Annotated in this window: 51 protein-coding genes and 1 pseudogene (1 of these 52 running past the window's edge); 18 read left to right on the forward strand and 34 right to left on the reverse strand. The window is 74.0% G+C overall.

Translation table 11 applies throughout. The features are described from left to right. Positions 1 to 264: pseudogene (locus MY526_RS17585) on the reverse strand (hypothetical protein); the annotation flags it as partial. Positions 265 to 303: 39 nt separating this feature from the next. Continuing rightward, a complete protein-coding gene (locus MY526_RS17590; RefSeq protein WP_436693833.1) occupies positions 304 to 771 on the reverse strand; it encodes a PPOX class F420-dependent oxidoreductase in 468 nt (155 codons plus the stop codon). Positions 772 to 936: 165 nt separating this feature from the next. Between MY526_RS17590 and MY526_RS17595 the strand changes: the two genes are divergently transcribed. Next, positions 937 to 2,163: an AI-2E family transporter gene (locus MY526_RS17595; protein ID WP_436704710.1), complete on the forward strand. Its 1,227-nt coding sequence runs from the start codon at positions 937 to 939 to the stop codon at positions 2,161 to 2,163. 83 nt (positions 2,164 to 2,246) lie between these two features. After that, positions 2,247 to 3,203, forward strand: coding sequence for a proteasome assembly chaperone family protein (locus MY526_RS17600; RefSeq protein WP_436693835.1), 957 nt, complete (start codon positions 2,247 to 2,249; stop codon positions 3,201 to 3,203). Positions 3,204 to 3,260: 57 nt separating this feature from the next. Here the strand turns inward: MY526_RS17600 and purU are convergent, their stop codons facing one another. The 5 genes from purU to MY526_RS17625 form a co-directional block, all read right to left on the reverse strand. Further along, entirely contained in the window at positions 3,261 to 4,157 is an 897-nt protein-coding gene (gene purU, locus MY526_RS17605; RefSeq protein ID WP_436693836.1) for a formyltetrahydrofolate deformylase, read from the reverse strand. Between the two features lie 78 nt (positions 4,158 to 4,235). After that, positions 4,236 to 5,156: a non-homologous end-joining DNA ligase gene (ligD, locus tag MY526_RS17610; protein ID WP_436693837.1), complete on the reverse strand. Its 921-nt coding sequence runs from the start codon at positions 5,154 to 5,156 to the stop codon at positions 4,236 to 4,238. A 7-nt stretch (positions 5,157 to 5,163) separates the two neighbouring features. Next, positions 5,164 to 6,627 (reverse strand): non-homologous end-joining DNA ligase, encoded by a 1,464-nt coding sequence (gene ligD, locus MY526_RS17615; protein WP_436693838.1) that lies wholly within the window; start codon positions 6,625 to 6,627, stop codon positions 5,164 to 5,166. A gap of 1 nt (position 6,628) precedes the next feature. After that, positions 6,629 to 7,618 carry a Ku protein gene (locus tag MY526_RS17620; RefSeq protein ID WP_436693839.1) on the reverse strand — a complete coding sequence of 330 codons (990 nt, stop codon included), beginning with the start codon at positions 7,616 to 7,618 and terminating at the stop codon, positions 6,629 to 6,631. Positions 7,619 to 7,744: 126 nt separating this feature from the next. Beyond that, entirely contained in the window at positions 7,745 to 8,320 is a 576-nt protein-coding gene (locus MY526_RS17625; protein WP_436693840.1) for a DUF1360 domain-containing protein, read from the reverse strand. A gap of 168 nt (positions 8,321 to 8,488) precedes the next feature. Between MY526_RS17625 and MY526_RS17630 the strand changes: the two genes are divergently transcribed. After that, a complete protein-coding gene (locus MY526_RS17630; protein WP_436693841.1) occupies positions 8,489 to 8,899 on the forward strand; it encodes a hypothetical protein in 411 nt (136 codons plus the stop codon). A 237-nt stretch (positions 8,900 to 9,136) separates the two neighbouring features. Further along, entirely contained in the window at positions 9,137 to 9,535 is a 399-nt protein-coding gene (locus MY526_RS17635; protein ID WP_436693842.1) for an STAS domain-containing protein, read from the forward strand. Between the two features lie 76 nt (positions 9,536 to 9,611). Here the strand turns inward: MY526_RS17635 and MY526_RS17640 are convergent, their stop codons facing one another. Together MY526_RS17640 and MY526_RS17645 are read right to left on the reverse strand one after the other, a co-directional pair. After that, positions 9,612 to 10,634 (reverse strand): DNA topoisomerase IB, encoded by a 1,023-nt coding sequence (locus tag MY526_RS17640; RefSeq protein ID WP_436693843.1) that lies wholly within the window; start codon positions 10,632 to 10,634, stop codon positions 9,612 to 9,614. A gap of 59 nt (positions 10,635 to 10,693) precedes the next feature. Beyond that, complete coding sequence (locus MY526_RS17645; RefSeq protein WP_436704711.1) at positions 10,694 to 12,538, reverse strand: SpoIIE family protein phosphatase; 1,845 nt, start codon at positions 12,536 to 12,538, stop codon at positions 10,694 to 10,696. Between the two features lie 240 nt (positions 12,539 to 12,778). On the opposite strand from MY526_RS17645, the gene MY526_RS17650 reads away from it, so the two are divergent. Then, positions 12,779 to 13,276, forward strand: coding sequence for an ATP-binding protein (locus tag MY526_RS17650; protein WP_436693845.1), 498 nt, complete (start codon positions 12,779 to 12,781; stop codon positions 13,274 to 13,276). Beyond that, positions 13,273 to 14,247 carry a SigB/SigF/SigG family RNA polymerase sigma factor gene (locus tag MY526_RS17655; RefSeq protein WP_436693846.1) on the forward strand — a complete coding sequence of 325 codons (975 nt, stop codon included), beginning with the start codon at positions 13,273 to 13,275 and terminating at the stop codon, positions 14,245 to 14,247. Before MY526_RS17650 ends, MY526_RS17655 begins: the two co-directional genes overlap by 4 nt. Before the next feature lie 115 nt (positions 14,248 to 14,362). Here the strand turns inward: MY526_RS17655 and MY526_RS17660 are convergent, their stop codons facing one another. Beyond that, a complete protein-coding gene (locus tag MY526_RS17660; protein WP_436693847.1) occupies positions 14,363 to 15,559 on the reverse strand; it encodes an SPFH domain-containing protein in 1,197 nt (398 codons plus the stop codon). Between the two features lie 95 nt (positions 15,560 to 15,654). Beyond that, positions 15,655 to 16,098 (reverse strand): NfeD family protein, encoded by a 444-nt coding sequence (locus MY526_RS17665; protein WP_436693848.1) that lies wholly within the window; start codon positions 16,096 to 16,098, stop codon positions 15,655 to 15,657. A gap of 86 nt (positions 16,099 to 16,184) precedes the next feature. Between MY526_RS17665 and MY526_RS17670 the strand changes: the two genes are divergently transcribed. After that, entirely contained in the window at positions 16,185 to 16,922 is a 738-nt protein-coding gene (locus MY526_RS17670) for a hypothetical protein (protein WP_436693849.1), read from the forward strand. A 108-nt stretch (positions 16,923 to 17,030) separates the two neighbouring features. On the opposite strand, the gene MY526_RS17675 is transcribed toward MY526_RS17670, so the two are convergent. From MY526_RS17675 to fabG, 3 genes are read right to left on the reverse strand one after another with little or no spacing between them, the layout of a single operon-like run. Beyond that, a complete protein-coding gene (locus MY526_RS17675) occupies positions 17,031 to 18,146 on the reverse strand; it encodes a ferrochelatase (protein WP_436704712.1) in 1,116 nt (371 codons plus the stop codon). Between the two features lie 39 nt (positions 18,147 to 18,185). Continuing rightward, positions 18,186 to 18,959, reverse strand: a complete 774-nt coding sequence (fabI, locus tag MY526_RS17680; protein ID WP_436693851.1) for an enoyl-ACP reductase FabI — start codon at positions 18,957 to 18,959, stop codon at positions 18,186 to 18,188. Next, positions 18,959 to 19,663, reverse strand: coding sequence for a 3-oxoacyl-ACP reductase FabG (gene fabG / locus MY526_RS17685; protein WP_436693852.1), 705 nt, complete (start codon positions 19,661 to 19,663; stop codon positions 18,959 to 18,961). The genes fabI and fabG overlap by 1 nt, the downstream gene beginning before the upstream one ends. A 124-nt stretch (positions 19,664 to 19,787) precedes the next feature. Here fabG and MY526_RS17690 point away from each other — a divergent pair, with 124 nt between their 5' ends. Next, positions 19,788 to 20,111 carry a hypothetical protein gene (locus MY526_RS17690; RefSeq protein WP_436693853.1) on the forward strand — a complete coding sequence of 108 codons (324 nt, stop codon included), beginning with the start codon at positions 19,788 to 19,790 and terminating at the stop codon, positions 20,109 to 20,111. 42 nt (positions 20,112 to 20,153) lie between these two features. On the opposite strand, the gene MY526_RS17695 is transcribed toward MY526_RS17690, so the two are convergent. From MY526_RS17695 to MY526_RS17705, 3 genes are all read right to left on the reverse strand, one after another. Further along, positions 20,154 to 21,389: an acyl-CoA dehydrogenase family protein gene (locus MY526_RS17695; protein ID WP_436693854.1), complete on the reverse strand. Its 1,236-nt coding sequence runs from the start codon at positions 21,387 to 21,389 to the stop codon at positions 20,154 to 20,156. Between the two features lie 75 nt (positions 21,390 to 21,464). After that, entirely contained in the window at positions 21,465 to 22,424 is a 960-nt protein-coding gene (locus MY526_RS17700; protein WP_436704713.1) for a helix-turn-helix domain-containing protein, read from the reverse strand. Positions 22,425 to 22,536: 112 nt separating this feature from the next. Next, positions 22,537 to 23,085, reverse strand: a complete 549-nt coding sequence (locus MY526_RS17705; protein ID WP_436704714.1) for a GNAT family N-acetyltransferase — start codon at positions 23,083 to 23,085, stop codon at positions 22,537 to 22,539. A 77-nt stretch (positions 23,086 to 23,162) separates the two neighbouring features. Here MY526_RS17705 and MY526_RS17710 point away from each other — a divergent pair, with 77 nt between their 5' ends. Then, positions 23,163 to 23,987 (forward strand): enoyl-CoA hydratase/isomerase family protein, encoded by an 825-nt coding sequence (locus MY526_RS17710; protein ID WP_436704715.1) that lies wholly within the window; start codon positions 23,163 to 23,165, stop codon positions 23,985 to 23,987. Between the two features lie 18 nt (positions 23,988 to 24,005). On the opposite strand, the gene MY526_RS17715 is transcribed toward MY526_RS17710, so the two are convergent. Both MY526_RS17715 and MY526_RS17720 read right to left on the reverse strand, forming a co-directional pair. Further along, a complete protein-coding gene (locus MY526_RS17715) occupies positions 24,006 to 25,235 on the reverse strand; it encodes a DUF4032 domain-containing protein (RefSeq protein ID WP_436693858.1) in 1,230 nt (409 codons plus the stop codon). Between the two features lie 3,449 nt (positions 25,236 to 28,684). Then, positions 28,685 to 30,355: a hypothetical protein gene (locus tag MY526_RS17720; protein ID WP_436704723.1), complete on the reverse strand. Its 1,671-nt coding sequence runs from the start codon at positions 30,353 to 30,355 to the stop codon at positions 28,685 to 28,687. On the opposite strand from MY526_RS17720, the gene MY526_RS17725 reads away from it, so the two are divergent. Then, positions 30,246 to 30,623, forward strand: coding sequence for a hypothetical protein (locus tag MY526_RS17725; RefSeq protein WP_436704716.1), 378 nt, complete (start codon positions 30,246 to 30,248; stop codon positions 30,621 to 30,623). The two genes, MY526_RS17720 and MY526_RS17725, sit on opposite strands and share 110 nt — an antisense overlap. On the opposite strand, the gene MY526_RS17730 is transcribed toward MY526_RS17725, so the two are convergent. From MY526_RS17730 to MY526_RS17740, 3 genes are all read right to left on the reverse strand, one after another. Continuing rightward, positions 30,618 to 31,496 (reverse strand): alpha/beta fold hydrolase, encoded by an 879-nt coding sequence (locus MY526_RS17730; protein WP_436704717.1) that lies wholly within the window; start codon positions 31,494 to 31,496, stop codon positions 30,618 to 30,620. The two genes, MY526_RS17725 and MY526_RS17730, sit on opposite strands and share 6 nt — an antisense overlap. A 350-nt stretch (positions 31,497 to 31,846) precedes the next feature. Continuing rightward, positions 31,847 to 32,209, reverse strand: a complete 363-nt coding sequence (locus MY526_RS17735) for a hypothetical protein (RefSeq protein ID WP_436704718.1) — start codon at positions 32,207 to 32,209, stop codon at positions 31,847 to 31,849. After that, the gene (locus MY526_RS17740; protein WP_436693869.1) at positions 32,206 to 33,354 is read right to left on the reverse strand and encodes a TRAFAC clade GTPase domain-containing protein; all 1,149 of its coding nucleotides are present in this window, start codon (positions 33,352 to 33,354) and stop codon (positions 32,206 to 32,208) included. The genes MY526_RS17735 and MY526_RS17740 overlap by 4 nt, the downstream gene beginning before the upstream one ends. 192 nt (positions 33,355 to 33,546) lie before the next feature. Between MY526_RS17740 and MY526_RS17745 the strand changes: the two genes are divergently transcribed. Further along, entirely contained in the window at positions 33,547 to 34,518 is a 972-nt protein-coding gene (locus tag MY526_RS17745; protein ID WP_436693870.1) for a quinone oxidoreductase family protein, read from the forward strand. A 146-nt stretch (positions 34,519 to 34,664) separates the two neighbouring features. On the opposite strand, the gene MY526_RS17750 is transcribed toward MY526_RS17745, so the two are convergent. The 6 genes from MY526_RS17750 to MY526_RS17775 all read right to left on the reverse strand — a co-directional run bounded on the left by MY526_RS17750 (position 34,665) and on the right by MY526_RS17775 (position 42,113). Further along, positions 34,665 to 35,621, reverse strand: coding sequence for a VWA domain-containing protein (locus MY526_RS17750; protein WP_436693871.1), 957 nt, complete (start codon positions 35,619 to 35,621; stop codon positions 34,665 to 34,667). Beyond that, positions 35,618 to 36,499 (reverse strand): DUF58 domain-containing protein, encoded by an 882-nt coding sequence (locus MY526_RS17755; RefSeq protein ID WP_436693872.1) that lies wholly within the window; start codon positions 36,497 to 36,499, stop codon positions 35,618 to 35,620. The genes MY526_RS17750 and MY526_RS17755 overlap by 4 nt, the downstream gene beginning before the upstream one ends. A 128-nt stretch (positions 36,500 to 36,627) precedes the next feature. Beyond that, positions 36,628 to 37,887 carry an AAA family ATPase gene (locus tag MY526_RS17760; protein WP_436693873.1) on the reverse strand — a complete coding sequence of 420 codons (1,260 nt, stop codon included), beginning with the start codon at positions 37,885 to 37,887 and terminating at the stop codon, positions 36,628 to 36,630. A 285-nt stretch (positions 37,888 to 38,172) separates the two neighbouring features. Further along, positions 38,173 to 39,567 (reverse strand): C40 family peptidase, encoded by a 1,395-nt coding sequence (locus MY526_RS17765; protein ID WP_436693874.1) that lies wholly within the window; start codon positions 39,565 to 39,567, stop codon positions 38,173 to 38,175. Between the two features lie 157 nt (positions 39,568 to 39,724). Then, positions 39,725 to 41,260: a long-chain-fatty-acid--CoA ligase gene (locus tag MY526_RS17770; protein WP_436693875.1), complete on the reverse strand. Its 1,536-nt coding sequence runs from the start codon at positions 41,258 to 41,260 to the stop codon at positions 39,725 to 39,727. A gap of 91 nt (positions 41,261 to 41,351) precedes the next feature. Next, complete coding sequence (locus MY526_RS17775; RefSeq protein ID WP_436693876.1) at positions 41,352 to 42,113, reverse strand: SIR2 family NAD-dependent protein deacylase; 762 nt, start codon at positions 42,111 to 42,113, stop codon at positions 41,352 to 41,354. A 132-nt stretch (positions 42,114 to 42,245) separates the two neighbouring features. Here MY526_RS17775 and MY526_RS17780 point away from each other — a divergent pair, with 132 nt between their 5' ends. From MY526_RS17780 to MY526_RS17790, 3 genes are read left to right on the forward strand one after another with little or no spacing between them, the layout of a single operon-like run. Then, entirely contained in the window at positions 42,246 to 45,074 is a 2,829-nt protein-coding gene (locus MY526_RS17780) for an aconitate hydratase (protein WP_436693877.1), read from the forward strand. Then, positions 45,074 to 45,835: an SDR family oxidoreductase gene (locus MY526_RS17785; RefSeq protein WP_436693878.1), complete on the forward strand. Its 762-nt coding sequence runs from the start codon at positions 45,074 to 45,076 to the stop codon at positions 45,833 to 45,835. Before MY526_RS17780 ends, MY526_RS17785 begins: the two co-directional genes overlap by 1 nt. After that, complete coding sequence (locus MY526_RS17790) at positions 45,832 to 46,545, forward strand: sirohydrochlorin chelatase (protein ID WP_436693879.1); 714 nt, start codon at positions 45,832 to 45,834, stop codon at positions 46,543 to 46,545. Before MY526_RS17785 ends, MY526_RS17790 begins: the two co-directional genes overlap by 4 nt. Here the strand turns inward: MY526_RS17790 and MY526_RS17795 are convergent. After that, complete coding sequence (locus MY526_RS17795) at positions 46,515 to 47,153, reverse strand: TetR/AcrR family transcriptional regulator (RefSeq protein WP_436693880.1); 639 nt, start codon at positions 47,151 to 47,153, stop codon at positions 46,515 to 46,517. The two genes, MY526_RS17790 and MY526_RS17795, sit on opposite strands and share 31 nt — an antisense overlap. Before the next feature lie 102 nt (positions 47,154 to 47,255). On the opposite strand from MY526_RS17795, the gene MY526_RS17800 reads away from it, so the two are divergent. The 4 genes from MY526_RS17800 (at position 47,256) to MY526_RS17815 (ending at position 52,691) form a co-directional block, all read left to right on the forward strand. After that, positions 47,256 to 48,263: a hypothetical protein gene (locus tag MY526_RS17800; RefSeq protein ID WP_436704719.1), complete on the forward strand. Its 1,008-nt coding sequence runs from the start codon at positions 47,256 to 47,258 to the stop codon at positions 48,261 to 48,263. Between the two features lie 56 nt (positions 48,264 to 48,319). Beyond that, positions 48,320 to 49,084 carry a hypothetical protein gene (locus MY526_RS17805; protein ID WP_436693882.1) on the forward strand — a complete coding sequence of 255 codons (765 nt, stop codon included), beginning with the start codon at positions 48,320 to 48,322 and terminating at the stop codon, positions 49,082 to 49,084. A gap of 85 nt (positions 49,085 to 49,169) precedes the next feature. Beyond that, positions 49,170 to 50,798: a multicopper oxidase family protein gene (locus tag MY526_RS17810; protein WP_436693883.1), complete on the forward strand. Its 1,629-nt coding sequence runs from the start codon at positions 49,170 to 49,172 to the stop codon at positions 50,796 to 50,798. 276 nt (positions 50,799 to 51,074) lie between these two features. Next, positions 51,075 to 52,691, forward strand: a complete 1,617-nt coding sequence (locus MY526_RS17815; protein ID WP_436704720.1) for a multicopper oxidase family protein — start codon at positions 51,075 to 51,077, stop codon at positions 52,689 to 52,691. 12 nt (positions 52,692 to 52,703) lie between these two features. Here the strand turns inward: MY526_RS17815 and MY526_RS17820 are convergent, their stop codons facing one another. The 5 genes from MY526_RS17820 to MY526_RS17840 all read right to left on the reverse strand — a co-directional run. Continuing rightward, on the reverse strand, positions 52,704 to 53,555 hold the full coding sequence (locus MY526_RS17820; protein WP_436693885.1) for a sulfurtransferase: 852 nt from the start codon (positions 53,553 to 53,555) through the stop codon (positions 52,704 to 52,706). Further along, complete coding sequence (locus MY526_RS17825; RefSeq protein WP_436693886.1) at positions 53,552 to 54,016, reverse strand: SgcJ/EcaC family oxidoreductase; 465 nt, start codon at positions 54,014 to 54,016, stop codon at positions 53,552 to 53,554. The genes MY526_RS17820 and MY526_RS17825 overlap by 4 nt, the downstream gene beginning before the upstream one ends. A gap of 46 nt (positions 54,017 to 54,062) precedes the next feature. Then, a complete protein-coding gene (locus MY526_RS17830) occupies positions 54,063 to 55,961 on the reverse strand; it encodes an ABC transporter ATP-binding protein (RefSeq protein WP_436693887.1) in 1,899 nt (632 codons plus the stop codon). Positions 55,962 to 56,023: 62 nt separating this feature from the next. After that, the gene (locus tag MY526_RS17835; RefSeq protein ID WP_436693888.1) at positions 56,024 to 56,773 is read right to left on the reverse strand and encodes an enoyl-CoA hydratase/isomerase family protein; all 750 of its coding nucleotides are present in this window, start codon (positions 56,771 to 56,773) and stop codon (positions 56,024 to 56,026) included. Between the two features lie 23 nt (positions 56,774 to 56,796). Then, on the reverse strand, positions 56,797 to 56,927 hold the 3' portion of the coding sequence (locus MY526_RS17840; protein WP_419750147.1) for a helix-turn-helix domain-containing protein. The gene runs 97 nt beyond the window's last position; only the last 131 of its 228 coding nucleotides appear in the window; its start codon lies beyond the right edge, outside the window; its stop codon occupies positions 56,797 to 56,799.

The raw sequence follows: 56,927 nt of genomic DNA on the forward strand, positions 1-56,927 counted from the left end.
CCGGCGGGCCGCGTCGACCGCGCGGCGCGCGCTGAGGACCACCGCGCCGGTCCGCGCGCCGTCGGCCGGCGGCCCGGCACCGACGCCCACGCACCAGCCGGAGGCCCGCACGAGGCCGAGGACGACGTCGACCACGGCCGCCGGATCCCGCACGGCGCCGTGCCACTCGCCGTCCGCCGTCTGCTCGAGGACCACGCCGACCCCGTCCGGTCGGCGGGCGGGGGCGCCGTCGTCGCAGGCCGCGACGGTCAGCACGAACGGCACCGGGCAAGCCTGACAGCTTTCCCCGGTCCGGGCCAGGACCTACATCCGCGCGGCGACGTCGGGCGGGAAGCCGCCGGTCGCGACCGGGCCCCAGCGCTCGACCGTGATGCGCAGCAGCGACTTGCCCTGGCGGGTCATCGCGGCGCGGTACTCGTCCCAGTCCGGGTGCTCCCCGCTGATCGACCGGAAGTACTCGACCAGCGGCTCGAGCGCCTCGGGCAGGTCGAGCACCTCGGCCTGCCCGTCGACCTGCACCCAGGGGCCGTCGAAGTCGTCGGACAGGACGCAGAGGGAGACGGCCGGGTCCCGCCGGGCGTTGGCCACCTTGGCCCGCTGGGGGTAGGTGGAGACGACGACCCGGCCCGCGGCGTCGAGCCCGCACGTGACCGGGGACAGCTGCACGCCCCCGTCGGCGCGGCGGGTGACGAGGACCGCCCGGTGCCGCGGACGGAGGAACTCCTCGAGCGCGGTGCGGTCGACCCGGTCGGCGGTGGCGGTCTTCGGCATGCCCCGACGCTACGACGACGGCCCGAAGATCGTTTCCGACCGGCCCGCAGCGGACATCCCTGTGTCGTGATCGATCGACTGAGGCTGCGCCCGTCCGGCCGCTCCGCGGGGCAGGACCCAGCGGGGTCCCCCGGGACGTCCGCCGGACGACGGGAGCCGGAGGGGGTGGCGCACGCGGAGACGTCCGCGCCGGCGCCGTCCCCCGAGCGCGGCCCGCGGATGCGGAAGGCGATCCGCGCGGTGGCGATCATGTCGGCCCAGCTGCTGCTGATCTCGGCGGCCGCCTGGGTCCTCTTCTGGGTCCTGGGCAAGTTGTGGGTGATCCTGCTGCCGATCGTGCTCGGCCTGCTGTTCGCCACCGTGCTGTGGCCCCCGACCCGGTTCCTGCGCCGGCACCGCTGGCCGCCGGCACTGGCCGCCTCCGTCGTCCTGCTCGCCGCCCTCGCGCTGTTCGGCGGGATCATCGCCGCCATCGCGCCCTCGGTCGCCGACCAGGTCGGCGAGCTCACCGACCAGGCGACCAGCGGACTCCAGCGCGTGCAGGAGTGGCTGGCGGGGCCGCCGTTCAACCTCGGCGAGGACCAGATCGGCCAGGCCGTCGACAACGCCATCAACTCGCTGCAGAGCAACGCCCAGAACATCGCCGGAGCGGCGCTGACCGGCGCCACGGCGATCGGCAACGGGCTGATCAACCTGATCCTCGCCCTGTTCCTGGCCTTCTTCTTCATCAAGGACGGCCCGCGCTGGGTGCCGTGGCTGTCCGCGCAGACCGGCAGCCGCGCCGCGCCGCACGTGGCGGCCCTGTCCCAGAAGACGTGGAACACGCTGTCGGAGTTCATCCGGCAGCAGGCGCTGGTCGGCCTGGTGGACGCCTTCTTCATCGGACTGGGGCTGTGGATCCTCGACGTCCCACTGGTGCTGCCGCTGGCCGTCCTGACCTTCTTCGGCGCGTTCATCCCCATCATCGGTGCGTTCGTCGCGGGCGCATTCGCGGTGCTGATCGCGCTGGTCGACGAGGGCTTCACGGTGGCGCTGATCGTCTTCGGCATCGTGCTGCTGGTGCAGCAGCTCGAGGGCAACGTCCTGCAGCCGATCATCCAGGGCCGCGGCTTCAACCTGCACGCGGCGGTGGTGATCCTGGCGGTGACCGCCGGCGGCAGCCTCGCGGGGATCACCGGGGCGTTCCTCGGGGTGCCGGTCGCGGCGCTGATCGCCGTCGTCTACCGGTACGCGCGCGACCAGCTCGACGCCCGGTCGCCGGAGGTGGCCGACGACGGCACCCGGCCCCAGGTCTCCGGCGACGTGCACGGCGCCGAGGTCACGAGGGAGCAGGTGGCGCCGCCCGCTCCCGAGGGCACCGGCCGCCCGTCCCAGGAGGGTCTGGGGAAGTGAGCCCCGGCCGGGTGACCGCGGGAATGCGGGCACCCGTCCGGGGGCTGGACGTGGCGTAGGTCCGGATCAGAGGAGGCACCACCGTGGCGCACCAGCCGGAGGAGCTCGTCGAGCTGCTCCCCGAGGCGGAGCCGTTCCTCGCCCGCGAGGCGGAGGTCGGGGACGCCGCCGAGCGCCGGGGCCTGGTGCTGGTCCACGACCTGGCCGGCGAGTTCGACGCCGCGCACGCGGGCGCGCTGGCCGGCGCGCACCTGCTGGCCAGCCTCCCGCACCAGGTGATCGCGCGGTTCGACGTCGACGCCCTGGTCGACTACCGGGCCCACCGGCCCCGGATGACGTTCAACGCCGACCACTACGAGGGCTTCACCCCGCCGGAGATCGCGGTCTACGCCGTGGAGGACGACGCTGGCGAGCCGTTCCTGCTGCTGCACGGCGCCGAGCCGGACTTCGCGTGGGAGCGGTTCGTGGCCGCCGTCGGCCGGCTGGTCGAGCGGCTCGGCGTCACCTCGGTGGTGGCGCTGCAGGCGATCCCGATGCCGGTGCCGCACACCCGGCCGGTGACGGTGACCGCGCACGCCACCCGCCGGCAGCTCATCGAGTCCTACCCCGTCTACTGGGGCGAGCTGCGCATCCCCGGCAGTGTCGCGGCGCTCCTGGAGCTGCGGCTGGGTGAGGCCGGGGTCGATGCGCTCGGCGTCGCCGCGCACGTGCCGCACTACCTGGCGCAGACCACCTTCCCGGCGGCGTCCCTCACCCTGCTCGAGCACGTCTCGCAGCTGACCGGGCTGCACCTGCCGACCGAGGCGATGCGGGAGGCGGCCGAGGCGCACCGCACCGAGGTCGACGAGCAGATCGGCCGCTCGCCGGAGAACACCGCGGTCGTGGCGGCCCTGGAGCAGCAGTACGACCAGTTCGCCGCCGCGCGCGAGGGCAACGACCTGCTCAGCGACGTCGGCGAGGTGCCCAGCGGCGACGAGATCGGCGCGGAGTTCGAGCGGTTCCTCGCCGACCAGGACCGCAAGCGCCGCCGCGGGGAGTGACCCAGGGGCAGAAATGGCCATTTCTGCCCCTCCGGCCGCTCGGCGCGGAGAGTCCGTTCAGGCGAAGACGATGGTCCGCGGGCCCTCCACGATGACGCGGTCCTCGACGTGCCAGGTCACCGCCTGCGCGAGCACCTGGCGCTCGACGTAGCGGCCGATGCGGCGCATGTCCTCGACGGTGGCGCGGTGGTCCACGCGGGCCACCTCCTGCTCGATGATCGGCCCGGCGTCGAGCTCCGGCGTCACGTAGTGCGCGGTCGCCCCGATCAGCTTCACGCCGCGGTCGTGCGCCGCCTGGTACGGGTTCGCGCCGACGAACGCCGGCAGGAAGCTGTGGTGGATGTTGATCAGCCGCTCCGGGAACCGGGCGCAGAACTCGGCCGACACGATCTGCATGTACCGGGCCAGCACGACCAGGTCGACGTCCCCCATGAGCTCCAGCGCCCGGGCCTCGGCCTCGGCCTTGGTCTCGGGAGTGACCGGCACGTGGTGGAACGGCACGCCGTGCGCCCGCGCCACCGGCTCGAGGTCGGGGTGGTTGGAGACGACGGCGGCGATCTCGGCCTGCAGGTCGCCCGACCCCACCCGGTAGAGCAGCTCCTGCAGCACGTGGTCGGTCCTGCTGACGAACACCGCCAGCTTCGGCCGGTACGCCGCCTCGGTCAGCCGCCAGGTGAACTGCCACTCGCGGCCCAGCAGCTCGAGGGCGCCCTCCAGCTGGTGGCGGCGGCCGGCCAGGTCGGCGAGGAAGAACTCCAGCCGCAGCGTGAACGTGCCGCCCACCGGGTCGGAGGAGTGCTGCTGCGACTCGGTGATGTTGGCCCCGATGTCGGCCAGCAGCCGGGACAGGACGGCGACGATCCCGGGCCGGTCGGGGCAGCGGACGACGAGGCGCCCCACGTCGGTCGACCGGTCGTCGCGCGGACCCAGGGACGGCAGCTCAGCAACGGACACGGGAAGCGAGGATGCCAGGCCCGCCCGGGCGTCCCGAGCGACCTCGCCCGGAGGGGCAGAAATGGCCACTTCTGCCCCTCATGCCGGTGGGAGGACGGCGCGCTCGGTGCCGGCGATGTCGAACAGGTCGCCGTAGTCCTCGACGCGGGCGAGCACGTCCTCGGTGCGGAAGCGCAGATCCCCCGGGTCGGCGCCGTCGAGCACCGCCTCGACCTCGTCCCAGCCGATCGGCGCGGACACCGTGGCGTCCGGCCGGGCCCGCATCGAGTAGGGCGCGACGGTCGTCTTCGCGGGGTTGTTCTGGCTCCAGTCGATGAGCACCTTGCCCGGGCGGAGCACCTTCTCCATCCGCCAGACCACCTGCTCGGGCGTCTCGGCGGCGAGCTCCTGCGCCAGCTTCTTCGCGTACCGGCTGGGGTGCTCGCGGTCGGTCACCCGGATCGGCGCGTACACCTGCATCCCCTTGGACCCCGACGTCTTCACCACCGGGTCCAGGCCGTCGTCCACGAGCCGCGCGCGCAGCCGCTCGGCGACCTCGCAGCACTCGACGATGCCGGCGTCCGGGCCGGGGTCGAGGTCGAGCACGAGCAGGTCGGGCAGCGCCGGCTGCAGCCTGCTGCCGACCTGCCATTGCGGCACGTGCAGCTCCAGCGCGGCGAGGTTGGCCGCCCAGGCCAGGTCGGCGACGGTCTCCAGGATCACCATGTCGAGGGTCTCCCGGCCGCGCGAGCTGCCGGGGCTCGGGACGGTCACCCGCCGCACCCAGTCGGGTGCGTGCCGCGCGCTGTTCTTCTCGAAGAACGCCTGCCCCTCGACGCCGTCCGGCCATCGGGTGAACGTCACCGGCCGCCCGGACAGGTGCGGCAGCAGCACCGGCGCGATCCGCACGTAGTAGTCGATGACCTGCGCCTTGGTGAACGACACCTCCGGGTAGAGCACCTTCTCCAGGTTGGAGACGTGCAGCTGCCGCCCGTCCACCCGCACCAGCTGCCGGCTCACCTGACGCTCACCACTCCTCGACCACGTCCTCGGCGGCGATGTCGTCGCGCAGGCCCCGCCAGGACGGGTGCCGCATCCGACCGTCCGCCGTCCAGACGGCGAACGCCACCTCACCGACCAGCTCGGGCTCCACCCAGCGCGCGTCGCGGGTCACCTCGCGCGGCAGGGCGCCCTCGAAGGGGTTGGTCGCGCGCGGGACGAACAGCTGCTCGAGGTCGCGCAGGGCCTGCGCGGTGAAGCCGGTGCCGACGTGCCCGGCGAACACGAACCGGCCGGTGTCGTCGTGCAGGCCGACCAGCAGCGAGCCCACTCCCCCGGCGCGGCGGCCCTGCCCCGGCCGCCAGCCACCGACGACGACCGCCTGGGTGCGGACGTTCTTCACCTTGCGCCAGTCCGGTCCGCGCGAGCCGGGGCGGTAGGGCGAGTCCAGCCGCTTGGCGACGATGCCCTCCAGCCCGTTGTCCCGGCTGGCCTCGAGCACCGCGGCGCCGTCGCCGCGGAACCACGGGGTGGCCACCCAGCGCTCGCCGCCGATGCCGAGGGCGTCGAGGCGCTCCCGTCGCCGGGCGTAGGGCAGGTCCCGCAGCTCCGCGCCGTCGAGCGCGAGCAGGTCGAAGACGAGGTAGGTGACCGGCGCGGCCGCGGCCATCCGGTGCACCTCGGGCCCGGTGCGGTGCATCCGGCCCTGCAGGGCACCGAAGTCGGGCCGGCCCCGGTCGTCCATCGCCACGACCTCACCGTCGAGGACGGCGTCGTGCCCGGCCAGCTGCACCGGCAGCCGGGCCAGCTCGGGGTAGCGGACGGTGATGTCCGTGCCGCTGCGCGCCCAGAGGGTGAGCGTGCCCGCCTGCACCACGGCGATCGCCCGGACGCCGTCCCACTTGAACTCGTAGCCCCACTGCGCGTCCTGCGCGGAGGGCGGCAGCTCCCCGGCGGTCGCGAGCATGGGGGCGGGCACCTCGACCGGGGGCGGCGGCGGGGCGGGGTCGAGCCGGCGCAGGTTCCAGGTGCCGTCGGCCAGCCGGAAGAACACGTAGCGGCCGCGCAGCCGCCGGCCGTCGAAGACGACGGTGACGTGGTCGTCGGCCCACTTCTCGGTGGCGTACCGGCCGGCGTCCCAGATGCGCACCTCGCCGCCGCCGTACTCGCCGGCGGCGATGGCGCCCTCGAACGCGGCGTACTCCATTGGGTGGTCCTCGGTCGGGACGGCCAGCCGGCCCGGCCCCGGCACGGTGGGCGGCCCCTTGGGGACCGCCCAGCTCTTCAGGACGCCGTCCCGTTCCAGGCGGACGTCCCAGTGCACCCGGTCCCCGGTCCCCCGGGGCGTGTGGTGCTCCTGGACGACGAAGGTGTCGCCGGTGCCCGCGGGCAGCGGCCGGCCGGCCGGCGGGACGGGTTCGGCGGTGCGGGCGGGGTCCCGCTTGGCGCGGTACTCCGCGAGCGGGTCGCCCCGCCGTCCCCGGCCCGGCACCTCAGGCGGTGCGGCGGGCGCGCTTGGCCGGCTGCTTGTCGGCGGTCGCCTTCTTCGCGGCGGTGGCCTTCTTCGCCGTCGTCTTGCGGGCCGTCGTGCGGGCCGGGGCCTCCTCCGGCTCGTCCTCGGCCGCCGCGGCCCGGCGCGCCGGTGCCTTCTTCGCGGCCGCCTTCTTCGCCGGCGCCCGCTTGGCCGGCGGCTCCTCCTCGGCGGCCGGCCCGCCGCGGGCGGCCTCCACGCTGCGGCGCAGGGCGCTCATCAGGTCGACGACGGCGGCGCCGGAGTCGGCGGTCTCCGGCAGCGGCTGCACCTCGCCGCCGGTCTGCTTGGCCTCCAGCAGGGCGGTCATCGCCTCGCGGTAGTCGTCGGTGAAGTCGGCCGGGTCGAAGTCGCCGGTCATCGAACCGATCAGCGCCTCGGCCATCTGCAGCTCCTGCGGCCGGACCGCGACGTCCTCGTCGAGGAAGGCGAAGTCGGGACGGCGGATCTCGTCGGGCCAGCGCATGGTGTGCAGCACCATGACGCCCTCGCGCACCCGCAGCGCGGCCAGCGACTCCCGCTGCCGGATGGCGATCTTGGTTATCGCCACCTGGCCCGCGTTCTCCAGCGCGTCGCGCAGCAGCACGTAGGGGCGGACGGCGGAGGCGTCGGGCTCGAGGAAGTAGGTCTTCTCGAAGTGGATGGGGTCGATCTCGTCCTGGTCGACGAACTGGAGGACGTCGATCTCCCGCCGGGTGGTCAGCGGCAGCTCCTCGAAGTCCTCGTCGGTGAGGACCACCAGCTGCCCGTCGGGGAGCTCGTAGCCCTTCGCGATCTCGGAGTACTCGACCTCCTCGCCGTCGATCGAGCAGACCCGCTTGTACTTGATCCGGCCGCCGTCGGTGACGTGCACCTGGTTGAACCGGATGTCGTGGTCCTCGGTGGCCGTGTACAGCTTCACCCCGATGCTGACCAGGCCGAAGGACACCGCCCCGCGCCAGATCGACCGCATGGTCCGCTCCTCCCGACGCCCGTGACGACCGCGGGCGGGGAAGGCCTGCCGGTCAAGATCGCAGGATAGGTCCGCGACGCGCCCGGCGGCAGGTCGAGCGACCCCCTCCTCCTCCGGACGAGCGATCTAGCGCACGCCCTCGGCCTCGTCCTCACTGGGCGCGAGCGCGCCGTTCTGGATCGCGTCGTAGACGAACTGGAGGATGTCGGAGCCGGCGACCAGCGTCATGGTGAGCGCCACCAGCCGGGTGGCCCGCGGCTGGGTGGCGTAGCCGAACACCAGGCCGGTGGCCACCCACTGGGCCAGGCAGAACGGGCAGGTGAGCAGCTCGCCCACCGCGTGCTTGACGCCGCCGTGCTCGCGCACCTCCTCGGCGACCTCGGCGTGCCCCGAGGGCCCCTGGAACGAGGTGAAGGGCGCCCGCAGCGGGCTGGTCACCGGGTCCTTCGCGATCCGGCGGGCCAGCCGGAAGGTGGCGACCGCGAGCAGCGCGACGTCCCCCGGCGGGATCCGGTCCGGCAGCTCCCGTCCGGCGGCGCGGACGGCGGCGACACCGGTCGCCACCAGGCCCAGGTACACCCCCATCGCGCCGAGGTCCCCGCCGAGCGGGCGCGGCTCGCCCCGCGAGTACTCGTCCTTCTGGGTGCGGGCCCAGCGGCGGACCGGGGCACCGATCCGCTGCAGCTCGTCTGCGATCGCCATGCACCCGCGCTACCCCCGGCCCGGGAGAGCCATGCGGAACGGGTCCGGTCCGCCGTGCGAGCCGGCTCACGCATGGCGGCCGGAGCGGCGGGTAGGCGGAGGGCAGCCCCGGCCGGTCCCCCGGCCGCACGAGAGCGCGCGGACCCACCGCGCAGGAGGAGGCACCCCATGACGCAGCCGGAGGGCCAGACCGCCCGCGACGTCTTCCCCGAGGACGAGGGCATCCCGGAGACCTCGCAGGACGACTCCCCCACGCAGGCCACCGCGGAGGACCCGCAGTTCGCCCCCGTGCCCGGCGACGACCCCGGCGCCAGCGTCGACTTCGGCACCACGGCCTTCGAGCAGTCGCAGGGTGAGTCGCTCTCCGGTCGCCTCGACCGCGAGGTCCCCGACGTGCAGCCCGGCGTCCGGGCCGCCGAGGACCCCCAGCGCGCCTCGATGCAACTCGAGCAGGACACCTCGACGACGCCGGAGTCGGACTCGGGCACCAACCGGACCGCCGACGACGTCGAGGCCACCGGCGACCGGCCGGCCGGCGGCGAGGGGCCCGAGGAGGCCGCCGTCCACACGATCGACTGAGCCCCTGCTCGACCGCGGTCCCCCGGTCGGCGGAGTCGGTTGGCGAGTTCCCCGATCGTTGACCTACCGTGGGACGGCGGTTGAGCATGCAGCCGCGGCCGACCGGGTCGCACCACGCCCGGACGGACACGTCCGCAGACGAACGTGTCCGGGGGCCACGACACCGGGGGGCCGCGCAGCGGTAGATTGACCGGGCGGTCGTGCCGCCGGGCACTGCCGTTGAGAGGAGCTCAGCCCGTGACCACATCCGACCTGCCTGCCGAAGGGCAGCACGACGTGTCGACCGAGGGCACGGAGGCACCCTTCGACGACGTGATCACGCTCTCGACCTCCACCGGTGAGGACGGGGCGATCACGGTGACGGTCGTCGGCGAAGTGGACACGTTCACCGCCCCCGTGCTCCGGTCCTCGCTCGACAACCAGCTCGAGCAGCAGCCGAAGAGCCTCGTCATCGACCTCTCCGGCGTCCAGTTCCTCGGCTCCGCCGGGCTGGCCGTCCTGGTCGAGACCCAGAAGGCCGCCCGCTCGCGCGAGGTCGACCTGCGCCTGATCGCCACCACGCGCGCCGTCACCCGGCCGCTCGAGGTCACCGGCCTGATCGACCTGTTCACGATCGTGGACGGCAGCGCCCGCTGACCGTCCCCGGGCGCCGGCCCGGGATCCCGATCACGACGAGGCCCCGCTCCGGCGGGGCCTCGTCGCGTCTGCCCGGTCAGCTGGTGAGCATCCGGCAGACGGCCTGCTCCAGCACCTTCTGCGCGGTCCGGTCGTCCGGGGCCGAGGCCGCCTCCTGCAGCGCCGGCGCGATCGTCTCGCCGGCGTCGAAGCGGTCGACGACCCGGGGGTCGACGTAGCTGGCCTTGCACACCGCCGGGGTGTTGCCGAGGGTCTCCGAGACCCGCTCGTAGGCCTGCTTCACGACCCGCTTGCGGGCGGTCTTGGTGGTCGGCTGCGGCGCCTCGGCCAGCGTGGCGGCCATCAGCACCGTGGCGTTCCAGGTGCGGAAGTCCTTCGCGGTGATCTCCGCGTCGCTGATCTCCTTGAGGTAGGCGTTGATCTCACCGCTGGTGACGTCGTGCCACACCCGTCCGGACCCCGTCGGGTCGCCCACCCAGTAGCCGAGCAGCTCCTCACCGGTGTCGCCGGGCCGCTTGAGCAGCTCCCGGACGACGTCGGCGGTCGGCCGGTCGGTGAGCTCCAGCTCGCGCTCGATGCCGCCCTTGGCGGTGTAGGAGAAGAACACCCGCTCACCGCGCACCCGCACGTGCTCCCTCCGCAGCGTCGCCAGGCCGTAGGTCCCGTTGTCCTCGGCGTACTGCTCGCTGCCGACGCGGAAGGCGCCGAGGTCCAGCAGCCGGACGGCGGCGGCCAGCACCCGATCCCGGGTCAGCCCCGAGCCGGTGACCGCCTCGACCACGGCCTCGCGGACGTCGGGCAGCTGGTGGGCGATCTCCAGCACCCGCTCGTGCTTCTCGGCGTCCCGCCGGGCCCGCCAGGCGTCGTGGTAGCGGTACTGCCGCCGTCCCGCGGCGTCGACCCCGGTGGCCTGGATGTGCCCGTGCGGCCAGGGGCAGATCCAGACGTCCTTCCACGCCGGGGGGATGGCCAGCGCCCGGACGCGGTCGAGCCGGTCGTCCTTGATCAGCGAGCCGTCGGTGTCGTAGTAGGCGAAACCGCGGCCGGCGCGCCGGCGTCGCCACCCGGGGCCGTGCACGTCGCTGCGGCGGAGTCTCACGCCCCGGGAATGGGCACCGGAGCCGTTCCCCAAACCGCATCGGCCGGCGGGATCACCCGTCAGCGCATCTCGACCAGGCCCGCCAGCCCGCTGATCACGAGGATGTGCCGCGTCACGCCGCCTTCGGGGGCGTGCACCACCAGCCGCCAGCCCTCGTCGCCGGCGATCCGCGCGACCGCCAGGACCACCCGCACCGCCGCGCTGCTGAACAGGGTGACCCCGGCGAGGTCCAGCTCCACCTGCCCGGTGCCGCCGTGGCTGGCCTCCAGCAGCCGGATCCGCAGCTGCTCGGCGCCGACCAGGTCCACCGCGCCGGAGACCCGCACCACCGGCCGCTCGCCGGCCCGGTCGACCGCCACCTCGGTGGCGCTGGTGCCGGCGTGCCGCTCCTCGATCTCCTCGCTGCTCCGCAGCCGCATGCTGAGGGTGACGGTGGTGCCGTGCTCGCCCTGCAGCACGACGCCGTCCACGAGCTGCCGCATGATCAGCAATCCGCGGCCGCGGTTGCCCGGGTCGCGGTCCGGCGGTCGCCAGCTCCCCTCGTCCCGCACGGTGACCGTGAGCACGCCGTCGACGTCGACCGCGGCCGTCACGTGCATCCGGCCGGGCTCGGTGCCGCGGTAGGCGTGCTCGGCGGAGTTCGCGCAGGCCTCTCCGACCGCGACCATCACCCCGACCCGGTCCTGCTCCCCCATCCCCAGCCCGACCAGCCAGGCCGACAGCCGGCGGCGCACCGCCGGTAGCGAGGCCGGGACGGCGAGCAGGTCCATCGTCAGCGGCTCGTGCCGCTCGGCCAGCCGGTGCGCCACCAGGACGGCGAGGTCGTCCGGGTGCTCCCGGGGGCCGAGCAGCCCCTCGGCGACGGCCGCGGCCAGCCCGCCGGCTCCCTCAGGGACGATCGAGCCGGGGCCGGTGACCGCGCGGCGGGCCACGTCGGCCAGCCGGCTGAGCCCCTGGGCCGGCGGCGGACCCGACGCCGACACCGCGCCGTCGGAGTAGAGGACGAGCGTCGCCCCGGGCGCCAGCTCCGCCGAGGAGACGACGGTCGGGCTGCCGGGCAGGCTGCCCAGCGGCGGGCGGGGGGTGACCGGCAGGAAGGACGAGCTGCCGTCGGCCGCGACCAGCAGCGGCGGCGGGTGCCCGGCCGCGGCGTAGGTCAGTCGGCCGGTGGCCGCCTCGAGCACCGCGTAGAACACCGAGGCGCCCTCGACGTCCTCCATCTGGGCGGCGAAGGCGTCCAGCGCGGCGACGACGGCGGCCGGGGACGGGTCGCGCAGCGCGACCGAGCGCATCGCGCCCCGCAGCCGGCTCATCGCACCCGCGGCGGGCACGCCGTGGCCGACGGCGTCACCGATGACCAGCGCGAGCCTGCCCCGTCCCAGCGGGACGGCGTCGAACCAGTCCCCACCGGCGGCGCCCAAGGAGCTGGCCCGGTGGTAGCTGCCCGACAGCCGGAGCTCGGGGAGCAGCGGCAGCGACGGGGGCAGGAGCGAGTGCTGCACCTGGTCGACGACGTCCCCGCGCGCCTCGGGCCAGGCGTCGGTGCCGGTGCCGGCCTCCAGGACCAGCAGCACGCCGGGTTCCCCCTCCACCCGCAACGGCTGGAGCACCGCCGTTGCCGCGGTCCCGTCCGACCCCAGGGGCCCGCGCAGGGTCTCGGGGCGGCCGGTGCGCGCCACCACGTCGACGAGGTCGGCGACCGAGCGGCCGTCGACCGACGGCAGGTCGGCGCGCGAGGTGCCCAGCGCGCGGGCCCGGGCGTTGGCCCAGACGGGCTCCATCGCCGGGCCGGCCAGGCAGTAGATCGCCGCCGCCGCGTCCTCCATGGCCGCGACGAGCACGTCGTGGCCCGCGCCCCCCACGGGACGCGCGCCCGGCGTCGGGCTCGGCTGGCTGGCGTTCATCTGCGGCCAGGAAACCGCAGGGCAAGGGGGGCGGCAACCGCGCTCACCGGTGCCGGGGACCGGCGTTTGCCGCCCCCTCGTACCGGGTAGAACTGCTCTTCGGGGCGCCGCCCGACCCGAGCATCCGCCGGGTGCGGGCGGCATTCGGGCACTATGGGGGCGAGCCGCCGCGGCCGGACCACCGGCGCGGGGCCGTGGCTCTGCAGAGCGGAACGCTGACGAACGAGGAGCGGACGACGGATGGTGGACTCGAGGGGTGCCCTCGCGCACGACGGGCGGCGCGCCGAGCGACTGGAACTGCGGGTGCCCACCACCCCGAGCCAGCTGCCCGCGGTGCGGGCCATGGCCGGTGACCTGGCGATGCGGATGGACTACGACCTCGACGCGGTCGAGGACCTGCGGCTGGCCGTCGACGAGGCGTGCGCGACGCTCGCCGCGATCGTCTCCGGCGACCGCCGGCTGACGGTCGTCTTCGAGACGCGGCGATCGGGCCTGCACATCGACGCCTGGGTGCCGACCGCCGAGGGCACCGACGTCCCCCGCGACGGCTTCGGCTGGGCGGTGCTGCACACCCTGGTGGACCGGGTGGACGCCGGCCCGGCGAGCCAGGCGACCGTCCCGGCCGGTGACGGCAGCGGCGCCGCGGTCGCCGTCATCTCCATGGACAAGTTCCTCCCGGGTCACAACCCGGAGCAGCTGCTCGGTGGCACGGGCCAGAACGTCTCGGTCGCACGGTGACGCGGGGGGCAGCCGCCAAGCCGCCGACCGTGGAGGAGGACACCCTGCGCGACGACGAGTCCCCGGCGGGGACGGAGGAGGTCGCGCCCGAGGACGCTCCCGTGCTCGTACCCGACCCCCGCAGCGAGACCGTCCCGGCGACGGAGGCCCTGACCGAGCCGGACGCCGAGCCGGAGCCGGCGACCGAACCCGACGTCGCCCCGGTCTCGGACAACCGCCGCCGCGCCGAGCGCACCGCGCCGCTGTTCGCGGAGCTCGCGACCCTGGAGAAGGGCGACCCGCGCCGCGAGCGGCTGCGGGAGATCCTGGTGGAGGAGCACCTGCCGCTGGTGCGGCACTTCGCCCGCCGGTTCAGCAACCGCGGCGAGCCGTTCGACGACCTGCTCCAGGTGGGCACGCTCGGCCTGATCGCCGCCATCGACCGGTTCGACCCGACGCGCGGCGTGGAGTTCCTCTCCTTCGCGGTCCCGACGATCACCGGCGAGATCAAGCGGCACTTCCGCGACCAGGGCTGGTCGGTGCGGGTGCCGCGCCGGCTGCAGGAGCTGCACCTGTCGCTCAACGCGGCCGTCGGTGAGCTGGCGCAGAAGAACGGCCGGGCGCCCACGCCGTCCGAGCTGGCCGAGCACCTCGGCATCCCGCGCGCGGAGGTCCTCGAGGGGCTGGCCGTGGCCAATGCCTACCGGTCGAGCTCGCTGGACGAGCGGCTCAGCGGCGAGGACGACTCCCCCACCCTCGCCGCCACGCTGGGCGAGGAGGACGCCGCGCTGGAGGGCGTGGAGTACCGCGAGTCGCTCCAGCCGCTGCTGGCCACCATCCCGGCCCGCGAGCGCCGCATCCTCATCCTGCGGTTCTTCGGCAACATGACCCAGTCGCAGATCGCGGCCGACATCGGCATCTCGCAGATGCACGTGTCCCGGCTGCTCAGCCAGACCCTGGCCAAGCTGCGCGAGGGCCTGCTCAAGGACTGAGCCGCACCCGGGTGTCGGGAGCTCTTCCCACGTTCTGCGCCGGAGAACGCGGGAAGAGCTCCCACTGCCGCATCTCAGGCTGGGTGGGGCCCGACGGTCCCGCCGCGCCCCGTGATCAGCCCTGCGGCGGCGGCTGGCTCGGATCCGGCGGCGCCAGCTCCACGTTCCCGAGCTCCCGGGCCTCCTGCGTGGCCTGCGCCAGGGAGGGCGGTGCGGGCGCGGTCTCCTGGACGATGCTCGACAGCTCGATCCGCGCCTCCGGCTGTTCGGCGGCCGGCGGCAGCTGCGACTCGAACCAGTCGCTGGTGTCCAGCCCGCCGCTCCTCGGCGCCGACGTGCCGTTGCCGGACGACCCGACGTCCATCCAGGAGCGCCCGCCCTCGGCGCCGCCGAGGTTGGCCAGGCCCTCGAGGGCCTTGCTGAACTCGCTGGGGACGATCCACATCTTGTTGGCGTCGCCCTGCGCGATCTGCGGCAGCGTCTGCAGGTACTGGTAGGCCAGCAGGCCCTGGTCGGGCTTGCCGTCGTGGATGGCCTGGAACACCGTCTCGATCGACTTCGCCTGCCCCTGGGCCTGGAGGAACAGCGCCGCCCGCTCCCCCTCGGCGCGCAGGATCCGGCTCTGCCGCTCGGCCTCGGCCTCGAGGATCGCCGCCTGCTTGCGGCCCTCCGCCGACAAGATCGCCGAGGCCTTCTCCCCCTCCGCGGAGGTGATCGCCGCCTGCCGGTGCCCCTCGGCGGTGAGGATCACGGCGCGCTTGTCGCGGTCGGCGCGCATCTGCTTCTCCATCGAGTCCTGGATCGAGTGTGGCGGGTCGATCGCCTTGATCTCCACCCGTGCCACCCGCAGGCCCCAGGGCCCGGTGGTGCCGTCGAGGACCTCGCGGAGCTGGCTGTTGATGCCGTCCCGGCCGGTCAGCGCCCCCTCGAGGTTCAGCCCACCGACCACGTTGCGCAGCGTCGTGGTGGTCAGCTGCTCCATGCCGGTGATGTAGTTCGCGATGCCGTAGACGGCCAGCCGCGGGTCGGTCACCTGGAAGTAGACGACGGTGTCGATGCCCACCTGCAGGTTGTCCGCGGTGATGACCGGCTGCGGCGGGAAGGAGACCACCTGCTCGCGCAGGTCGATCGTGGCCCGCACCCGGTCGATGAAGGGCACCAGGATGGACAGCCCCGGCGAGAGCGTGCGGCTGTACCGGCCGAGCCGCTCGACCACCTTGGCCTGCGCCTGCGGAACGATCGTCACGCTCTTCGCGACGACGACGATCACCAGCAGGGCGATCACGATCAGGGCGATCAGTGCAGGCGTCACGGGAACGCTCCTTCCACTCCGGTTCCGTCCCGATCTTGCCGTGCACGGGTTCCGTTCCGGGGCCGTTCGGCCCCGCTGTCACCCGCGCGGAGGGATCACTCCAGCTCCAGCGCGTCGCCGACGACGGCGGTGGCGCCGTCCACCTGGAGGATCCGGACGGTCGAGCCGACCGGGAAGGTCTCCGCGCCGTACTGGCTGCGGGCGGTCCACTCGTCGGCGCCGAGGCGGATCCGGCCGCCGTGCCCGTCGACGGGCTGGGTGACCCGCGCCGTCCGGCCGATGAGGGCGGCGACGCCGTCCAGCTGCTCGGGAGTGCGCTCGGTGAGGTGCCGCTTGGCCAGCGGGCGGACGAGGAGCAGCAGCACCGCGGAGACGACGATGAAGCCGACCAGCTGGAGCCCCACGGCACCGCCCAGCAGCGCGACGGTCATGCCGCCCAGCGCGCCGCCGGCGAACATCAGCAGCACCAGGTCCAGGCTCGCCATCTCGCCGGCGGCGAACAGACCCGACGCGATCAGCCACAGCAGCCAGGCGTCCACGGCGTCACTCTCCCAGACCGGACCCGGAGCGTGATCCATCTCAACCGGATCGTCACCTGCCCGGGTGCCCGACATAGCCTCGACTGGTGCACGACTTCCCCGCCGGCCGGTTCGCGGTCTGGGCGACCGCCTGGCTCACCGGCCGCGCCTCGTACGACGACGCTCTCGACGCCCTCCTCGGCACCACCGCGCACCGGGTCTCCGGCCTGCCCGGTGCCCAGGAGGCGGTCCCCCTCGGCTGGGCGCTGACCACGCTGCGCGGCCTCGGGGAGCGCCGCTTCCGGCTGGTGCTGCCGGTGCCCGGCGACGTCCGTGGCGTGCCGCGGGTGCCGGGGCTGCCCGAGCTCGCGCTGGAGGCGGGACAGGCCGCCGTCGGCGAGCGGCTGGCGCTGGTGCCGGAGCCGGTCGGGTCCGAGGTGGTGCAGTGGACGGCGGTCGACCTGGCCGGCGCCCCGCCGGTGCCCCCGCCGGTGGAGGGCACGCTGCGGGCGGTGTCCGGCGGGCTGGACCTCGCCGTCTCCGACGCCGCCCGGACCCTCGTCGACCTCGACCTGGCCCGCTGGCACCCCGAGGTGCCCGCGCTGCTGGCGGGGCTGGCCAAGCCGGCGCACGTGCCGGGGATGCCCCCGGGCAGCGACCCGCTGGCCCTGTCGGTGCTCGCCCGCGCGCAGCGGCTGGCCCGGGTGCTCGACCTGGCGCTCACCGACGCCCCGGGCGGGGCGGTCACCACCGGCCAGGCCGCGGCCCGGGACGACGCGCTGCGCCCGCTGTCCGACGCCGTGCGCGAGGCGATCACCGCCGCCTACAACGCGATCCCGCGCTAGCCGACCGGGTCTTCTGCGGTGTTCTGCTCCCTCCTGCGGCGGTGCACGGCCGCAAGAGCGGAGGAGACACCGCAGAAGCGAGCGGTCCGGAACGCCGGCAACGACCGCTCAGCGAGTCGGCCGGGCCACGAAGCAGCAGGCGGCCGGGCAGTTCGTGCCGAGCCGCGGGGGGCCGCCGGCGCGGCGCTCCTGCAGCAGCTCGCGCACCGTCGCGACGAACGCCGGGTGCGTGCCGGCGGTGCCCGCGCGGACGAAGGTGAGGCCGACCTCGCCGGCGGTCGCGCGCGCCTCGTTGTCGAGGTCCCAGACGACCTCGAGGTGGTCGCTGACGAAGCCGATCGGGAGGAGGACGACGGCCTGCTCCCCCGCCGCGGCCAGAGCGCGCAGGTGGTCGTTGACGTCGGGCTCCAGCCACGGCACCGACGGCGGCCCGCTGCGGCTCTGCCAGACCAGGTCGAAGGGCCGGCCGGGCGCGGCGGCGTCCACCACCTGCTGCACGGCGGCGGTCAGCTCGGCCTCGTAGGCGTGCCCCTCGGGGCCGGCGACGGCGGCCATGGCGTCCGGGATGCTGTGCGCGGTCGCCACCAGGCGGGCGGTGTCGCGGACGCCGTCGGGCAGCTCGGCGAGCGCGGCGGCCAGGGCGTCGGCGTTGGCCCGGACGAAGCCCGGGGCGTCGAAGTAGTGCGGCAGCTTCTCCGCGGTCGGGCCGCCACCGGTCACCGCCCGGGCCCGCGCGATGTCCTCGTGGTACTGCCGGCAGCCCGACGCCGAGGCGTACGCCGAGGTCGCGAAGACGTAGACGTGCTCGACGCCGTCGTCGGCCATCTGCCGCCAGGTGTCCTCGACGTAGGGCGCCCAGTTGCGGTTGCCCCAGTAGACCGGCATCTCGATCCCGGCGGCGGCGAGGTCTGCCTCCACCGCGGCGATCAGCGCCTTGTTCTGGTCGTTGATCGGGCTGACGCCGCCGACGTGGTGGTAGTGCTCGGCGACCGCCTCGAGCCGCTCTCGGGGGATGCCGCGCCCGCGCGTGACGTTCTCGAGGAACGGCATGACGTCGTCGTGCCCCTCGGGGCCGCCGAAGGAGAGCAGCAGCAGCGCCTCCCGGCGGCCGGCCGGGGCGGGGTCGGCCGGCGGTGCGGCCCCGCCGTTGTTGCGGACGGCGAGCGAGGGGTCCTCGTCCGGCTTCTGGTCAGGGTGGATGTCGACGTCGGTGGCGCGGGGCACGGTGGTTTCTTCTCTCCGGTGCGGCGGAACGGATGCGGCTCACACGCCGACGGCGTGGAACCCCCCGTCCACGTGCACGATCTCGCCCGTGGTGGCGGGGAACCAGTCCGACAGCAGCGCGACGACGGCCTTGCCGGCGGGCTCGGTGTCGGTGACCGACCAGCCCAGCGGGGCGCGGGCCTCCCACGCCTCCTCGAACTGCGAGCTGCCCGGGATGGACTTCATCGCCATGCTGCGCAGCGGCCCCGCCGCGACCAGGTTCACCCGCACCCCCTCGGGCCCGAGCTCGCGGGCGAGGTAGCGGGAGGTCGACTCCAGCGCCGCCTTGGCCGCGCCCATCCAGCCGTAGACCGGCCAGGCGACGGTCGCGTCGAAGGTCAGCCCGACGACGGAGGCGTGCTCGCCGAACAGCGGCCGGCAGGCCTGGGTGAGCGAGGCCATCGACCAGGTGGACACCTGGAACGCCGTCGCCGCGTGCTCCCACGCCACCTCGGGGAAGCCCTCGCCCATCGCCTCCTGGGGCGCGAAGCCGATGGAGTGCACGACGCCGTCCAGGCTGTCGCCGACGTGCTCGCGCAGCCGGTCGGACAGGGTCGACAGGTGCTCGGTGTTGGTCACGTCGAGCTCGACGACCGCCGCCTCGGCCGGCAGCCGCTTGGCGATCCGCTGGCACAGCGACAGCGCCCGGCCGAAGTTGGAGAGGACGACGGTGGCGCCCTGCTCCTGGGCGATCCGGGCCGTCGCGTACGCGATCGACGCCTCGGTGAGGACGCCGGTGACCAGGATCTTCTTGCCCTCGAGGATGCCGCTCATCAGTGCCCCATTCCCAGTCCGCCGTCGACCGGGACGACCGCCCCGGTGATGTAGCCGGCCGCGTCGCTCGCCAGGAAGCGCACCACGCCCGCGATCTCGTCCGCCGAGGCGTACCGGCCCAGCGGCACCTGCCCGAGGATCTCCTGCTGCCGCTTCTCCGGCAGCTGCGCCGTCATGTCGGTCTCGACGAAGCCGGGCGCGACCACGTTCGCCGTGATGCCGCGGCTGCCCAGCTCGCGGGCGATCGACCGGGCCAGGCCGACCAGGCCGGCCTTGCTGGCCGCGTAGTTGGTCTGCCCCGCCGAGCCGAGCAGGCCCACGACCGAGGAGATGAACACCATCCGGCCGGTCCGCGCGCGCACCATCTTGGCCGCGGCGCGCTTGGACACCCGGTAGGCGGCGGTGAGGTTGGCGTCGACGACGTCGGCGAAGTCCTCCTCCTTCATGCGCATGAGCAGCCCGTCGCGGGTGATCCCGGCGTTGCTGACCAGCACCTCCACCGGGCCCTGGTGCTCCTCGACCTCGGTGAACGCCCGGTCGACGGCGGCGGCGTCGGTGACGTCGCACTGCACGCCGAAGAGCCCGTCGGGGACTCCGCTGCCGCGGTGGGTGACCGCGACCGAGTCGCCCTGCTCGGCGAAGGAGCGGGCGATCGCCAGCCCGATCCCCCGGTTGCCGCCGGTCACGAGCACCGATCTGCCCACTGCGTCACTCCCCTGCCCCGACCGTCCCGTCGGGAGCCGAACCTAGTCGGTCGGCGCAGGTCACACCTCCGCGTGGGCCGACGGGGCCGGCTCCCCGCCGCCCCGGACGCGGCACACTGGTCCGGTGAGCCCGGTGTCCCCCGACGGACTGGCGGCCGCGCACGGCGTCGTCCGGCTGCTGAACACCGCAGGCGGGCGGGTGCTGTGCCTGGCCGGCGAGGTCGATGCCGCCGCCGTCGCCGCGTTCGTCCGGCGCTACGGGCGTGAGCCGGCGCGGGTCGACGGCATCGACGCCGGCTCGGTGACCGCGCTGTCGGCGCCGGGACTGGACCTGCTGCTCGACCACCTGGCGGTCGCCGAGCGGGCCGGGCGCCGGGTGACCCTGCGCCGCTCGCCGCCGGTGGACCGCTCCCTCGCCGGCGCCGGGGTGCTCCCCGACCGCGCCTGACGGTGGGGGCGGTTGTCCGCCCCCACCGCCGGCGTCATGTCGTCACGCCATGCCGGAGGCCGCCAGCGGGTCGTAGCCCGGAGCGCGGAACAGGTCCTGCAGCTGGCGGCGGCGCACGCCGGTGTTGCTGCCCTCGATGATCGGGTAGGCCAGCGCGTCGGCCAGGCACGACAGGATGGGGAAGCGCCGGTCGTAGGCCTGGACCCCGATGACCTTCACCAGTTCGTTGACGACGTCGAGCCCGGTCTCCGAGCCGAAGACCTTGGCGTGCAGGGCCAGCTCGGGTCCGGCCGGGTGCCCGGACAGCACGGCATCCATCGCCCGCCAGCCCAGCAGCCGGACCGCCTCGATACGGCCCTTGGCGTCGGAGAGGGCGTCGGACACCGCCTGGTGGTCGATGATCGGCACCGCTCCCCCGCGCTTCTCCGTGAGGGCGAACCGGAGCGCGATGTCGAAGGCGCGGCGCATCGCCGCGACCGCGAAGACCGCGATCGAGGCACCGCTGGCCATGAAGGCGCTGCGCGTGAGGGCGATGCCCTCCCCCTCGGCCCCGAGCAGGTTCTCCCGGGGCACGCGCACGTCGGTGAGCCGGACCCGCGACGTCAGACAGCCGCGGAGGCCGGGCAGGTCGTAGTGCTCCTCCACCTCGACGTGGCCGGCCAGGTGCTCGCGCTCGGCCACGATCAGTGAGACGCCGCCGGGTGTTCGGCAGACGATCGTCATGAGGTCCGGACCGGCGCCGTCCCAGCCGGACAGGTGCGAGGCCCAGGCCTTGCGTCCGTTGACGACCCACGAGTCGCCGTCCGGGACAGCGGTGGTGCGGGTGCCCTCCGCCGGCGGCGGTGCGGCGAAGTTGGCGCTGCCGCCGGGCTCGCTGTAGGCCATGGCGGCCAGGGGGGCGCCGGAGTCAGCGAGGAAGGGGGCCACGAACCGCTCGATCTGCTCAGGCGTGCCGACCTGGTAGACCGGGCTGAGGGCGATGATGGGGCCGGCCATCGAGATGACGAAGTCGGGGCTCACCGTCGCCCACTCCTCGATGAAGATCGCGGCCTCCACCCCGCCGGTGGCGGCGCCGCCGAAGGGCGCCGGGATGAAGCCCTTGAGGAAGCCCGCGCCGACCGCCTTCTCGAAGACCGGCCGGGCCAGGAGGGCCCGGGTCAGTGGATCGGGCTCGCCGGCGACGTCGTCGGCCAGGCCGCGCAGGTGCGCTTCCGCGAACTGCCGGGCGGCGAGCTTGAGCTGCTCCTGGTCGGGGCTCAGCACGAAGGACACGGCCATGGTGGCTCCTCGGGGGCGGGACGGTTTTCGCGACCCCACTGATCATCGCGGCGGCACACGGACGCGTCCCGGCCGTCAGCGCACGCCGACCGTGCCGTTCGTGCACGCCGCACCCTGGCGCGCCTCCCGCGGGCTCACGCCGAAGCGGCGGCGGAAGGCCCGGCTGAACGACGAGGGGTCGTCGAAGCCGTGCGCCGTCGCGATCTCGGTGACGGTGACGGTGGGCGCCGCGGCGGCGAGCACCAGGGCACACCGGTCCAGGCGCATGGCCCGCACGGTCGCGCCGAAGGAGTCCTCGGCGTCGGCGAAGAGGTTGTGCAGCGTGCGCGGGGAGATGGCGAAGCGCCGGCACACCGTGGTCACCGACAGGGTCCGGTCGCCGAGGTGGTCGCGGACGTGCTGCAGCACCGCGGCCCGGACGGCGCCCCGGTCGAAGCGCCCGGGCTCGACCCCGGCGGCGGTCGCGGCCGCGACGGCCGACGCGAAGGACTGCTCCAGGTCCCGGGTCCCGGTCCTGTCCACCTCGTCGCCCACCTGCCACAGGGCGTGCATCAGCGCGGTCACCACGCCACCGGCGCCCGCCCCGCCGACCGCCACCGCGGTGCTCGGCCGGCGGCCACCCAGTCGCGACGACAGGTGTGCGTGCGGCACCCGGTAGGACACCATGTGCCACACCCCGTCCAGGTCGAAGGAGTACGGCTCCGTCGTGTCCACGACGGTGAACTGGCCCGGCCCGACGACCGACTCCCGGCCGCCCTGGCGGACGGCGCACCGACCGGCCAGCTGGAGGTTGACGAAGTAGTACGCGGCGTCGGTGTCGGCGACCTCCCGGACGCCGTGCAGTGTCTCCTGAGGCTGCGACACGATCCGCGCCCGGTTCACCTCGACCAGCGGCCGGGTCTCGACTCGGGCTGCGAACCCGGGGCGATCGGTCCGCCGCACCGCACGCAGCGGCACGAACGCGCGGCAGATGACGTCGTTCCAGTAGTCGAACTGGTCGCGTTCGGGCAGCGGCGTGCTGTCCCAGACAGGCATGGGAGCCCCTCCGCACCGGCGACCGACCTGACCGCGCTGCACCGAGAGGATCGCCGCTCGCAGCGCGGATGTCGACAGCCCCGTGACCGCTGTCGGCTCCCGCGGCGGAACCTCAGCCCCGGGCCGCCGGCGTCCGGGTGAGCAGGACGCCAGGCGTCGGGTCGTCCGGCCACCGGATCGGCAGGTCGACCGGCTGCCAGCCCAGCGACCGGTAGAGCCCGTGGCCCGGGCTGTCCCGGTGGCAGGTCAGCCAGCACCAGGCGCCGGCCAGCTCGCGGTGCACGTGGGCCATGAGGCGGCGGGCGTGCCCGTGTCGCTGCGCGCCCGGGTGCACGGCGAGGCGGGCCACCTCCACCCACGCCGGCCCCGTCGGCAGCCCCCAGCGCCGCGCCGGTTCGGGGTCCCGCCGCACCCCGACGTGGCCGACCAGCCCGTCGGCGTCCGCGAGGACCCAGGACCGGTCGAGGCGCTTGCGGTCGAACCACTCGGCGATGTCGAGCCGACCGGCGTACACGCTGGGCGCGTAGCGCCCGCAGCACGCGTCGTTCGCCGCCGCGAACAGCACCAGCAGCGCGGGCCGGTCCGCCGGGGTCGCCGGCCGCAGCACGGGCCCGGGCGGGTCTCCGCCCGCGGGCCCGGCTCCCGCGTCCCCCGAGGCCACGGCGTCCAGCGTGCGGGACGCCCGGGCGGGGCGCCACCGCCGGGACGCCGGCCGCTGCGCCCGCTAGGAATGTCGGCATGGGTGCAGAAGACGCCGTCCCCGTCCGGCTCGAGCGGGACGGCGACGTGGTCGTCGTCGTCCTCGACCGGCCCCCGCTGAACCTGTTCGACGAGAGCGTCTTCGCCGGCTTCGAGCGGGCGGTCGCCGAGCTGGTCGAGCTGACCGCGCCGGGCCGGCCGGACCGGGCGCGGGCGGTGCTGCTGGAGGCGCGCGGGAAGGTCGTCTCCGGCGGGGTCGACGTGCACGCCTTCCAGGAGATCGCCGAGGGCCCCGACCCGGTGGGCCGCGGCTCGGCACTGTGGGCCCGGCTGTTGCGGCTGGCGCAGACCCTGGAGGACCTCCCGGTGCCCACCGTCTTCGCGGCCCACGGCCTGACCCTGACCGCGGCGTTCGAGCTGGCGCTGGCCTGCGACCTGCTGCTCGCCGCGCAGCGGGCGTCGTTCGGCCTGGTGGAGATCGTCGTCGGGCTGACCCCGTCGATGGGCGGGCCGCAGCGGCTGGCCGAGCGGGCCGGGCCGGCGCGGGCCAAGGAGCTGGTCTTCACCGGCGAGCGCTACCCCGCCGATGTGCTCGAGCGGTGGGGTGTGGTCAACCGCGTGCTGCCCGACGACGGCTTCCCCCAGGCCGCCCGCGCCCTCGCCGCCCGCGTCGCGGCCGGCCCGACCGTGGCGCACGCGGCGACCAAGCGGCTGGTGGGCACGGCCGTGCGGGACGGCGTCCGGGCCGCCGACGCGATCGTGCCCCAGGTGTCCGGCCCGCTCTTCGCGACCGAGGACCTGCGCGGCGCCGTCGCCTCGTTCCTGACCGACGGGCCCGGCAAGGCGACCTACGGGGGCCGGTGACGTCGCCGCGCGCCGTCGTCACGGTGACGGTCTGGCTCCTCGGGGGTTCGGCGTGACCAGCTCCGCGGACACCTCCGGCAGCACGCGGTCGACGTAGTCCCGGACGGCGGCCCGCATGCCCACGTCCCGGCCGCTGGCCTCGGACAGGAACCACCGGTGCTCGAGGACCTCGTGGAAGATCTCCGCGTCGTCCAGCCGGTTGCGCAGGTGCGCGGGGACGTCGGCCAGCGTCGGCTCGTACACCTCGGCGCGCCAGCGGAGGGTGGCCACCGCGTCGGGGACGCGGCACTGCTCCTCCTGCTCCAGCCACGTCCGGTAGGCCGCGATGTCGCCCAGCAACCGGCGCGCCTGGTTCTCCTGGACGTCCAGGCCGGTCCCGGCGAACAGCAGACGCCGGTTGTGGCCCGGTTCGGCCACCCGCGTGGTGAGCCGCAGCCGGCTGCCGCCTCCCGGGTCGTCGATGATCTCCACCTCGGCGACCTCGAACCCGAGGTCCTGGAGCCGCCGGATCCGCGCCTCCAGGCGGAAGCGCTGCTGGTCGCGCGGCACCACCTCCTCCCCGGTGAGCTCGGCCCACAGGTGCTCGTAGCGCGCCACCAGGTCACCTGCGGCGAGCGCCGGGTCGACGTCCTCGGCGAGGCAGCCCCGGTCCCGCAGGTCGACGAGCTCCCCGACCACCCGCCCGTAGGCGACGTCCAGGTCGTGGTCGCGCTGGTCCTGGGACAGCCGGTGGTGCACCTCGCCGGTCTCGGCGTCGACCAGGTAGGCGCCGAGGGTGCCGGCGTCCAGCCGGAACAGGGTGTTCGACAGCGAGCAGTCACCCCACACGACGCCGGCCAGGTGGAGCCGCACCAGCAGCTCGACCTGGGCGTCCATCACCCGGCCGGTCAGGTGCGCCCCGCGCGGGTTGGCGAACAGCGCGAGGAAGGACGACGAGTAGTCCAGGAAGCGGGTGACCAGCACCGCCTCCTGGCCGTCCGGCCGGTCCACGACCACGCCGAGGGCCTCCACCGCCGGGACGCCCAGCTCGTGCAGCCGGCGCAGCACGCGGTACTCCCGGCGGGCCGCCTCCTCGGGGAGCTCCTTGAGCGCGAACACCTGCCCGGCCTCGGCGACGAAGCGGACGACGTGCCGCGAGCGCCCGCTCTGCGGGATCTCGACGACCCGGTCATCGCGCCACCGGTCGAGCGGGAGCTCCCAGGGCAGCGTCACCAGGTCGGTCGTCGCCTCCGCAGGCGGACTGAACACGAAGCGCACCGCACACCCCCCGGTCCTCGGCCGCGCGCACCGCACGGGTGGCCGGCGTCGGCTTCATCCGTACCCCCGCGCGCCGACGGCACCCGCTCGATCCGGTCACCGCCCCAGGGGGTCACTTCCCGGTGAGGTGGTCCACGCGCTCGATCCACGGCCCGTCGGCGAACCTGACCGCCTGAACCGGGCTGGACTCCGCGAACAGCGTGTCGAGCATCGCCTTCCTCGTCGCTTCGTTGCCGGGAGGCCGGACGAAGTCGATGAGGATCGTGTCGCCCTTGGTGGCCGCGTCGGCGTCGATCGCCTTCATGTCGAGCCCGGCCTCCTGCGCATAGCGCTTGGCGCGGCCCACGGCAGGGGCGAACACCGCGTCGGAGCCGGGCGGCGCCGTGATCAGGTCCGACTTCTGCTCGACCCACTCCTTGCGCCCGGTCCTCGAGCCCGGTCGCGCGCCGGGCTCGAACGCGTAGTCGAGGATGGTGAAGCCGCCGTCCGGGTGCGCGAGGCGGGTCTTGTTGCGCCCGCCGCTGGGCGAGAACAGCGACTCGCTCAGGCCGCCGCGCAGGTTGTTGATCCACTGCGTCTGCAGCCCGGCGTCCCGGCCGAGCTGGTCGAACTCGTCGAGCATCCGCACCCGCTTCTCGTGCGGCAGTGTGGTGCTCCGTGGCGCGGTCTCGCGCAGCTGGTACATCGCCGCGAGCATCTCGATCTGCTCCGGCGTCGGGTCGTAGGGCCGGCCGGCGCGGTCCGGCTGGCCGCGGTGCTCGGTGGCGAACGTCTCCGCGCGCTGGACGTGCCGGTCCCAGCCGGGGAGGTCCTTGTTGGCCGCCACGCGGCCGGTCGCGACGCGGGGACGCCGGGTGGGCACCTCGACGTCGACCGCCGCCAGTTTGGCGGTGTCCGTCTTCGCCGTCCGCACCCGTTCGACGAGAGCGTGCGCCTCGTCGGGCTGGAGCCCGCGCAGCTTCTCGAGCAGCGGTCGGAACGCCTTCTCCTTGCGCAGCTCGCCGTAGGCAGCGCCGCCGTGCTCGCCGATGAACCCGAGCGCGTCGCCGGACCCCGACAGCCGCTTGAGGCCGTCGGCGCCGAGCTGCCGCGGGTGCGGCATCGCGGGATCGCCGACGACGCGCAGGAAGAGCTCCATGCGGCCCGGCGGCACCATGGCGAGGACGTCGGCCACCGTCGACGGCGCCAGCGGGTTGTCCTTCGCGTACTGCTTGGAGCCCATGCGCGCCAGACCCTCGGCGGCGCGCGGGTCCGAGGCCGCGAGCTTCGCCCGCGCGATCCCCTCGGCGTACGACCTGATCGTGCCGGCCTGGAAGTCGGTGACCTTCTTCAGGCCGCCCGTGCCGAGGAACTCGTGCAGCATCCGCGCCTGGTCGGGGGTGACCGCGTCGAGCAGCTTCGTGGTGCGCCTCTCGTCCAGGCCGAACTGCGAGCCGGGTGCGGCGGGTGCCGGCGTCGGCGGCTTCGCCGCGGGCTCGTCGACCGGGCCGGCGGTGCGGGCCGGGACGTCGCCGCCCCGGGCGGCGGCGAGGATCTCGTCCGGTCGGGCGCCAGCGGCGACGTGCAGGACCTTCCGGTCCCCCTCGGACCGCAGGTGCGTCCGGTTGCCCCCGACGACGACCTCGACGGCGCCGTCGCCGAGCGTGTCGACGACCTTCTCGCGCAGCGCCGGATCCGGCAGCACCCCCTCGAGCCGCTCGGACACGGCGGCGGTGCGCTCGGCCTTGTCGAACTGCGCCTCGGTCATCGCCTGGCGATCGCCGACGATCCTGCGCTCGGTGTGGTCGTAGCGCGGCGTCTCACCGTCGACGTGCAGGAACCGGCCCTTCGCCTCGAGCTCGCCGATGCGCGCGCCGAACTTCTTGATGGCGGCCTGCTGGATGACGTGGCCGCCGACCATCACCAGCGCCTGCTGGGCGACGATCGAGCCGTAGGTCGCGATGACGGCGTCCCGACCCTCTCTGATGAGCGTCTCCTGCTGCCCGCGCAGTTCCTCGAGCTCGGGGTCGGAGGGGTTGATCCGCTCCAGCTCCGCGATCCGGTCGTTGAGCTTCGCCAGCCGCGAGATCACGCCGTTGCGGACCTTCTCGATCTCGTCCCGCCCCTGGGCGGTGATGAGCACGACCTGGCCCGCGAGCTGCACACCCTCGATGACGTAGTAGGCCTTGCGGCCGAGGCTGACCAGCCGCGAGGAGCGCCCCGCGACGGGGATCAGGTCGAGTGCGAACTGCGCGCCGGCGTACAGGTAGTCCTTGTCCTTGAGCGTGCCCTTGGACGCCTTCTCCTCGAGCTCGGTGATCGTCTGCGCGGTGTTCCAGATGATCGCCAGGGCGAAGCCAGCGGCCTGCAGGCCCGGGACGACCATCATCACGGCCGCGGCGATGTTGACCGCGATGTTGACCGCCGGGTCGAACACGGTGGTCTTGACGTCCTTGCCCAGGGTGTCGGTGACCTTGCGGAACTTGACGTAGGAGTCGGTCGGCGCCTGCGTCGTCTCGCTCCAGCCCTGGAAGGCCACCGAAAGGGTGCCGTCGGGGTACAGCTCGGAGAGCTCGACGAACACCTCCTCGTACGCACCCTCGGCGGTGTCGTTGTCGACGTCGGTCACGTAGTTCTCGCTCTCGTAGACCTGCGAGAGGTCGTGGACGACGACGTGGTAGCCGCCGTTCGCGGTCCGCTTCTGCAGGCAGACGAGGTCGAGCGCCTTCGACGGCGCCTTCTTGCTGCGGCTGACGAAGACACCGGTGCACGGGATCAGCCGGGTGCCCTTCGCGTCGGCCTCGACCTTCGTGCGGCCCTCGCGCAGGGTCTCGAGGTAGTCCTCGGCCCAGTTGCGGATCGCGGCCGCCTGGTCCCCCCGCCGCGTCGCGTACTGCGTGGCGAGCGCCTCCACCCGTGCGATCTCGGCGTCGATCCCCTTCAGTCGGTCGGCCATGCTGCCGGCCCTGAACGCCGGGTCGAGCGGGCCTCGGGTGATCGTCCCCTCTTCGTAGTCGGTCAGCGCGCTCGTGACACCGCCGACGTCGAAGCGGCGTGGGTCGGTCTTCGCACCCGTCGGCGCGGCGAAGCCCGCCAGCGCCGTCCGCTCCTGGAAGTCCGCCTCCTTCTGCTCGGTGAGGACCTTCACCTCGGTCGAGAAGTGGGCCGTCCGGAAGAAGTTGTGGTTGACGATCGCCTCGACGACGTACGTTCCGGCCTGCGGGAAGGTGACCTCGAAGAGCTTGTCGTTGACCGGCCCCTGCGCCCGCAGCGGGGAGTAGGTGTTCAGCTCGTCCTCGAAGACCAGCTTCGGCTTGTCCTTCGGGTACGCGACCCACTGGACCTGGATCAGCGGGGCGCGCAGGGCGTCGACGTCGTCCTTGGTCTGGAACGTGAAGACGGCCTCCTTGCCGGGGACCGGCCGGCCGCCCGTGAGGACGATGTCCCCGTGGACCGGCCGGTCACGGACCGGCTGTTCGTCGCTCACGCCGGGATCTCCGAGGTCCAGGCGTGTGCGGGCGTCCTTGAGCTCGATCTCCTCGATGACCGCCTCGAGGACGTCGCCGAACCGGGTGCTCTTCTTCGCTCCCTCGGTGGAGCTCGTCAGGCGCGCGATGATCTGGCGGCGCAGCGGGCTCTTGGCGATCTTGACGAGCAGCAGTGCGTCCGGTTCGGAGAGCGAGAGGTGGGCCTCGTCCTTCTTCCGCGGCCCCTGGGCAGGGCCGGCGATCTCCTTCAGCACGGCCATGATCTGCGGCCAGTCGTCCTTCATCGAGGCGGGGAGCGAGATGGTCGCGTCCTTGACGCGGCCGGCCTCCTTCGCCGCGCCGGCCGTCGCCGTGGCCACCCAGCCCGGCCCGAAGAGATCGGCGACGTGGGCGGCGGTCAGCCTGAAGTGGGCCGAGCGCTCGAGCTGGTCGGCCGGCCTGGGCAGCGTCCACACGTAGCCGGCGTAGAACGCGGTGCGCCAGCCCGGGTCGCGGCCGGCGCCCATCGGCTGGTCGAGGGCGGCCTCGAGGATGCCGAAGACCTGCGCGGTGAATGCCGCGTCGACGATCTCTGTGGCCGCCGGCGTCGTGATCGACCGGCGCACCAACCCCGTGTCGACCCAGATGTCGGCGCCCTGCGGGCTCGCGCGGACGACGACCTGCTCGCCCGGTGGATTGCCGATCACCTCGGTCGTCAGATGCCTGACCGGCAGGACGATCGTGGGGGGCTGGTCGGCCAGCTTCCCCGGCAGGTCGAGGTCCCTGAACGCCGGGTGCTTCGCCAGCGCCGTGACGTCCGCCCACGGTGCCGCCTCGGTGAGGCCGGAGAGGATCTCCCTCATGACCGCCGCGTCGGTGATCCTGACGGTGTCGGGAGGGAACCCCCGGTCCACCAGCCACTGCTTGGAGATCACCACCCAGAAGGCCATCCCCCTGCGGTGCCACTCGACGTTGCGGCCGGGCGGCAGCTGGGGGCCCGCGACGGGCTTGTCGACCGCCTGGGGGCTCCGCTGGAGCAGCAGTCCGCCGCGGGCCGCACCCATGGCCCGCTGCACGGCCTGGTTCCCGGGGGCCCGCTGGACCGCGACGATCGCCGCCCGGCCGAGCCCGGCCGCCCTGCGCGGGACTGACACGGCCGAACCGCGCGGGGAGCTGACCGGCACGCCCGAGCGGCGGGTCGGCGACGCCTGTGACGCGTCGCGCGTCGGCGCGGTCGACCAGTCCTCGATCGCCTCCCGCGCGCCTGCGGTCACCCCAGCGACTGTGACGCCGAGGCCTCGGCCCGTCAATCAGCCCCGGGTCCGGGACCCGCCGGTCAGGGCGCCGTGGAGCCCGGCGGGATCGCCCGTCCCGTCGGCTCGTCCACCAGGGTCCCGAGCGTCGCGCGGCACCACGCTCGTGGAGAGAGGTCAGCACCGCCCGGTAGGAGGTGAACCGCTCGTCGTCCACCAGGTCGCCGAACAGGTCGCGGTCGGCGAGGAAGGCGAGCGGGTCCTCCCGCTGGCGGCGGCCGCGCGCCGTCAGCGAGTCCCGCTTGCGGTCGACGACGTCGATCGGCTGCCCGTCCTCGTCCACGCCCTCGGCGTACCGCGCCCAGCCGGCGACGACCGCGGCCGACCGGCGGATCTCCCCGCCGGTGGCCAGGTTCTCCCGGACGACGGGGAAGCAGCCACTTGGGCAGCCGCTCGGAGCCGTCGAGGGCCAGCTCCTCGCCGCGATCCGGCGGAACCGCGAGTGGTGCTACGACCTCGTCGGCACCGCGGCCGCCAACGGTCACGCCGGCTTCTCCGACTACCGGGGCGGCGGGGCGCGGGAGCGGGCCGAGCGGACCGCCCAGTGGTACCTCGCCCACGAGCCCGTGCAGCACTCCTCTGAACCCCGCCGCCCCAGGCCCCCATGCGAGGTGTCATGAACGCCTGACCCACTCGAGCATCAGCTGGGGGCGTTCGAGGATGAACAGGTGGCCCGATCCCCGGTGCTCGATCAGGCGGGCGGAGGAGACCTTCGCCGCGACCCACCGGGCGATCCCGACCGGCACGTTGACGTCCTCGGTGCCGTGCAACAGCACGGTCTCCACGGTCAGGTCCGCCGGATCCACGCCGAGCGGTCCCGTGCCGAGGGCGAGGTCGCGGACCGCAGCGCCAGGGCCTTGCTCGAGGGCCTCGCGGAAGTCCTCGTCGAACCGCCGGCGCCACTCGGGGGCATCGAACACCCGGCGATCGGAGGCCGGCATGAAGCGCCTCCCTGCCCTGCTCACGGCCGAGTCCGGATCGGCGGACAGCTGCGCGGCCAGCAGTGCCCCCGTGACCCGCGGGGCGTACCGGGCCAGGAGCAGCAGGAGCCGGACGGGCGGGGCCGTTCCCCGCCGCGCGGCGCGCGGGACCGGGAGTCCCGCCGAGACCAGGATCAGCCGCTCGAACCGCTCCGGATGCGAGATCGCGGCGGCCAGCGCGAACCCGCCTCCACCGCTGACCCCGCACAGCGTGACGGTCGGTAGCTCGAGATGATCGAGCAGCTGCCGCAGGTCATCGGCATATCCCGGGAAGGTGGTGCCCCCGGGCACGCGGTCACTGGCTCCGTAGCCCGGTCGCTCGGGCGCGATCACCCGGATCCCGGCGCCGCCCGCGAGCCCGTGCACCCACTGGAACTGCAGCCGCGAGCCGGGCGTGCCGTGCAGCACCACCAGTGGCGCACCATCGGCACTGCCGTACTCGGCCCAGGACATGCGCCGGCCGTCCGCGAGCACGAACGTCAGGGCCGTCCGCGGGGGCACGCCCTCAGCCACTCCCGCATGGTGGACGCGGGCTCCCGACTCGACAACGGCCGCCGACACGGGAGGGGAGAGGCCGGCGAACCGCCGCCGGCTCCCTGACCGCCCTGGACGCGGAAGTGATACTCACCCGCCGGAATCCTGAGAGGTACATCGGGATCAGGCGACGGGTCCCGCTCGATTCCGGCGCAGGGCAGCCATTGATCGGGCGCTCATCGGGGCACCCAGTCCGGCGACGTCGACGTGTCCGGTCGCGTGCCGACGACAGTTGCGGCGACAGCCGACCTGGCCCGGTCGCTCGGAACGGTGACCTGGAGCAACCGGCAGCCGTGGACGTGCTGACGAGATGGACGATGCCGCTGAGGTCATCCGTCGGCCGAAGGCGGCTTGGACAGCTTCCAGACCCGTTCGAATGCGTCGGCGACCAGGGGCCAGATCCGCTGACGAGCATCCTCGACCGAATCGATTCCATCGGCCAAGGGACCGAAGACCACGAAGTCGTGGGGGATCACTCTGCCGGCCCGGTCCTGCCGCCCCAAGGGATCCGGGAAACGCAGCGCCACCATCTCGGGCAGCGCCACCGTCTCCGCGACGCGACGGCAGGCCTCCGACGTGTTCTCGACACCCGAGAAGGCGGCGTCGTAGACGGGGAGCGGATCCCCGGATGCGTCGTTACGGAGGAATCGAAAGCCCCAGGTCCGCCCACGAGTGGCCCAGATGAGGCTCATCTCAGGCTCCTGAGGAGGATGTGCTCCTCTTCGCCCTTGTTCAGGTCCATCGCGAAGCGGGTCAATGTGGCTCGCAGATGGTCGTGTGTGGCCAGCGCCTCGGAGTTGATCTCTCTGAGCCTGTCCCCAGTCAGCTCGGCCGCTTCGGTCACGCTGGAACCGACGATGTTCAGCAGCTGACCTACCGGGCCGAGCAGCTTGCTCTTGCTCCCGACCAGCGCAGCGGCCAGAGGTCCGGCGCCGCGCAGCAGACTCTCGATCACCTTTCCCGGGATCTGCTTCGCCTGGGCCCACCGGACGTGGCGCTCGAAGGGCAGCATGGCGGCCAGGGGCAGGATCATCTCCAGACCAACGCGCTCGGTGACCTCGATCCTGTCTGCGTCGAACTTCGCTGACGAGAGCAGCAGGAAGTCCTCACCGACTGACAGCGCGTCCCCGGCTTCCACCAGGCCGGCGAGCACCTTGCGCAGTTCGTCCATGTCGTCCCAGGCCTTCTCGATGAGAAGGTCCCTGAACGCGAACACGTCCAGGTCAGGTAGCAGATCGGACTTCGACAGGCCCATGATCCAGATGCGCGGGAACTCGACGAGAGGCTTCCCGTCCGTCAGCAGGTCGTCCCTGAGCGACAGCAGCCCGTTGCGGAAGTTGGCCAGCAACGACTTCAGGTACCGCTCCTCCTCCCCGGAGTTGTCCACCAACCGCTGCCCGTCCACGAGCAGGAGAGCGACATCGGAACCCAGCAAGGACCTGAACGTGTCGACCCTGCGCCGGGCTTCCTCTGATCCGCTCACGTCCTGCTCGAACCACTCCCCCGGGTAGTCGTGCCAGACGAGGCGCAGGGCGTCGAACGGCCTGGTCCTCATGGCCTTGGCGCCGGACGCGTCCTTCAGCTTGATCGAGAAGGAGTAGGACGTCGCGGAGAAGCGGGTGGCCTCGGGCAGCCGCGCTGAGTTCTTCATGCCGAGGTAGTTCCTGTGCAGCCGAGCACCTTGCCCGATGTCGTCCGCCACGACGTGGAACAGACTGTTCCGGAGGTACTGAGGCTCCTGCGTGGCTCCGTAGAACGAGGAGATCAGGACGGTCTTGCCACTGCCGCTCTCGCCGAACACTGCGATGTGCTGCTCCAGCGCTGTGCTCAGTCGCATGGGCGGAGCGTAGGGACCCTCGCGGACAGTCACGGCCGACGGGCTGGCCGCGTGTCCCAGCGACGGGAGCTCGGGAATCAGCTGCTGATCGCCGGGGGACGACCACGGCCTTCCTCAAGGACGACAGGGGCCTGCCGTGCCGAGCACACCGCCCGCCACGCTGCGCGTGAGGCAGGCCATAACCTCACCGTCATGCGCGCTGTCCAGATCACCCGCTTCGGCGGTCCCGAGGTCCTCGACGTCGTCGACGTGCCCGATCCGGTCCCTGCCAAGGACGAGCAGCTGTTCGACGTCTCCACCGCCGGCATCAACTACGCCGACACCCACCAGGTCGAGAACAGCTACCTGGCGCCGCAGGAGCTGCCGCTGGTGCCCGGCGCGGAGTTCGTCGGGACGGCGGCCGGCGGCGGGCCGCGGGTGGTCGGGCTGCTCGGCGGTGGCGGCTACGCGCAGAAGGTCGCCGCGCACCCGCGGCTGACCTGGCCGGTGCCCGACGGGGTGACCGACGAGCAGGCGCTGGCCGTCGTCCTCCAGGGGGCGACCGCGTTCCACCTGCTGCGCACCAGCGCGCACCTGGCCGGCGGCGAGACCGTCGTCGTCATCGCCGGCGCCGGCGGGGTCGGATCGCTGGCGATCCAGCTGGCCCGGCGCTGGGGCGCGGGCCGGGTGATCGCCACCGCGTCCAGCCCGGAGAAGCGGGCGCTCACCGAGGAGCTCGGCGCCGACGCGAGCGTCGACCCCGCCCTGGCCGACGACGACCCGAAGACGTTCACCGCCGCCCTGCGTGAGGCCAACGGTGGCAAGCCGGTCGACGTCGTCCTGGAGATGACCGGCGGGCACGTGTTCGACGGCTCGCTGTCCGCGCTGGGGCCCTTCGGCCGGCTGGTGGCGTACGGGCAGGCCGGCCGCACCCCGCCCCGCCCGGTGCAGTCCGGCTCCCTGATGCACCGCAGCCGGGCGGTCATCGGCTTCTGGCTGGCGCACTGCATGGCCCGACCGCACATGCTCGACGACGCGATGACCGAGCTGCTGCCGCTGGTCGCCGACGGTGCACTGCGGCCCGTCCCCGGCGGCCGCTATCCGATGTCCGCCGTCCGCGAGGCGCACCAGGACCTGCTCGCCCGCCGCACCACCGGCAAGCTCGTCCTCGACCCCTCCCGCTGAGCGGCCCCGCCCGTCGTCTTCCGCGGAAACCGACGGACGGAGCCCCGCGGCGACGACGGACTTTCCGCGCCGAAAGTCCGGGGCGAGGACGGACTCTCCGCGCCGAAAGTCCGGGGCGAGGACGGACTCTCGGCGCGGAGAGTCCGCTACACCAGGCGGTTGGTCCAGAGCAGGCTGAGGACGACGCCGACGAGGGCGAGCAGCACCCCGCCGCGGACGAACCAGTAGCTGACGTCCCGCGGCTCGACGGTGTACCCGATCTGGCTGCCGAGGTCCTCGTACACCTGCTCGAGCTCCGCGGCGCTGGCGGCCTCGCTGTAGCTGCCGCCGGTCTCCTCGGCGATCTCCTCGAGCGTCGCGCGGTCGACCGGCACCGGCACCCGCTCGCCGTCGAGGTCGAGCGTGCCGTAGTCGGTGCCGAACGCGATGGTCGACACCGGCACCCCGGCGTCCACCGCCGCGTCGATCGCCTGGGTGTCGTCGCGGCCCACGGTGTTGTAGCCGTCGGAGAGCAGCACGATGCGGGCCGGCGGCAGCTCCTCGTCGGTCGCGTTGAGGGCCGACTGGTAGTTCTCGATCGCGGTGAGCGAGGTGAACACCGCCTCCCCGATCGCGGTCGACTCGGCGAGGTCGAGGTTGTCGATCGCGCTGCGCACCTGGCCGCGGTCGGTCGTCGGCGTCACCAGGGTGGTCGCGGTGCCGGCGAAGGAGACCAGCCCCAGGTTGATCCGGGCGGGGAGGACGTCGACGAACTGCTTGGCCGCCATCTGCATCGCCTCGAACCGGCTCGGCTCGATGTCGGTGGCCTGCATCGACAGCGACACGTCGACGGCCATGATCACCGTGGCCCGCTCGCGCGGGACGCGCACCTCCGTGCTCGGGACGGCGAGCGACACGACCAGCGCCGCCAGCCCGAGCGCCACCACCCCGAACGCCAGGTGCCGGCGCCACCCGGGCCGCTTGGGCACCAGCGAGCCGAGCAGCGCGACGTTGGTGAACCGGGCGGCGTAGGCCCGGCGGCGCAGTTGCAGCACCACGTACAGCCCGACCAGCGCGACGACGGCGAGCAGGGCGAGCAGCCACAGCGGGGCCTGGAAGGTCATCGGGACGCTCCTCCGCTGCCGGCCCGCCGGCGGTCGGCGACGAACCGGACGACGTCCATCAGCCAGTCGCGGTCCGTGCGCAGTTGCAGGTGGCCGGCCCCCGACCGGCGCAGCGTCGCGGCGATCGCCTGGCGCTGGGCGGCGGCCCCGGCGGCGAAGCGGGCGCGGAACTCGGCGTTCCCGGTGGGCACCTCGAGGGTCTGGCCGCTCTCCGGGTCGACGACGGTGAGCAGGCCGACGTCGGGCAGCTCCAGCTCGCGCGGGTCGACCACCTCGATCGCCAGCAGCTCGTGCCGCCCGGCCAGACCGCGCAGCGGCCGCTCCCAGTCGCTGTCGCCCAGGAAGTCGGAGACGACGACCACCAGACCGCGCCGGCGCGGCGGCCGGCGCAGCGACTCCAGCGCCTCGGCGAGGTCGCCCCGGCGGCCGCCCGCCGCCCGGGGGGTGGCGACCACCTTGCGCAGCAGCCGGTCGGCGGCCAGCCGGCCCGACGCCGCCGGGTACCGGTCGACCCGCTCCCCCGTGGTGACGACGGCGCCCAGCCGGTTGCCCCCGCGCACGGTGAGGTGGCTGACCGCGGCCAGGCCGGCGATCGCGAGGTCCCGCTTCTCGCAGAGGGCGGTGCCGAAGTCCAGGCTCGCCGACAGGTCGACGACCGCCCAGGTCTCCAGCTCGCGGTCGGCGATCGTCTCGCGGACGTGCGGCACCTGGACGCGCGCGGTCACCGGCCAGTCCATCCGCCGGACGTCGTCGCCGGGGTGGTAGGTGCGGGAGTCGCCGGCCTCGGTGCCGGACCCGGGGACCAGCCCCAGGTGGTCGCCCTGCAGCAGGCCGTCCAGCCGCCGCCGGACGGTGAGCTCCAGCCGCTGCAGCAGCACGTCGGCCGGCCCCTCGCCGAACCGCGGGGGCGCGCCGTCCCCGGCTCCGGGGTCGATCCCGGAGCCGGGGGTCGGAGCGGGCCCGGGCGGTTCCTGTACTGCCGTGGCGGCCGGGCGACGACGGAGGATCACGCCGGTGCGGACCCGGAGGCGTAGCCGTTGCCGGCCGACCCGGGCTGGCCGGGCGCGGGCGGGCCGAACTGCGGCGCGGACGGGCCGGGGCCGGGCTGCTGGCCCCCGGGCTGCCCCGACGGCGGGCCGAACTGCGGCGCGGACGGGCCGAACTGCGGGGCGCCGAACTGCGGCACGGCCGGCCCGCCGGGCGCGTTCGGACCGAAGCCCCCGGACCGCTGCCGCGGCGTCACCTGGGGCAGCGGCACGGTCTGCAGGATGCGCTTGACCACGTGGTCGGCCGGCACGCCGTCGGCCAGCGCGTCGTAGGAGAGCACCAGCCGGTGGCGCAGCACGTCGGCGGTGACGTCGAGGACGTCCTGGGGCAGCACGTAGTCCCGCCCCCGTACCAGCGCCAGCGCGCGGCTGGCCGCGATCAGCCCCAGCGAGGCGCGCGGGCTGGCGCCGTAGGACACCCAGGACGCGACGTCCTCCATGCCCAGCTCGCGCGGGGCGCGGGTGGCCACGACCAGCCGGACGACGTAGTCGACCAGCGCGTGGTGGACGAACACCTGCGTGACCGTCCCCTGCATGCGGACCAGGTCCTCGGGACCGAGGACCGTCTCGGGCACCGGCGGGGTGGACCCCATCCGGTAGATGATCTCCCGCTCCTCCTCCGGGCTCGGGTAGTCGACGAGCACCTTCATGAGGAACCGGTCGCGCTGTGCCTCGGGGAGCGGGTAGACACCCTCCGACTCGATCGGGTTCTGCGTGGCGAGCACGAGGAAGGGGTCGGGCAGCGGGTGGGTGACCCCGCCGATCGACACCTGCCGCTCGGCCATGACCTCCAGCAGCGCCGACTGCACCTTCGCCGGCGCGCGGTTGATCTCGTCGGTGAGGACGAAGTTGGCGAACACCGGGCCGAGCTCGGTGTCGAAGGTGTCCCGGCCGGCCTTGTAGATGCGGGTGCCGATGATGTCGGCCGGCACCAGGTCGGGAGTGAACTGCAGGCGGGCGAACTTCCCGCCGACGACGGTCGCCAGCGTCTCGACCGCGAGGGTCTTCGCGACGCCCGGCACGCCCTCCAGCAGCACGTGGCCGCGGGCGAGCAGGCACACCAGCATCCGCTCGACCAGCCGGTCCTGGCCGACGATCACCCGCTTGATCTCGAACAGCACCCGCTCCAGGCGGGCCGCGTCCACCGACGGCGGCACCGGTTGGCCGGCGGCGGGGACCCCGGTGGGCTTCTCGAGGGGCGTGCTGGCGGCGCTGCTCACGGATCTCCCTGATGGTGCCGGGTCACGGCCTCCGGGAGGCCGGCGACGGGGCGGCGTCCCCGTCCCCCCGCCAGTGTCCTACACGTTGCTGGAGGGTTCCTGGACGTGCGCCGTGCACCCGCCGGGCGCGACCCTGCACCCCGCGTTCCGCCGGGCCGACGGCCGTTCTTCCGGCGCGTGCGCACCCCTGCCCGCGGCCGCGGGTGACTGCTAGCCTCGGCACTGCGTCGGGCAGCTCCCCCCGTGGCTGCCCGACGCCCTTTCCTGTGCGCCCCGGCCCCGCCTTCAGCCGGTCGGCCGGACGGCGCCGAAGTAGTTCGCGCCGAACCACATCGACGAGACCCGGACGACGTCGCCGCTCTGCGGCGCCTGGATCACCTCGCCGCCGCCGATGTAGAGCGCCACGTGGTAGATCGACGTGTACTCCGAGCCCGACGCCCAGAACACCAGGTCCCCGGGCTGCAGGTCGGCGCGCGCCACGGTGCGGTTCCGGAAGTTCCACCACTGGTCGCGGCTGACCCCGCCGATGGAGATGCCGGCCTTCCAGTAGGCGTACTCGGTGAGCCCGGAGCAGTCGAAGCCGACGATGTCCTGGTCGGGGTCCAGCCCGCCGCTGGGACCGTTCTTGCCGCCGCCGCCCCAGCTGTAGGGCAGCCCGCGCTGCGATCGCGCCGCGGCGATCGCCGTCTGCACGGCGGACATGGTCGGGCCGCCGGCCGTGGTGCTGCCGCCACCGCCGGAGGACGAGCCCCCGGTGGAGGAGCCGCCGGTGGACGAGCTCCCGGACGACGAGCCGGACGACGACCCACCCGACGACGCGCTCCCGGACGACGAACCGCTCGACGAGCCGCCGCTGGCCGACCCGCCCGAGCTCGTCGTCGTGCGGGGCCGGGCGGCCTGCGCTGCCGCGGCCGCCTCGGCGGCCCGGGCCGCGGCCTGCTCGCCCTGGGCGCCGGAGAGGGTCTCCTGGGCCTCGGCGAGCTCGGCCTCCCAGACCTCCTGCTGCTCGACGAGCGTCTCGGCCTGGGCGCGGGCGGCGACCTCCTGCTGCTGCGCGACCTCGAGCGTGTCGGCGGCCTCGGTCTCGGCCGCCACGGCCTGCTGCACCGCGACCTGGGCCGTCGCCTCGGCGGCGGTGGCCTGCTCCTCGAGGACGGTGAGCTGGGCGACGACGTCGACGCGGTGGGTGCCGACGGCCTCCAGCAGCGCGGCCCGCTGCACCAGCTGGCTGGGGCCGCTGGCGCTCATCAGCGCCGCGGCGCCCGGCGACGTGCTGCCCCGCATGTAGCTCGACCGCGCGAAGGCGGCCACCTCGGCGCGGCCGCGGTCCACCTCCGCGGCGGCCCGCTGGGCCGCGGCGGCGGCCGCGTCCGCGGTGGCCCGCGCCGCCTCCTGGGCGGCGCGGCGGAGCTCGTACTCCTGGAGCGCGATCTGCGCGGCCTGGTGCGCCGAATCGGCCGAGGCCTGGGCGGCCGCCAGCTGCGCGCTCAGCGCACCGACCTGGGCCGCGGCGGCGTCGCGCGCCGCCTGGGCCTGCGCCACCCCGCTGTCGCCAGGCGCGGCGACCGCGGTGCCGGGGGCGAGGCCCGCCAGCAGCAGGCCGGCCACCGCCGCCCCGGCCCCGCGCAGGGCCCATCGGCCGCGCTGGGTGGACCGCTTCCTCCGTGCACCGCTGACCACTGGACCGACCCCTCTCCGGGGCGCGGCGACGTCCGAGGGGGACGTCGCCGCGCGACCCGACACCGACAGCGCCCCGGAGGGCGCTTCCTGGTGGGGGGATCGACTGGATCGGGACCGCGGCGGAGGGGGTCCTCACCCCTGCGGGTGAGGGGTCCTGCTAATGGACCTGGCGCTCCGCGGTCGACCAGAAGGCCTCGCGCAGCTTGAACTTCTGGATCTTGCCGGTGGCGGTCCGCGGGATGGCCTCGCGGAACTCCACCCGCTTGGGGATCTTGTACCCGGCGATCCGCTGCCGGCAGTGGGCGATGATCTCCTCGGGCGTGACCTGCTGCCCCTCGGCGACGACCACCAGCGCGGTGACCATCTCGCCCCACTTGTCGTCGGGGATCCCGATGACCGCGACCTCCGCGACGGCCGGGTGGCTGAAGACGGCGTCCTCCACCTCGATCGAGGAGACGTTCTCGCCGCCGGTGATGATCACGTCCTTCTTGCGGTCGGAGATCGTGACGTAGCCGCCGTCGTCGATCGAGCCGCCGTCCCCGGTGTGGAACCAGCCGCCCTCCAGGGCCTCCGCCGACGCGTCCGGGTTCTCCCAGTAGCCGGCCAGGACGGTGTTGCCCTGGGCCAGCACCTCGCCGGAGTCGCTGACCGTGAGCCGGGTGCCCAGTGCCGGGACGCCGGCCCGCGACAGCTTCTTGGCCCGCTCCTCCGGCTCGAGGTCGTCGAACTCGGCGCGCGGGCGGTTGATGGTGAGCAGCGGCGCGGTCTCGGTGAGGCCGTAGATCTGGTTGAACTCCCAGCCCAGCTCGGCCTCGACGCGGGCGATGGTGCGCGACGGCGGCGGGGCGCCGGCGACGATGATGCGGACCCGGTCCCGGCCGGGGATCTCGCCGTCCCAGTCGCCGGCGGCGTCGAGGACGGCGTTCCACACCGCCGGGGCGCCGGCCATGACCGTGATCCCGTGCCGGTCGACCCGCCGCAGGATCTCGGCGCCGTCCACCTTGCGCAGCACCACCTGGCGGGCGCCGAGACCGGCCATCGAGTACGGCAGGCCCCAGCCGTTGCAGTGGAACATCGGCAGCGTGTGCAGGTAGACGTCGCGGTCGCTGACCTGCATGTGCATGGCGAAGGTGACCGCGTTGACCCAGATGTTGCGGTGGGTCATCTGGACGCCCTTGGGCCGGGCCGTCGTCCCGCTGGTGTAGTTGATCGTGGCGGTGGCGTCCTCGTCGGGCTCCGTCCAGGGCGCCGGCTCGGTGTCGAACCGGAGCAGCTGCTCGTACTCCTCCCCGGTCGTGAACCGGTGCTCGGCGTCCACCCCCTTGAGCGTCGTCTCCAGCTCCGGGTCGACCAGCAGCACCCGCGCACCGCTGTGGCCGACGATGTAGCTGACCTCCTCCGGGCTGAGCCGGAAGTTGACCGGGACGACGACGCGTCCGGACGACGGCACCGCGAGCAGGCACTCCAGCAGCCGCGCGGCGTTGTGGCTGACGACCGCGACCCGCTCGCCCTGCCCGACGCCCAGCGCGTCCAGCCCGGCCTGCAGGGCCCGCCCCCGACGCGCGACCTCGCGGTAGGTCACGTCCCCGGCCGACGGCGCGGGCTGGTTCGGCTCGTCGACGATGCCGACCCGGTCGCCGTACACGAGTTCGGCGCGGTCCAGGAAGTCTCGGGTGGTCAGGGGCACACGCATGTCCGGCTCCCGGGTTCTGGGGCCGCCGGGCGCTCCGGCGCCGGTCAGCCGCTCGACGTGGTCCCCGTCACGCTAGCGGGCGCCGGGCCGGTCAGGCAGGGCCAACCAGCCGCGGCAGCGCCGTGCCGATCGGCTCCCGGACGACGAGGTCGGCCAGCCCGTCGTAGGGAGTGGGTTCCGCGTTGACGACGACGACCCGCGCGCCGGCGCCGGCCGCGAGGTCGGTGAGCCCGGCGGCCGGGTGGACGGTGAGCGAGGTGCCGACGGCGAGGAAGACGTCGCAGTCGGTGGCGGCCGCCGCGGCCGCCGCGACCACCGCGGGGTCCAGCAGCTGCCCGAAGCTGATCGTCGCGGACTTGAGGATGCCGCCGCAGAGCCGGCAGGCGGGGTCGGGGTCGCCGGCGTCGATGCGGGCCATGGCCTCGGCCATCGTCGTCCGGTCGCCGCAGCCGAGGCACTCGACCGCGTGCACCGTGCCGTGCAGCTCGTGCACCAGCTCCGGTGAGGAGCCCGCGGCCCGGTGCAGCCCGTCGACGTTCTGGGTGACCAGGGCGCGCAGCCGGCCCTGCCGCTCCAGCTCCACCAGCGCGGCGTGCCCGGCGTTCGGGTGGACGTCGGCCACCTGCAGGTCGCGGCGCATCTGCCAGGCCCGGCGGCGGATCCCGGGGTCGGCCACGTAGTAGGACAGCGTGACCAGCTTCTCGGCGTCCGGGTCCCGAGTCCACAGCCCGTCGGGTCCGCGGTAGTCGGGGATGCCGCTGTCGGTGGAGATGCCGGCGCCGGTGAGCACGGTGACCCGCTGCGCCGCGGTCAGCCAGCCGGGCAGCGGGTCGGGCACGGCACCGGTCGTCACGCCGTCCACGGTATGGCCGGCGCGGCCTCCGGGCAGGCAAGGGTCGCCTCACCTGCGCAGGTCCGGGGTGCGGCTGGGATGATCGGGGGTGGCAATCAGCGCGATCGACCAGCGAGGGGTAGGCGCAGAGCAGTGGCAGCCAGCAAGGACAGCTTCGGGGCACGGTCGACGCTCACCGTCGACGGCACCGACTACGACATCTACCGGCTCGACGCGGTGGAGGGCTCCGAGAAGCTGCCCTTCAGCCTGAAGGTCCTCCTCGAGAACCTGCTGCGCACCGAGGACGGCGCGGACATCACCGCCGACCACATCCGCGCGCTGGCGAACTGGGACCCGAACGCCGAGCCGGACCAGGAGATCCAGTTCACCCCGGCCCGCGTGGTCATGCAGGACTTCACCGGTGTCCCCTGCATCGTCGACCTCGCCACGATGCGCGAGGCCATGGCGGAGCTCGGCGGCGACCCGCAGAAGATCAACCCGCTCGCCCCGGCCGAGCTGGTCATCGACCACTCCGTCATCGCCGACGTCTTCGGCACCCCGGAGTCCTTCGAGCGCAACGTCGAGATCGAGTACGAGCGCAACGGCGAGCGCTACCAGTTCCTGCGCTGGGGCCAGGGCGCCTTCAGCGACTTCAAGGTGGTCCCGCCGGGCACCGGCATCGTGCACCAGGTCAACATCGAGCACCTGGCCCGCGTGGTCTTCCCGCGTCAGGAGGGCGACAGGGTCATCGCCTACCCCGACACCTGCGTGGGCACCGACTCCCACACCACGATGGTCAACGGCCTGGGCGTGCTGGGCTGGGGCGTCGGCGGCATCGAGGCCGAGGCCGCGATGCTCGGCCAGCCGGTGTCGATGCTGATCCCGCGGGTCGTGGGCTTCAAGCTCTCCGGGCAGCTGCCCGACGGCGCCACCGCGACCGACCTGGTCCTCACCATCACCGAGATGCTGCGGCAGCACGGCGTGGTCGGGAAGTTCGTCGAGTTCTACGGCGAGGGCGTCTCGGCGGTGCCGCTGGCCAACCGCGCCACGATCGGCAACATGAGCCCGGAGTTCGGCTCCACCGCGGCGATGTTCCCCATCGACGAGGAGACCATCACCTACCTGCAGCTCACCGGCCGCAGCGCGGAGCAGGTGGCGCTGGTCGAGGCCTACGCCAAGGAGCAGGGCCTCTGGCACGACGCCTCGCGCGAGCCGGCCTTCTCCGAGTACCTCGAACTCGACCTCGCCACCGTCGTGCCGTCGATCGCCGGCCCGAAGCGCCCGCAGGACCGCGTCGCGATCACCGACGCCAAGGCGTCGTTCCGGGAGGCGCTGCCGACCTACGCGCCGAACGGCGACAGCGACCCCGACGACGCCGCGAACGCGAGTTCCAGCGTCGACGAGGCGGTCGAGGAGACCTTCCCGGCCTCCGACCCGGCCAGCCCCTTCGCCCACGGCAACGGCGACTCCGGCAAGCCGCACGGCGCCTCCCACGGCCCGGTGGACGGGAACCGGGCCTCCAAGCCGACCCGCGTGGTCATGGAGGACGGCACGGAGACCGAGATCGACCACGGCCACGTCGTGATCGCCGCGATCACCTCCTGCACGAACACGTCCAACCCGCAGGTCATGATCGGCGCCGCGATGCTGGCGAAGAACGCCGTCGAGCGGGGCCTGACCTCCAAGCCGTGGGTGAAGACGACGCTGGCCCCCGGGTCCAAGGTCGTCATGGACTACTACGAGAAGGCCGAGCTCACCCCGTACCTGGAGAAGCTGGGCTTCTACCTGGTCGGCTACGGCTGCACCACCTGCATCGGCAACTCCGGCCCGCTGCCGGAGCCGGTGTCGGCCGCGGTCAACGAGGCCGACCTCGCCGTGGTGTCCGTGCTCTCGGGCAACCGCAACTTCGAGGGCCGGATCAACCCGGACGTCAAGATGAACTACCTGGCCAGCCCGCCGCTGGTGATCGCCTACGCGCTGGCCGGCTCGATGGACGTCGACCTGAACAACGACCCGCTCGGCCAGGACCCCGACGGCAACGACGTCTTCCTGCGCGACATCTGGCCCTCCCCGCAGGACGTCCAGCGGGTCATCGACCACGCCGTCTCGGCCGAGCAGTTCGGCCGCAGCTACGAGGACGTCTTCGCCGGCACCGAGCAGTGGCAGAACCTGCCCACGCCGACCGGGAACACCTTCGACTGGGACCCGCAGAGCACCTACGTCCGCAAGCCCCCGTACTTCGACGGCATGCCGGCCGAGCCCTCGCCGGTCGAGGACATCACCGGTGCCCGCACCCTCGCGGTCCTCGGCGACTCGGTGACCACCGACCACATCTCGCCGGCCGGCTCGATCAAGGCCGACAGCCCCGCGGGGCAGTACCTGCGCGAGCACGGTGTGGACCGGCGCGACTTCAACTCCTACGGGTCCCGGCGCGGGAACCACGAGGTGATGATCCGCGGCACGTTCGCCAACATCCGGCTGCGCAACCAGCTGGTCCCCGGCACCGAGGGTGGCGTCACCAAGAACCACCTCACCGGCGAGACGACGTCGATCTACGAGGCCTCGCGCGCCTACATCGACGCCGGCATCCCGCTGGTGGTGCTGGCCGGCAAGGAGTACGGCTCCGGCTCGTCGCGCGACTGGGCGGCCAAGGGGACGGCGCTGCTCGGGGTGAAGGCGGTCATCGCCGAGAGCTACGAGCGGATCCACCGCTCCAACCTCATCGGCATGGGCGTGCTGCCGCTGCAGTTCCCCGAGGGCCAGAACCGCGAGTCGCTCGGCCTGACCGGCGACGAGGAGTTCACGATCACCGGGATCACCGCGCTCAACGACGGCGACGTCCCGCGCACGGTGAAGGTGAAGGCAGGCGACGTGGAGTTCGACGCCCGCGTCCGGATCGACACCCCCGGCGAGGCGAACTACTACCGCAACGGCGGGATCATGCAGTACGTCCTGCGCTCGCTGCGGGGCTCCGCCGCCTGATGGACCTGGGGCTCGGCGGTCGCGGCTACCTGCTCACCGGCGCGAGCCGGGGGCTGGGGTTCGCGACCGCCCGGCCCCTGGTCGACGACGGCGCCCGGGTGCTGGTCAGCGCCCGGGACGCCGGCGCCGTCGCCGCGGCCGCCGCGGAGCTCGGCGGGGCGCCGGCCGCGTTCGGCGAGGCGGCCGACCTCGGCGACCCCGATGCTGCCGACCGGCTGGTCGAGACGGCGCTGGACCGGCTGGGCCGCCTCGACGGCGCGCTGCTGTCGGTCGGCGGACCGGCCCCCGGCACGGTCCTGGACACCGCGGAGGAGCACTGGCGGGACGGCGTCGAACGCCTGCTGCTGGGCCCGATCCGGCTGGTGAAGGCGCTGGTCCCGCACCTCGGCGAGGGCGCGGCGATCGGCCTGGTCCTCTCCACCTCGGTGCGCCAGCCGCTGGAGGGCCTGGCCGTCTCCAACGGGCTGCGGCCGGGCATCGCGATGATGGCCAAGGACCTGTCCGACCAGCTGGGCCCCCGCGGCATCCGGGTCGTCGGCCTCATGCCGGGCGCGACCGCCACCGACCGGACCGTGCAGATCGACTCCCGGAAGGCCGACCCCGACGCCGCCCGCCGCGCGACCGAGGCGACGATCCCGCTGCGGCGCTACGGGCGGCCGGAGGAGTTCGGCCGGGTGGCCGCCTTCCTCCTCTCCCCGGCCGCCTCCTACGTCACGGGCACCATGGTCGCCGTCGACGGCGGGCGGCTCCGGACGCCGTGAAGCCCGGCCACACCGCACCGGTGCTGGTCGCCTGCGCGCACGGCACCCGCAACCCCACCGGCCGCCGGCTGGTCGCCGAGCTGGCCCTCGCCGCCCGCCGGCTGCGCCCGGGCCTGGTGACGACGGCGGCCTTCGTCGACGTCCAGCCGCCGACCGTGGCCGACGTCGTCGCCGGGCTGGCCGCCGGGGACCGGACCGCGGTCGTCGTCCCGCTCCTCCTGTCGGGCGGTTACCACGTGCACGTCGACATCGCCCGCGCCGTGGCGGCCGCCGACACCGCGCGGGCCGCCCGCCCGCTCGGACCCGACCCGCGGCTGGTCGCCGTCCTGCACGACCGGCTGCTCGCCGCCGGCGCCGACCCCACCGACCCCGGAACCGCCGTGGTGCTCGCCGCCGCCGGGTCCAGTGACCCGCGGTCGGTCGCCGACGTCTCGGACACCGCCGCCCTGCTGCAGCGTCGGTGGGCGGGGCCGGTGACCACCGGCTACGGCTCGGCGGCCCGCCCGCCGGTGCCCGAGGCGGTCGCCGCCGCCCGGCGGGCCGGAGCCGCGCGGGTGGTGCTCGCCGCCTACCTGCTGGCCCCCGGGCACTTCCACGACAAGCTCGCCGGGGCCGGCGCCGACGTCGTCACCGCGCCCCTGCTGCCCGACGACCGGATCGCGGCCGTGCTGCTGGACCGCTACGACGCGGTCGTTTCCCCCGCCGCCTGACCGCCGCCGGCCGGCCCGGCGAACAGCACCCGCACGGCGTCGGCGTAGCCGGGCGCGGCGACGTCGCCGAGCAGCAGCCGCTGCACCAGGAAGCCGAGCACGAGGGCGAACATCGCCGCCGACACGTGGTGCAGGTCGGCGTCGGCCGGCAGCCGCCCGGCCCGCTGGGCCCGCACCGCCACCTCGTGCAGCCGGCCGCGGATCCCGCCGTACGCGCCGCGGGCGACCTCGCGCACCGCCGGGTTGCGCAGCGCCTCCGCCCACGCCTGGACGGCGACCCGCGTGACGTCGACCGGCCCCCGCCCGGCGACCGACGCGACGAGATCGACCGCCGCCGCGACCGCCTCGGCGGGATCCGGGTCGTCGGCGGCGGCCAGCCACCGGTCGAAGTGGGCGACCGCCTGCCCCATGACGCGGTCGACGATGGCGCGGATCAGGTCGTCCTTGCTGGCGAAGTAGCGGTACACCGCGCCCGCGGACAGGCCGGACTCGGCGATCACCTCGGCCATCCCGGTGGCCTGGAAGCCGTTCTCGGCGAACCGGACGACGGCGGCGTCGAGGATCTGCTCGCGGCGCGCGGTCAGGTGCTCTTCGGAGACCCGGGGCATGCCCGAATCTTAAATCGGACGTTCGTTCTTGACGCACCCCACGCGGCGGAGGACGCTGGCGACCGCAAGAGAACGGTCATTCGTTTTGACGTGGAGCGCCTCATGTCTGCCACCCCCACCCGCTCAGCGGCCCGAGTCGTCCCCGGGCTGCTCGTCCTCTTCGCGGTGCTGATCGCCGTCCTGCTCACCGCCTTCGCCTGGCCCGCCGTGCGGTCGGCGCCGCGGGACCTGCCCGTCGCCGTCGCCGGACCGGCCGCCGCCACCGCCTCCCTCACGCAGGCCCTCGCCGGCGAGCGGCCCGGCGCGCTCGAGGTCCGGTCCGTGCCTGACGAGGCGGCGGCGCTGGCCGCGATCCGGGACCGGGAGGTCTACGGCGCGGTGGTCGTCGCCCCGGGCGCACCGCCCCGCGTGCTGGTCGCGTCCGCGGGGAGCCCGGTGGTGGCCCAGTCGCTGACGCAGATCGCCGCCGGTCTGGGGGCCGCGACCGGCACACCGGTCCCGGTGGAGGACGTCGTCCCCGCCCCGGAGTCCGATCCACGCGGCGCCGGCCTGGCCGCCGGGGCGCTGCCCCTGGCGATCGGCGGCATCATCACCGCCGCGCTGACCTCCCGGCTGCTCCCCCGCGTCCGGCAGCGCATCGCCGCGGCGCTGGGCATGGCGGTGGTCGGCGGGATGGTGACCGCCACCGTCCTCGGCAGCTGGCTCGGCTCGCTGGGCGGCGGCTGGTGGACCGTGACCGGGGTCGTCGCCCTCGGCATCGCGGCCACCGCACTGGTCCTGCTCGGCCTGGAGTCGCTCGCCGGGACGCCGGGGTTCGCCGTCGGCGCCGCCACCGTGGTGCTGCTGGGAAACCCGCTGTCGGGCATCGCGACGGCGCCGGAGCTGCTGCCCTCCGGCTGGGGCACGCTGGGCCAGCTGCTGCCGCCCGGGGCGACCGGATCGCTGCTGCGGTCGGTCTCCTGGTTCGACAGGGCCGGCGGCGGGACGCCGGTCCTCGTGCTCACCGCCTGGGTCGTCGCGGGGCTGGTCCTGTGCGCGATCGGAGCGGCGGTGGCGCGCCGCCGTCCGCCGGCTCCGTCCGCCCCCGCCCCCGCCGCCGTGGCGGCCTGACCCCCGCTCCGCCGGGTCCGGTTGTCCGACCGGGCCCGGCGGACGACGCTCGTCGCATGGGCAGCGACGCCGTCTTCTTCGCCCGCCCGGAGGGGGCCGGTTCCCCGCTCGGGATCGCTCCGCGGCTGGCCGGATGGATGTCCACCGGCCACCCCGACCAGGTGCACGCCCGGGCCTTCCTCACCCACGCCGAGCGGGTGCTGGGGCCGGCACCCGGCGGACCCGGGCCCCTGGCGCTGCGCCTGGACGTCGGGCTGCCCGACGACGTCCGGCTGCTCGACCAGTACGCGCTGTGCCGCTACGTGACCCCGCTGGTCGAGTGGCTCGGCTCGCACGCCGGGTGGGACGTCGCCAGTGTCTGGGCGACCAAGGCGCCGGGCGAGGACTCCTCGCTGCGCGCCGCGGCCGCCGAGCCCGTGCCGCCGCCGTCCGGCGACCGCACCTTCGTCGCCCGCGCGACGACCTCCGTCGGGTCCGCCGAGTTCACCGCGCAGGTGCGCGAGCAGCTGGCCGGGCAGGCGCCGCTGGCCGCCGGGCCGGTCTCCCTGCAGCTGTCCTACGCGGTCCCGCCCGGGTGCAACTGGCCGGGGCTGTGGCAGCCGACCGTCGACGCGCTGGCCCGGCTGCTCGGCGCCGCCGGGGACGACCGCCCCGAGGACCCGAGTGACGGCCGGATCGTCGAGCTGGGTCTGCACCGCCGGGAGGACGGGGCGCTGGGCCACGGGGTGGCGGTCACCGGCGTGCTGCGCCGGGTGCCGGGGTCGTCCCCGGACCGGGGTGCGTCCCCCGACCGGGCGACGCACCCCCCGTTGCGGGGGTGACCCCCTCCCCCCGCTGCGGCTGGGGAGGGGGGAAGAGCGAAGGGACCGTGGTCGTGGACGGGGGCACGACACCGGAGGCACGCTCATGGACCCGAGACCAGAGGTCACTCGCCGCGACGCCCTGAAGGTCGGCGCGCTGGGGGCCGCAGCCCTGACCATCCCGTTCCTGCCGGGCCCGCTGGCCGCCAATCGCGTGTCCGAGCTGGCGGAGAACAGGATCCCCCGGCCTTACACCCTCGCGTTCCGCAGGCCGCCGGTCCTGCAGCCGGTCGGGAGGGACGGCGGCCGGGACGTCTACGAGATCACGCAGAGCCAGGTCAGGCGGGAGATCCTGCCGGGGATCAAGACGACGCTGTTCGCCTACAACGGCACGGTCCCGGGGCCCACCATCCGGGCGCAGCGGCTGAACCCGATCGTCGTCCGGCAGATCAACAGACTGCCGGCCAAGCACCCCACCCTCGACTACATCCCCTGGACGTCGACCCACCTGCACGGGGCGCCGTCCCTGCCGCAGTACGACGGGTATGCCAACGACATCTCGCTGCCGGGCCAGTTCAAGGACTACTTCTACGACAACCTCGAGCCCGGCCGCACCCTCTGGTACCACGACCACTGCGTGGGCCACACCTCCGAGAACGTGTACATGGGCCTGGCGGCGCAGTACCACGTGCTCGACCCCGCGGAGAACCGGCTCGGGCTGCCCCGCGGCACGTACGACGTCCCGCTGATCGTCAGCGACGTCGCGTTCACCGCGACCGGCGAGCTCCTGTTCGACAACCGCAGCGACTCGGGACACATGGGCGACGTCGTCCTGGTCAACGGCGTCCCGTGGCCGCTGATGCCGGTCGAACCGCGCAAGTACCGGTTCCGGCTGCTCGTCGCGACCAACGCCCGCAGTTTCCGGTTCCGGCTCTCCAACAACGCCCCGCTGAACGTCATCGGGACCGACGGCGGGCTGGTCCAGCGGCCCATCCCGGTCAACGAGCTCCTGGTCGGCATGGCGGAGCGGTACGACCTCGTCATCGACTTCGCGCCGTACCGGGGCCAGCGGATCGAGCTGCGCAACATCGAGCCCGACAACACGATCGACTACGACGACACCGACAAGGTCATGGCCTTCCAGGTCGGCCAGACCGTGGGCGACGCGACCAACAACGTCCTGCCCGCGACGCTGGCACCGCTGTCACCGGTCATGGCTCTCAGGCCGGAGCAGGCCGTGAAGACCCGCCGGATCCGGTTCGAGCGGCAGGGCAGCGAGTGGGTCGTCGACGGCCAGACGTGGGACGACGTCATCCGGTCGGAGTTCCGCAAGACGATCGCCGAACCCCGGGTCGGGGACGTCGAGATCTGGGAGCTCGAGAACACCTCCGGCGGGTGGTTCCACCCGATCCACGTGCACCTCGTCGACTTCAAGGTCCTCGACCGCAACGGCCGGCCGCCCCGACCGCAGGAGCAGGGGCCGAAGGACACCGTCTACGTCGGCGAGGGCAACGTGGTGCGCATCATCGCCGAGTTCGGCTCGCTCGTCACGCCGCCCGGTGTACCGGAGGTCCGCCGGGCCGGGCGCTACATGATGCACTGCCACAACGTCACGCACGAGGACCACGACATGATGACCCAGTTCTGGGTCGGCGGTCAGGGCGCCGGGCCGGACCCGATCCTGGCCGATCCGCCCCGGAACCTGCCGGCCCCGCCGATCCCGCCGCTCGTCTGAGACCGACGATCCGCCGCGGCGCCGGCGGGCGTACGCGTCCCCGGTCAGCCGCCCGCCTGAGGTCGTTCGCCTCGTGGGCGCAGCGCTTCCGCAGGTCGGAGGGGTGGTGGCCCCGTGCCGTCCGACGGTCCCCGCGCACCGGGTCCTTCGACTCCACCCGATGCGGGGGTGACCGGATCCCCCAGCAACGGCTCGGACCTGTTCCGGATCCGGGTGAGGCTTCCGTGCACGGGGAGTCCACGCCGTTCGGGGAGCACGAACCGGGAGCAGACCGTCATGACCGACCACACGTTCAACCGCCGCGACGTGCTCAAGCTGGGGCTCGTGGGCAGCGCGGCCCTCGCCCTCCCCTACACCGTCTCCCTCTCGGGAAAACGGTTGTCAGAGCTGGACGAGAGGCTCATGCCGCGCCCCTACGTGCCGCAGACCGACTACCCGCAGCCGCCGATCATCCGGGTCGGGGCGACACCCGGCCGGGCGTCGGTGACCCTCGAACAGGCGCAGACGCGGCTGCAGGTCCTGCCGCGTCCGGCACCCTCGACGCGGCTGTGGGTGTACCGCCAACCGGGGATGGTGGGCACCTTCCCCGGGCCCACGCTCAAAGTCCGGCGCAACCAACTCCTCACCATGCGGCAGATCAACCGCCTGCCTGCCCGCCACCCGCTCTTCGGTCACGAGTTCTCGACGTCGACGCACCTGCACGGATCGCCGTCGCTGCCGCAGTTCGACGGCTACGCGAACGACCTCACCCGGCCGGGGTTCTCCAAGGACTACCAGTACGACAACAACGAGGACGCGCGGACCCTCTGGTACCACGACCACGCGTGGCACTTCACGGCGGAGAACGTCTACACGGGCCTCGCGTCGCAGTACCACCTGCTGCCGGCCGAGGGCGAGCCGACGTTCGGGCTGCCCGTGGACGACGAGTTCGACCTGCCGCTGATCATCAGCGACGCCGCCTTCAAGTCCAACGGCGACCTCCTCTTCGACGACAACAGCGAGTCCAGCCTCATGGGCGACGTGATCCTGGTCAACGGCGTGCCGTGGCCGGAGGTCCCCGTCCGGCCCCGGCGGTACCGGTTCCGGATCCTGGACGCCTCCATGTCCCGGGGCTACGACCTCCAGCTGACCGGCGGGCTGCCGATGACGGTCGTCGGCACCGACGGCGGGTTGGTCAGCCAGCCGGTCGACGTGCAGCGGCTGCGGCTCGGCATGGCCGAGCGCTACGACGTCCTCATCGACTTCTCCCGCTTCGCAGGCCAGCGGGTCGAGCTGCGCAACAACCGCGTCGACAACACGATCGACTTCGACTTCACCGACCGGGTGATGGCCTTCCGGGTCGGCACCGACCCCGGCGGGAGCGACGCCCCCCTGGACCTCGCGGGCTGGCCGCGGGTGGATCCCCAGGGTGTGCTCGCGCTCGACCCGCGCAACGCCGTGGCGCGCAGGACGCTGCGGTTCGAGCGCCAGGGCGGCGAGTGGACGATCAACGGTCTCACCTGGGAGGACGTCGAGGACTCCAACTTCGAGAACGCGATCGCCCGTCCGCAGCGCAACACCGTCGAGGTGTGGGATCTCATCAACGACTCCGGCGGGTGGTTCCACCCCATCCACCTGCACCTCGTCGACTTCCGGATCATCAGCCGCACCGACGGCCGCGGGCGGGTGCAGGTGTACGAGAACGGACCGAAGGACGTGGTCTACCTCGGGGAGAACGAGAAGATCCGGATCGTGGCGCGCTTCGGTCCGCACACCGGCCGGTACATGATCCACTGCCACAACACCGTCCACGAGGACCACGACATGATGCACCAGTTCTGGGTCGTCGACGGCAACGACGTCGGACCGAACCCGATCACGGCGGCGCCGCCCCGCCCGGTGTCGGAGCTCTGACGCGGGCCCGGCTCAGCCGGGGTCGGCGCCGGTGGCCGCCGGCCGGCCGGGGTCGGCGGCCCACTCGGACCACGACCCCGGCCACAGCGCCGCCTCGACGCCCGCCACCGCCAGCGCCGCGACCTCGTGCGCGGCGGCGACACCGGAGCCGCAGTACGTGGCCACGGGCCGGCCGCGGGTGGCGCCCAGCCCGGCGAAGCGCGCGGCCAGGACGTCGGCGGGCAGGAAGCTGCCGTTCGCGGCGAGGTTCTCCGTCGTCGGTGCGCTGACCGCGCCGGGCACGTGGCCGGCGCGCGGGTCTACCGGCTCGATCTCGCCGCGGTAGCGCTCCGCCGCCCGCGCGTCGAGGAGCACGCCGCCCGCCCCGGGCAGGGCCGCCGCCTCCTCGATCGACAGCACCGGGAGGCCACCGCCGGTCAGCGTCACGTCGCCCGGCTCGGGGGTCACCGCCCCGCGCTGCAGTGACCCGCCCGCGCGGACCCACGCGGCCAGGCCGCCGTCGAGCAACCGGACGTCGCGGAGCCCGCCCCAGCGCAGCAACCACCAGGCCCGCGCCGCGGCCAGCCCGCCGGTGTCGTCGTAGGCGACGACCGGGTCGCCGTCGTGGATGCCCCACCGCCGCGCGGCCGACTGCAGCCGCTGCAGCGAGGGCAGCGGGTGCCGCCCGGCCGACGGGGACGGCGGGTCGCTGAGCTCGGTCTCGAGGTCGACGAAGACCGCCCCCGGCAGGTGGCCGGTGGAGTGGTGCTCGCGGCCGTGCGGGTCGCCCAGCGCCCAGCGGACGTCGAGCAGCACCGTCCGGCTGCGGCGGGCCCGCAGCTCCTCGGCGGTGACCAGCACGGGGACGCCGGTCGCCGGGGTCACTGGGGGGCCAGCAACCCGCGCAGCTCCTGGGTCAGCGCCTCACGGGCCTCCGGGTGCTGGTGCCAGGCGGCCGGCGTCGACTGGAACAGCGAGATCCGCCAGCGGCCGCCCCCCTGGTCCACGGCGACCATCGTGTGCACCGTGTGCAGGTCCGGGTCGAAGTCGCTCGCGCCGGCCGGGATCATCCCGGCGTGCGCGAGCAGCGCGGCCACGCCGGGCGCGACCGGCCGGACCGACCGGACGACGCCGACGTAGGACGGGGTCTGGTGGCTGCCGAACACCTGGCGGAGGTCGGCGGCGATCGACAGCCGGCCGCGGTGGTGGCTGCCGTCGAAGCCGATGATGTCGCCGTCGTCGGCGAAGCCGGCTGCGACCGCTGCGCCGCTGCGCCGGTTCCAGCCGTCGAGGAAGGAGGCGTAGAGCGCGCAGATCTGTGTTTCGGCGGGGTGCGCTGACGTCACGCGCTGTCTCCTCTGTGCGGTACTGCGACAGGAGTGACGGTAGTGGTCAGGCTGCGCCGACCGTCCGCCCCTCGCCGACGGCGAACTGGGTCCGGTAGAGGTCGGCGTAGCGTCCACCGAGCGCCAGCAACTCACCGTGCGTGCCCGACTCCACGATGCGACCGTCGTCGACGACGAGGATCTGGTCGGCGCTGCGGATCGTGGACAGCCGGTGCGCGATCACCAGCGACGTCCGGCCGGTGAGCGCGGTGTCCAGCGCGTGCTGCACCGCCACCTCCGACTCGCTGTCCAGGTGCGCGGTCGCCTCGTCGAGGATCACGATGCCGGGCGCCTTGAGCAGCACGCGGGCGATCGCCAGCCGCTGCTTCTCCCCGCCGGAGAGCCGGTAGCCGCGGTCACCGACGACCGTGTCCAGGGCGTCGGGCAGGGACCGGATCAGCCCGCCGATCCGCGCGCCGGTCAGCGCCGCCCACAGCTCCTCCTCGGAGGCCTCGGGCCGGGCGTAGAGCAGGTTGGCGCGGATCGTGTCGTGGAACAGGTGCGCGTCCTGGCTCACCACCCCGATCGCGTCGCGGAGCGAGGCCAGGGTGGCCGACCGGACGTCGAGCCCGCCCACCCGGACGGTCCCGCTGGTCGCGTCGAACAGCCGGGGAACCAGGTTGGCGATCGTCGACTTGCCCGCGCCGGAGTGCCCGACCAGCGCGACCAGCTGCCCCGGCTCGACGCGGAAGGAGACGTCGTGCAGCACCGCCGTCGGCCCGCCGTGCTCGGGCAGCGACACGTCCTCCAGCGACGGCAGCGACACCTCGGCCGCCGACGGGTAGCTGAACGACACGTGCTCGAACTCGATGGACCGGTCGTCGGCCGGCAGCGGCACGGCGTCGGGCTCCTCGCGGATCATCGGCTCCAGGTCGAGCACCTCGAAGACGCGGTCGAAGCTCACCATCGCGCTCATGACGTCGACCCGGACGTTCGCCAGCGCGGTCAGCGGCCCGTACAGCCGGGACAGCAGCAGGGCCAGCGCGACGACGTCGCCGGGGCTCAGCGAGCCGGTGAAGGCCAGCCAGCCGCCCATGCCGTAGACCAGCGCGGTGGCCAGGGCGGCGACCAGGGTGAGCGCGGTGAAGAAGGTGCGCCCGTACATGGCCGACAGGACGCCGATGTCGCGCACCCGGGCCGCCCGGCCGCGGAAGGCCTCCGCCTCGGCGTGGGGCCGGCCGAACAGCTTCACCAGCAACGCGCCGGCGACGTTGAACCGCTCGGTCATCGAGGCGTTCATCGACGCGTTGAGCCCGTAGGACTCCCGGGTGATCTCCTGCAGGCGCCGGCCGATGCGGCGCGCGGGCAGCACGAAGACGGGGACGAGCACGAGCGACAGCGCGGTGATCTGCCACGACAGGCTGAACATGACCCCGGCGGTGAGCACCAGGCCGATGGCGTTGGAGAGCACCCCCGACAGGGTCGAGGTGAACGCCTGCTGGGCACCGATGACGTCGTTGTTCAGCCGGCTCACCAGCGCGCCGGTCTGGGTGCGGGTGAAGAAGGCGACGGGCATCCGCTGGACGTGCTCGAACACCTTGCTGCGCAGGTCGTAGATGACGCCCTCGCCGATGCGGGCGGAGAACCAGCGGGTGGCCAGGGAGATGCCGGCGTCGACGACGGCCAGCCCGGCGATGAGCAGCGCGATGCGGACGATGTCGCCGGCCGTGCCCTCCAGGCCCGCGATCCGGTTGATGATCTGCCCGGCCAGCAGCGGCGTGAGCACGCCGATGAGCGACGAACCGACCACCAGCAGCACGAACCAGGTGAGGTCGCGCTGGTAGGGCCGGGCCACCCCGAGGATGCGGCGCACCGTGCCCGGGGGCAGCTCCCGTGCGGCGACCGACGGGTCGCGGCGGAACGACCGCATCGTCGCCATGGAGGTCATCGAACCGTGCACGTCCACGTCACCTCCATCCGTCGTCGGGCCAACACCACCACCCGGTGGCCTGTTCCGCACCCAGGATGTCAGCGACCTCCGACGAGTTCGGCCAGCCGCCGGACCTGTGCCGCCCGTTCCGCGGCGTCCTGCGCGGCCGGGTCGTTGCGCACCGCGGCCCGGAGCAGCGCGGCGGTCTCCCGGCTCGCGCCGGCCGGTGCGGCGGTGATCGCCGTGACGAGCTCCGCGACGGCGGCGTCGAGCCCCTCGGCCGGGACGACGTGGTTGGCCAGCCCGGCCGCGAGCGCCTCGGCGGCGCCGACGGCCCGGCCGGTCAGGCACATCTCCAGCGCCCGCGAGTAGCCGACCAGCTCGACCAGCGTGCTGGTGCCGGTGAGGTCCGGGACCAGCCCGAGCGACGCCTCCGGCAGCCGCAGCGCGGCGTCCGCGGTCAGCACCCGCAGGTCGCAGGCGAGCGCCAGCTGGGCACCGGCCCCGATCGCGTGCCCCTGCACCCCGGCCACCGAGACGATCCCCGGCGAGCGCAGCCAGCGGAACCCGGCCTGGTAGCCGCGGATCCGCTCCTGCACCTCCCCGGCCGTCAGCCGGCCGAGCTCCCCGAGCCCGCCCGGGGTGCCGGGGTCGGTGCTGAACAGGTCGCGGTCCAGGCCCGCGGAGAACGAGCGGCCCGCACCGCGCACCACGACGACCCGGATCTCGTCGTCCAGCGAGTTCCCGACGGCGGCCAGGGCGGCCCAGGTGGCGGGCGTCTGCGCGTTGAGCCGGTCGGGGCGGTCGAGGGTGACGGTGAGGACGGCGCCGTCCCGCGCCGTCCTCACCCACCCGTCGTGGTCCTCCGGGGTCAACTCTTCTTGCTGTTCCGGTTCGCTCCCCCGCGACTGCGGAGCGTCGCACCGGACTCCGACAGGAGGCGGTGGACGAACCCGTACGAGCGGTTCGTCGAGGTCGCCAGCGAGCGGATGCTCTCGCCGC

Source organism: Geodermatophilus sp. CPCC 205761, from assembly GCF_051383655.1.
Lineage (GTDB): Bacteria > Actinomycetota > Actinomycetes > Mycobacteriales > Geodermatophilaceae > Geodermatophilus.

Excerpts from the sequence above, each read along its gene's own strand:
- MY526_RS17590 (WP_436693833.1), bottom strand. The coding sequence starts at position 771 with ATGCCGAAGACCGCCACCGCCGACCGGGTCGACCGCACCGCGCTCGAG.
- MY526_RS17620 (WP_436693839.1), bottom strand. The coding sequence starts at position 7,618 with ATGCGGTCGATCTGGCGCGGGGCGGTGTCCTTCGGCCTGGTCAGCATC.
- MY526_RS17625 (WP_436693840.1), bottom strand. The coding sequence starts at position 8,320 with ATGGCGATCGCAGACGAGCTGCAGCGGATCGGTGCCCCGGTCCGCCGC.
- MY526_RS17630 (WP_436693841.1), top strand. The coding sequence starts at position 8,489 with ATGACGCAGCCGGAGGGCCAGACCGCCCGCGACGTCTTCCCCGAGGAC.
- MY526_RS17645 (WP_436704711.1), bottom strand. The coding sequence starts at position 12,538 with ATGAACGCCAGCCAGCCGAGCCCGACGCCGGGCGCGCGTCCCGTGGGG.
- MY526_RS17650 (WP_436693845.1), top strand. The coding sequence starts at position 12,779 with ATGGTGGACTCGAGGGGTGCCCTCGCGCACGACGGGCGGCGCGCCGAG.
- fabI (WP_436693851.1), bottom strand. The coding sequence starts at position 18,959 with ATGAGCGGCATCCTCGAGGGCAAGAAGATCCTGGTCACCGGCGTCCTC.
- MY526_RS17695 (WP_436693854.1), bottom strand. The coding sequence starts at position 21,389 with ATGGCCGTGTCCTTCGTGCTGAGCCCCGACCAGGAGCAGCTCAAGCTC.
- MY526_RS17700 (WP_436704713.1), bottom strand. The coding sequence starts at position 22,424 with ATGCCTGTCTGGGACAGCACGCCGCTGCCCGAACGCGACCAGTTCGAC.
- MY526_RS17710 (WP_436704715.1), top strand. The coding sequence starts at position 23,163 with ATGGGTGCAGAAGACGCCGTCCCCGTCCGGCTCGAGCGGGACGGCGAC.
- MY526_RS17735 (WP_436704718.1), bottom strand. The coding sequence starts at position 32,209 with ATGAGCCTCATCTGGGCCACTCGTGGGCGGACCTGGGGCTTTCGATTC.
- MY526_RS17740 (WP_436693869.1), bottom strand. The coding sequence starts at position 33,354 with ATGCGACTGAGCACAGCGCTGGAGCAGCACATCGCAGTGTTCGGCGAG.
- MY526_RS17745 (WP_436693870.1), top strand. The coding sequence starts at position 33,547 with ATGCGCGCTGTCCAGATCACCCGCTTCGGCGGTCCCGAGGTCCTCGAC.
- MY526_RS17750 (WP_436693871.1), bottom strand. The coding sequence starts at position 35,621 with ATGACCTTCCAGGCCCCGCTGTGGCTGCTCGCCCTGCTCGCCGTCGTC.
- MY526_RS17770 (WP_436693875.1), bottom strand. The coding sequence starts at position 41,260 with ATGCGTGTGCCCCTGACCACCCGAGACTTCCTGGACCGCGCCGAACTC.
- MY526_RS17785 (WP_436693878.1), top strand. The coding sequence starts at position 45,074 with ATGGACCTGGGGCTCGGCGGTCGCGGCTACCTGCTCACCGGCGCGAGC.
- MY526_RS17795 (WP_436693880.1), bottom strand. The coding sequence starts at position 47,153 with ATGCCCCGGGTCTCCGAAGAGCACCTGACCGCGCGCCGCGAGCAGATC.
- MY526_RS17800 (WP_436704719.1), top strand. The coding sequence starts at position 47,256 with ATGTCTGCCACCCCCACCCGCTCAGCGGCCCGAGTCGTCCCCGGGCTG.
- MY526_RS17805 (WP_436693882.1), top strand. The coding sequence starts at position 48,320 with ATGGGCAGCGACGCCGTCTTCTTCGCCCGCCCGGAGGGGGCCGGTTCC.
- MY526_RS17810 (WP_436693883.1), top strand. The coding sequence starts at position 49,170 with ATGGACCCGAGACCAGAGGTCACTCGCCGCGACGCCCTGAAGGTCGGC.
- MY526_RS17815 (WP_436704720.1), top strand. The coding sequence starts at position 51,075 with ATGACCGACCACACGTTCAACCGCCGCGACGTGCTCAAGCTGGGGCTC.